General features: G+C 45.2%; 45 protein-coding genes and 2 pseudogenes. 20 read left to right on the top strand and 27 right to left on the bottom strand.

Features of this window, described 5'->3' with window-relative positions; all coding sequences use genetic code 11:
- The first annotated feature begins 944 nt into the window (after positions 1-944).
- Positions 945-1,853, top strand: a complete 909-nt coding sequence (locus EXU57_RS23445; RefSeq protein WP_133270703.1) for an NAD(P)/FAD-dependent oxidoreductase — start codon at positions 945-947, stop codon at positions 1,851-1,853.
- A gap of 417 nt (positions 1,854-2,270) precedes the next feature.
- On the opposite strand, the gene EXU57_RS23440 is transcribed toward EXU57_RS23445, so the two are convergent.
- Both EXU57_RS23440 and dinB read right to left on the bottom strand, forming a co-directional pair.
- Positions 2,271-3,602, bottom strand: coding sequence for a polysaccharide lyase family 1 protein (locus tag EXU57_RS23440; protein ID WP_133270702.1), 1,332 nt, complete (start codon positions 3,600-3,602; stop codon positions 2,271-2,273).
- A gap of 333 nt (positions 3,603-3,935) precedes the next feature.
- Positions 3,936-5,033, bottom strand: a complete 1,098-nt coding sequence (gene dinB, locus EXU57_RS23435) for a DNA polymerase IV (protein ID WP_133270701.1) — start codon at positions 5,031-5,033, stop codon at positions 3,936-3,938.
- Between the two features lie 215 nt (positions 5,034-5,248).
- On the opposite strand from dinB, the gene EXU57_RS23430 reads away from it, so the two are divergent.
- From EXU57_RS23430 to EXU57_RS23420, 3 genes are all read left to right on the top strand, one after another.
- The gene (locus EXU57_RS23430; RefSeq protein WP_133270700.1) at positions 5,249-6,763 is read left to right on the top strand and encodes a DUF4394 domain-containing protein; all 1,515 of its coding nucleotides are present in this window, start codon (positions 5,249-5,251) and stop codon (positions 6,761-6,763) included.
- Positions 6,764-7,074: 311 nt separating this feature from the next.
- Positions 7,075-9,831 carry a PAS domain S-box protein gene (locus EXU57_RS23425; RefSeq protein ID WP_165958269.1) on the top strand — a complete coding sequence of 919 codons (2,757 nt, stop codon included), beginning with the start codon at positions 7,075-7,077 and terminating at the stop codon, positions 9,829-9,831.
- 456 nt (positions 9,832-10,287) lie between these two features.
- Positions 10,288-10,533 (top strand): hypothetical protein, encoded by a 246-nt coding sequence (locus EXU57_RS23420; protein WP_133270698.1) that lies wholly within the window; start codon positions 10,288-10,290, stop codon positions 10,531-10,533.
- A gap of 57 nt (positions 10,534-10,590) precedes the next feature.
- Here the strand turns inward: EXU57_RS23420 and EXU57_RS23415 are convergent, their stop codons facing one another.
- Entirely contained in the window at positions 10,591-13,338 is a 2,748-nt protein-coding gene (locus EXU57_RS23415; protein WP_133270697.1) for a PAS domain-containing protein, read from the bottom strand.
- A gap of 425 nt (positions 13,339-13,763) precedes the next feature.
- Positions 13,764-14,645, bottom strand: coding sequence for a subclass B3 metallo-beta-lactamase (bla, locus tag EXU57_RS23410; RefSeq protein WP_207955591.1), 882 nt, complete (start codon positions 14,643-14,645; stop codon positions 13,764-13,766).
- Between the two features lie 214 nt (positions 14,646-14,859).
- Here bla and EXU57_RS23405 point away from each other — a divergent pair, with 214 nt between their 5' ends.
- The 3 genes from EXU57_RS23405 (at position 14,860) to EXU57_RS23395 (ending at position 17,077) form a co-directional block, all read left to right on the top strand.
- Positions 14,860-15,744 carry a beta-xylosidase gene (locus tag EXU57_RS23405; RefSeq protein ID WP_133270696.1) on the top strand — a complete coding sequence of 295 codons (885 nt, stop codon included), beginning with the start codon at positions 14,860-14,862 and terminating at the stop codon, positions 15,742-15,744.
- 401 nt (positions 15,745-16,145) lie between these two features.
- On the top strand, positions 16,146-16,523 hold the full coding sequence (locus EXU57_RS23400; RefSeq protein WP_133270695.1) for a hypothetical protein: 378 nt from the start codon (positions 16,146-16,148) through the stop codon (positions 16,521-16,523).
- Between the two features lie 362 nt (positions 16,524-16,885).
- A complete protein-coding gene (locus EXU57_RS23395) occupies positions 16,886-17,077 on the top strand; it encodes a hypothetical protein (RefSeq protein WP_133270694.1) in 192 nt (63 codons plus the stop codon).
- A gap of 136 nt (positions 17,078-17,213) precedes the next feature.
- On the opposite strand, the gene EXU57_RS23390 is transcribed toward EXU57_RS23395, so the two are convergent.
- The 6 genes from EXU57_RS23390 to EXU57_RS23365 all read right to left on the bottom strand — a co-directional run bounded on the left by EXU57_RS23390 (position 17,214) and on the right by EXU57_RS23365 (position 23,232).
- Positions 17,214-17,543 (bottom strand): hypothetical protein, encoded by a 330-nt coding sequence (locus EXU57_RS23390; RefSeq protein WP_133270693.1) that lies wholly within the window; start codon positions 17,541-17,543, stop codon positions 17,214-17,216.
- Positions 17,544-17,648: 105 nt separating this feature from the next.
- A complete protein-coding gene (locus tag EXU57_RS23385) occupies positions 17,649-18,950 on the bottom strand; it encodes a glycoside hydrolase family 28 protein (RefSeq protein ID WP_133270692.1) in 1,302 nt (433 codons plus the stop codon).
- 190 nt (positions 18,951-19,140) lie between these two features.
- Positions 19,141-19,467 carry a hypothetical protein gene (locus tag EXU57_RS23380; protein WP_133270691.1) on the bottom strand — a complete coding sequence of 109 codons (327 nt, stop codon included), beginning with the start codon at positions 19,465-19,467 and terminating at the stop codon, positions 19,141-19,143.
- 525 nt (positions 19,468-19,992) lie between these two features.
- Positions 19,993-21,495 (bottom strand): M4 family metallopeptidase, encoded by a 1,503-nt coding sequence (locus EXU57_RS23375; protein ID WP_133270690.1) that lies wholly within the window; start codon positions 21,493-21,495, stop codon positions 19,993-19,995.
- 50 nt (positions 21,496-21,545) lie between these two features.
- Positions 21,546-21,863, bottom strand: coding sequence for a protealysin inhibitor emfourin (locus EXU57_RS23370; protein ID WP_133270689.1), 318 nt, complete (start codon positions 21,861-21,863; stop codon positions 21,546-21,548).
- Between the two features lie 856 nt (positions 21,864-22,719).
- Positions 22,720-23,232: an RDD family protein gene (locus tag EXU57_RS23365; RefSeq protein ID WP_133270688.1), complete on the bottom strand. Its 513-nt coding sequence runs from the start codon at positions 23,230-23,232 to the stop codon at positions 22,720-22,722.
- A 313-nt stretch (positions 23,233-23,545) separates the two neighbouring features.
- Between EXU57_RS23365 and EXU57_RS23360 the strand changes: the two genes are divergently transcribed.
- Positions 23,546-24,664 carry a D-TA family PLP-dependent enzyme gene (locus tag EXU57_RS23360; RefSeq protein ID WP_133270687.1) on the top strand — a complete coding sequence of 373 codons (1,119 nt, stop codon included), beginning with the start codon at positions 23,546-23,548 and terminating at the stop codon, positions 24,662-24,664.
- A gap of 359 nt (positions 24,665-25,023) precedes the next feature.
- On the opposite strand, the gene EXU57_RS23355 is transcribed toward EXU57_RS23360, so the two are convergent.
- The 7 genes from EXU57_RS23355 to EXU57_RS23330 form a co-directional block, all read right to left on the bottom strand.
- The gene (locus EXU57_RS23355; protein ID WP_133270686.1) at positions 25,024-25,353 is read right to left on the bottom strand and encodes a hypothetical protein; all 330 of its coding nucleotides are present in this window, start codon (positions 25,351-25,353) and stop codon (positions 25,024-25,026) included.
- Positions 25,354-25,508: 155 nt separating this feature from the next.
- Positions 25,509-25,826: a hypothetical protein gene (locus EXU57_RS23350; protein WP_133270685.1), complete on the bottom strand. Its 318-nt coding sequence runs from the start codon at positions 25,824-25,826 to the stop codon at positions 25,509-25,511.
- Positions 25,827-25,920: 94 nt separating this feature from the next.
- Positions 25,921-26,217, bottom strand: a complete 297-nt coding sequence (locus EXU57_RS23345) for a hypothetical protein (protein ID WP_133270684.1) — start codon at positions 26,215-26,217, stop codon at positions 25,921-25,923.
- Positions 26,218-26,511: 294 nt separating this feature from the next.
- On the bottom strand, positions 26,512-27,441 hold the full coding sequence (locus tag EXU57_RS23340) for an SdiA-regulated domain-containing protein (RefSeq protein WP_133270683.1): 930 nt from the start codon (positions 27,439-27,441) through the stop codon (positions 26,512-26,514).
- A gap of 754 nt (positions 27,442-28,195) precedes the next feature.
- On the bottom strand, positions 28,196-28,363 hold the full coding sequence (locus EXU57_RS25255; RefSeq protein ID WP_165958266.1) for a hypothetical protein: 168 nt from the start codon (positions 28,361-28,363) through the stop codon (positions 28,196-28,198).
- A gap of 10 nt (positions 28,364-28,373) precedes the next feature.
- Positions 28,374-28,784, bottom strand: a complete 411-nt coding sequence (locus tag EXU57_RS23335) for a GreA/GreB family elongation factor (protein WP_133270682.1) — start codon at positions 28,782-28,784, stop codon at positions 28,374-28,376.
- Positions 28,785-28,872: 88 nt separating this feature from the next.
- Positions 28,873-29,343, bottom strand: coding sequence for a hypothetical protein (locus EXU57_RS23330; RefSeq protein WP_133270681.1), 471 nt, complete (start codon positions 29,341-29,343; stop codon positions 28,873-28,875).
- A gap of 863 nt (positions 29,344-30,206) precedes the next feature.
- On the opposite strand from EXU57_RS23330, the gene EXU57_RS23325 reads away from it, so the two are divergent.
- From EXU57_RS23325 to EXU57_RS23305, 5 genes are all read left to right on the top strand, one after another.
- Entirely contained in the window at positions 30,207-30,533 is a 327-nt protein-coding gene (locus EXU57_RS23325) for a hypothetical protein (protein ID WP_133270680.1), read from the top strand.
- A 221-nt stretch (positions 30,534-30,754) separates the two neighbouring features.
- Positions 30,755-31,450 (top strand): ABC transporter ATP-binding protein, encoded by a 696-nt coding sequence (locus EXU57_RS23320; RefSeq protein WP_133270679.1) that lies wholly within the window; start codon positions 30,755-30,757, stop codon positions 31,448-31,450.
- 225 nt (positions 31,451-31,675) lie between these two features.
- Positions 31,676-34,159, top strand: coding sequence for a TonB-dependent receptor (locus tag EXU57_RS23315; RefSeq protein WP_133270678.1), 2,484 nt, complete (start codon positions 31,676-31,678; stop codon positions 34,157-34,159).
- A gap of 9 nt (positions 34,160-34,168) precedes the next feature.
- On the top strand, positions 34,169-35,617 hold the full coding sequence (locus tag EXU57_RS23310) for an ABC transporter permease (protein WP_133270677.1): 1,449 nt from the start codon (positions 34,169-34,171) through the stop codon (positions 35,615-35,617).
- A gap of 2 nt (positions 35,618-35,619) precedes the next feature.
- Positions 35,620-36,963 carry a DUF3526 domain-containing protein gene (locus EXU57_RS23305; protein WP_133270676.1) on the top strand — a complete coding sequence of 448 codons (1,344 nt, stop codon included), beginning with the start codon at positions 35,620-35,622 and terminating at the stop codon, positions 36,961-36,963.
- A 335-nt stretch (positions 36,964-37,298) separates the two neighbouring features.
- On the opposite strand, the gene EXU57_RS23300 is transcribed toward EXU57_RS23305, so the two are convergent.
- The 5 genes from EXU57_RS23300 to EXU57_RS23280 form a co-directional block, all read right to left on the bottom strand.
- A complete protein-coding gene (locus tag EXU57_RS23300; RefSeq protein ID WP_133270675.1) occupies positions 37,299-38,483 on the bottom strand; it encodes an FG-GAP repeat domain-containing protein in 1,185 nt (394 codons plus the stop codon).
- An 844-nt stretch (positions 38,484-39,327) separates the two neighbouring features.
- Positions 39,328-41,739, bottom strand: a complete 2,412-nt coding sequence (locus EXU57_RS23295) for a PAS domain-containing protein (RefSeq protein WP_165958265.1) — start codon at positions 41,737-41,739, stop codon at positions 39,328-39,330.
- A gap of 1,915 nt (positions 41,740-43,654) precedes the next feature.
- Positions 43,655-43,879, bottom strand: a complete 225-nt coding sequence (locus EXU57_RS23290) for a response regulator transcription factor (protein ID WP_133270673.1) — start codon at positions 43,877-43,879, stop codon at positions 43,655-43,657.
- A 32-nt stretch (positions 43,880-43,911) separates the two neighbouring features.
- Positions 43,912-44,310 carry a response regulator transcription factor gene (locus EXU57_RS23285; protein WP_133270672.1) on the bottom strand — a complete coding sequence of 133 codons (399 nt, stop codon included), beginning with the start codon at positions 44,308-44,310 and terminating at the stop codon, positions 43,912-43,914.
- Entirely contained in the window at positions 44,311-46,065 is a 1,755-nt protein-coding gene (locus EXU57_RS23280; protein WP_133270671.1) for a 7TM diverse intracellular signaling domain-containing protein, read from the bottom strand.
- A 652-nt stretch (positions 46,066-46,717) separates the two neighbouring features.
- Between EXU57_RS23280 and EXU57_RS23275 the strand changes: the two genes are divergently transcribed.
- The 7 genes from EXU57_RS23275 to EXU57_RS23245 all read left to right on the top strand — a co-directional run bounded on the left by EXU57_RS23275 (position 46,718) and on the right by EXU57_RS23245 (position 52,701).
- A complete protein-coding gene (locus EXU57_RS23275) occupies positions 46,718-47,110 on the top strand; it encodes a hypothetical protein (protein ID WP_133270670.1) in 393 nt (130 codons plus the stop codon).
- A 36-nt stretch (positions 47,111-47,146) separates the two neighbouring features.
- Positions 47,147-47,536: a hypothetical protein gene (locus EXU57_RS23270; RefSeq protein ID WP_133270669.1), complete on the top strand. Its 390-nt coding sequence runs from the start codon at positions 47,147-47,149 to the stop codon at positions 47,534-47,536.
- A gap of 1,034 nt (positions 47,537-48,570) precedes the next feature.
- Complete coding sequence (locus EXU57_RS23265; protein ID WP_133270668.1) at positions 48,571-49,581, top strand: hypothetical protein; 1,011 nt, start codon at positions 48,571-48,573, stop codon at positions 49,579-49,581.
- 390 nt (positions 49,582-49,971) lie between these two features.
- Entirely contained in the window at positions 49,972-50,391 is a 420-nt protein-coding gene (locus tag EXU57_RS23260) for a DDE-type integrase/transposase/recombinase (protein WP_133270667.1), read from the top strand.
- A complete protein-coding gene (locus tag EXU57_RS25980) occupies positions 50,316-50,606 on the top strand; it encodes an integrase core domain-containing protein (protein ID WP_133270710.1) in 291 nt (96 codons plus the stop codon). The genes EXU57_RS23260 and EXU57_RS25980 overlap by 76 nt, the downstream gene beginning before the upstream one ends.
- Positions 50,607-50,641: 35 nt before the next feature.
- A complete protein-coding gene (locus EXU57_RS23250) occupies positions 50,642-51,703 on the top strand; it encodes a hypothetical protein (protein ID WP_133270666.1) in 1,062 nt (353 codons plus the stop codon).
- An 800-nt stretch (positions 51,704-52,503) separates the two neighbouring features.
- Positions 52,504-52,701, top strand: coding sequence for a hypothetical protein (locus tag EXU57_RS23245; RefSeq protein WP_133270665.1), 198 nt, complete (start codon positions 52,504-52,506; stop codon positions 52,699-52,701).
- A gap of 432 nt (positions 52,702-53,133) precedes the next feature.
- On the opposite strand, the pseudogene EXU57_RS23240 reads toward EXU57_RS23245, so the two are convergent.
- The 5 genes and pseudogenes from EXU57_RS23240 to EXU57_RS25250 form a co-directional block, all read right to left on the bottom strand.
- Positions 53,134-53,504: pseudogene (locus EXU57_RS23240) on the bottom strand (recombinase family protein).
- A gap of 159 nt (positions 53,505-53,663) precedes the next feature.
- Positions 53,664-53,936: pseudogene (locus EXU57_RS25975) on the bottom strand (GNAT family N-acetyltransferase); the annotation flags it as partial.
- 590 nt (positions 53,937-54,526) lie between these two features.
- Entirely contained in the window at positions 54,527-55,420 is an 894-nt protein-coding gene (locus EXU57_RS23230) for a phytanoyl-CoA dioxygenase family protein (protein ID WP_133270664.1), read from the bottom strand.
- Positions 55,421-55,490: 70 nt separating this feature from the next.
- A complete protein-coding gene (locus EXU57_RS23225) occupies positions 55,491-56,630 on the bottom strand; it encodes a DegT/DnrJ/EryC1/StrS family aminotransferase (protein WP_133270663.1) in 1,140 nt (379 codons plus the stop codon).
- The coding region (locus EXU57_RS25250) for a hypothetical protein (protein WP_165958262.1) at positions 56,620-57,671 on the bottom strand (1,052 nt) is incomplete at its 5' end. The genes EXU57_RS25250 and EXU57_RS23225, both read right to left, overlap by 11 nt.

Raw genomic sequence — 57,671 nt, 5'->3', positions numbered from 1 at the left:
AATAACAGTAGTTAAAACGACAGTAATTCAGATAAATTGCAATGGGAGTATTCAGATTTTGGATTTTTTTCCCAATCGGGGAGATGAGCCATTTCGACAAAGGAGGAGTCCCGGAGGTAGATATGAGTGATGAGAGATGAGTGATGAGACGTGATGGTTTGTCATTTCGACGAAGGCGGAATCCGTTTCGGGGAGATGAGTGATGAGAGGTAATGTTTTTGTCGTTTCGACGAAAGAGGGATCCCGGAGGTAGAGATGAGTTATGAGAGATGAGTGGTGAGACGTGATGTTTTTGTCATTCTGCCGAGGGAGGAATCACTGTCGGGGAGATGAGAGATGAATGATGGGACGTGATGTTTTTGTCGTTCTGACGAGGGGGAGTCCGGTTAGAAGAGATGAGTGATGAGAGATGAGTGATGAGACGTGATGTTTTTGTCATTCTGCCGAGGGAGGAATCACTGTCGGGAGATGAGAGATGAGTGATGAGACGTGATGTTTTTGTCGTTCTGACGAGGGGGAGTCCGGTTAGAAGAGATGAGTGATGAGTCGTGATGTTTTTGTCGTTCTGACGAAGGAGTAATCCGTGTCTGGGTTATGAGAGATGAGACGTGATGTTTTTGCCTTGCCGACGAGGGGGAATAGCTGTCGGGGAGATGAGTGATGAGAGATGAGTGATAGGACGTGATGTTTTTGTCATTCTGACGAAAGAGGAATTGCTATCGGGGAGATGAGTAATGAGAGATGAGTGATGGGACGTGATGTTTTTGCCTTGCCGACGAAGAAGGAGTCTCTGTCGGGAAGACGAGTGATGAGCGCTATTCTCACTTTTGCAACAATGTTGCAAATGCCAAATTATTCATTACCTTTACACCACGATCAACAACATCCATCCTTATGCTTGTTGCTGAGTTGGCTTCAACCTTAATACCTAAACGCTTAACTGAATGACAACAAAAAAGAACTTCGATGTAATCATCATCGGTGGAAGTTATTCCGGGCTCTCGGCCGCAATGGCGCTGGGCAGGGCACTAAGGAATGTACTGGTAATAGATGATGGAAAACCATGCAACAGGCAAACCCCACATTCACACAACTTTCTTACACAAGATGGAAAAACACCGGCTGAAATTTCAACCCTGGCAAAGGAACAGGTTAGCCATTATGATACCATCGCATTCGTAACAGCACTTGCAACTGGTGGCCGCAAAAGCGCAGACGGCTTTGAAGTTGATACTAACGGAGCTGGTACGTTTACCGCCGGCAAATTAATATTCGCTACCGGGGTGAAAGACATTATGCCTGAGATACCCGGCTTTTCAGCCTGCTGGGGAACGAGTGTGATCCATTGTCCTTACTGTCATGGCTACGAAGTGAAACACCAGCAAACAGGCATACTGGGCAATGGGGACTATGGCTTTGAGTTTTCAAAGATGATCCGGAACTGGACCAGCGACCTAACCCTTTTTACCAACGGAGAGTCGACGCTTACAGAAGAACAAACAGCAAAACTGCAAAAGCACAATATTCGTATCGTTGAACATGAAGTAGAGCGCTTTGAGCACGATAACGGTCACATCAACAGCATTGTATTTCGTGATGGCACATCAACTTCGATAAAGGCAATATATGCTAGACCGGCCTTTACGCAAAGCTGCGATATTCCACAACAACTGGGTTGCGAACTTACCGAACATGGACACCTGAAAACCGATATGCTTCAAAAAACAACAGTTGAAGGTGTGTTTGCCTGTGGCGACAACACTACGCCCTTTCGTACAGTTGCAACAGCAGTAGCTGCAGGTGTAATGGCAGGAGCCGCATGCAACAAAGAGATTATAGAAGATCGATTCTAATATCGGTTAAGCCAGGGTGTAACGATCAGAAACGTATGTTGATCAGGGAAGTTTTTAGAGGTTTTCAACCCGTGACCTTCCAGCTTCTGTCTTGTGGAAAACCCGGCGCGTTAACATCAGAACCACCAGCTAAAATGGGAATTTGTGCTACCACGAAAGGAATAGGCCATTACGGTTGAACCCATACTGTTTTCAGCCAGGTTGCCAGGAGGTAAACCAATCAACTTTCCCGGCAATCAACCGGGTGAATAGCATTGATGCGGTACAAGGGAGTGACACAACCGGAGCCCCATTGAGATACTTCTGCCCGTACCAAAAAAAATTATTGGCGAAGCGGGATCCATTCCTGGACCAGATTCGTGTGACGCCATGGCTTGCATTTGAAAGGACTCCCTTGTGCATCGGCCAGCTTTTTACTTAAAGCGCGTTGATATAAACTTCGATGTTTGTATAACCACTGCCACCTTTTGCAAGCGCCGTTGCATCGGCCCTGTTTGCAGGGTTTAATCCTTGTGCTTTCTCCCAGGCATCGGGAATACCGTCGCCGTCCTGGTCAACGTGTAGCTTAACCACCCTGTAATTGGGCCATCCACCCACTTCTTCCTGGGTATCGATCATTTTGCCGGTGTTTGTCCGCACCTGTGTTATCAACAAGGCATCTATTGAATCGCGTACCGGGCGGCTTGCGCCAACGCTTACCAAAACATCGTTATAAGCCTGCTGTGCGCTGCTGGTTTTAACGGGTGCTGTTTTAAACGGGGTGGCGACAACTTCAAATAATTTCAGCCCTTTTTCAACCCCTGCCTCAAACATGGCTTCGGGCTTACGGGTAAACTGCGGCCGGCCCTCAACAATATTGCCCTCCAGGAAAAACTTTACTTTAGATGTTTCGGTGAGTATTATGGGTGCACGTTTGCTGCTTGCCGGTCCGGGCTTCAGGTAGTTGAATACATAGTTGGCACTAACGTTTCCACCGGTCATTCCGCTGCACATTTGCTCCCAGTTATACATTACGTTATTGCGTACATCGATCGTGGGCCATGGTGGTTCGTTATAATTATCGCCCAGTCGTGGATTTCGCGCGGTGTTGTTGATCCACAAATTATGATGAAGCGTTATGCCGCCAATGCCACGCACCAGTGAGCCAAAGCCGTGTGCGCCCTTCTGATGTACACTTTTTTGCAGCGACTGCCCTATGAGGCACCACTGAACCGTAACATTGTATATGGCACCGGATGGCGAGAGACATTCGTCAACCGACCAGTTGGCACTGCAATGATCCACGATAACATCATGTGCATCCTTGCCAACGCTGATGGCGTCCATCTCCGCACCAGATATATCGCCCGGGCGGGAGCGAATATACCGCACGATAACGTCGTGGGTAAAAATGTTCAGCTCTCTCCGCTTTAAACAAATGCCATCGCCCGGAGCTGTTTGGCCCGCAATGGTGATATACGGTTTGGTAATTACCAATGGGCTCTTCAGGTCAATGATACCCGACACGTTAAACACAACGATCCGCGGGCCATCAGCTTCGCATGCCTCGCGAAAGGTGCCCTTCCCTGAGTCTTGAAGGCTGGTTACGATATACACTTTTCCACCTCTTCCACCGGGTGTATATGCGCCGTAACCTTCTGCCCCGGGGAAAGCAGGCAATTGCTTTTGCCGGCTAAAAACAAGTGCCGGCAGTGCCATTGATAAAACAAGAACGGGTAAAACAACACGGGTAAAAAACCACTTTTGCATGCTGCGGCGATTTGTGATTGATGTGCTAAACTAACGCATTTATAGCGGGGTGCAGGCAGTATACAGCATGGATGCAGCTTTATTCGTGGTGGTCTGCTTTTCGAAATTTTAATAGGGGCATAAACCTGATAATGCGCATACATTGCCCCGGATGATTGCTGGCAGGCTTATCAAAATTGGTCTCGCACCTCATAAAAAAGTAAGCTAGATACCATCACATAGGCATTACTGGCAGGCTGTATAATGCTGCCAGCAACACATACCTGGATCAGTTCTGCTTTAAGCTATTGAGGATTGCACCTGCTGCGATCCACAACCTCGCTCACCTGGCACTTAAGGCTGTGGAAACAACGGAAGCTGAGCATCTGTGTTGCCCGGCGGCACGGCCGATTGGGAAAAGTTAGACAGTGTGATTCCAAGCAACCTGATCTTGTTACCCTGTGGAGCCGTTGCCTCCAGCAGCCACTTTGCTTTCTCAGCTATGTCGAAATGCTCAACGGGTTGCGGATAAGAAAAGCTGCGGGTAATCTGCCGGAAATCACTGTACTTGATCTTTAATGTAAGCGTCTTTGCACGAAAACCATAACGTTCCAATCGCTTTTCAACAACAAGCGCTATTTTGTCAAGTTCAGCAAACATATCGGGGAGCTCGGTAAGGTCGTGCGGAAAGGTATCTTCAGCACCAATGGATTTTGTTTCGCGATTTGGTTCTACGGTCCGGTTGTCGATTCCCCGAACAATGGCATAGTAAAAGTGACCGCTTTTACCAAAATGCTGCACCAGTTCATGCTCCATAAGGGCCTTGATGTCAAGACCTGTATGTAGCCCCATGTTCTTCATTTTTTGCGCGGTAACCTTACCCACGCCAAAAAACTTTTCTACCGGTAATTGCTCCATAAACATCTGTATGCGCGATGGGCCGATAAAAGTGAGCCCATCGGGCTTTTGAAGGTCGGATGCGATCTTGGCAACAAACTTATTTATAGAAACACCTGCTGATGCAGTAAGCCCCAGTTCATCCCGGATTGCCTGCTTTATTTTACGGGCTATATCGAGGGCCGAGCCAATGCCTTGCTTATCGAAGGTTACATCGAGGTAAGCCTCATCGAGTGACAAGGGCTCAACGAGGTCGGTATACCGGTGAAAAATCTCCCTTATTTGTTTTGACACCTGCTTATACACATCAAAGCGCGGCCGTATGAATATGGCATGCGGGCAAAGCTGAACTGCGCGTTTTGACGGCATTGCCGAATGGATGCCGAATTTTCTGGCTTCATAACTCGCTGTGGCCACTACTCCACCGCGACCCTCAAGTAGACCGCCTACAACGATTGGCTTACCCCGGTAGTCAGGATGATCTCTTTGTTCAACCGATGCATAAAATGCATCCATGTCGATGTGTATGATCTTACGAACAGGGAGATGTTGCATAATGCCAGGTTGATAATCCGGGGCAATTTAAAAATCATTAGGCAATGAAAGCAGTTCATTCTAAGGCTGTTTTTTAATCAGTTTGCGTTAAGGTGGTGCGCCGAAGCTTATCCAGTTTCTGAATGGCTGAACATAAAACCGGCAACTCATTTCTGTAATAATAAATCCTAAGCAGGCCTTCTTTCGTAATTGGGTTAATTGTTAAAACAACCAAAATGAAGAAATATTTTAGTCGTTTATTCCTGCTAGCTGCCATGGGCAGCTCAATGCTTTTTACCAGTTGCGAGAAAACCGACACCAGCAACCCGGTGCTTAAGCCGGATATGATGTTCTATGGATTGTCGAACGCAAACCAGTTGATCAGGTACAACGCAAACGCCAGCCAGACGGCAATGAGCACAACCGCTATAACGGGTCTTGCAGGTAGCGAAAAAATCGTGGGCATCGATTTTCGCCCGGCCACCGGCCAGCTGTTTGGCGTAAGTTCCGGCAGTCGGTTATATGTGATCAACCCCGAAACAGGTGCTGCAACAGCGGTGGGTACTGCCGCTTTTACACCCGCACTTAACGGCAATTTGGTAGGCTTCGATTTTAATCCTACGGTTGACCGGATAAGGCTGGTAACATCATCCGGGCAGAACCTGAGGTTAAATCCCGAGACGGGTGGTGTTGCAGCAACTGATGCAGCCCTTAACCCGGGCGCTCCTGCTGTAATGGCTGCTGCCTATACCAACAGCATGGCCGGCGCTACCACTACCACACTCTACGATATCGATATTGTAAGTGGCAAGCTGTACAAGCAGGATCCACCAAATAACGGAACCCTGGTAGAGGTTGGTTCGCTTGGCATGACCAGTGAGGCCGGCAAAGATGGCGGGTTCGATATTTCGCCAGATAATTCGGTAGCGCTGGCAAGTTTCGGAATGGGAACAGATGCAGGCTTATACCAGGTTGATCTTTCTACCGGTAAAGCTACCGATCTTGGAAAGCTCTCTACTGCAATCATCGGGCTGGCCATCCCCTCTGCCCCGGTTGCCTACGCAATCGACAATGCCAACAACCTCCAGATCTTCAATTTTCTTTCATCTACGGCACCCGTAAGCAAACCCATCACCGGTCTTCAATCCGGAGAAAACATTTTAGGTGTAGATATGCGCCCTGCAACCGGGCAACTTTTCGCACTAGGAAGTACAAGCCGGCTTTATACCCTTAATACTTCAACAGGCGCAGCCACCGTAGTTGGAACAGCTCCTTTTGCACCACAGCTTGCAGGTACTACCTTCGGCTTCGACTTTAACCCCACAGTAGACCGGATCCGCCTGGTAAGCAATACCGGGCAAAACCTTAGGCTGAACCCGGTTGATGGTACTACCTCGGCAATCGATGGCGGGTTAAATCCAGGTATGCCTGCAGTTTCAGGTGCTGCCTACACCAACAATTTTGCAGGTGCAACAACAACGGTATTGTTTGACATTGACGCAACAACAGATAAATTATACACCCAGGCGCCACCGAATAACGGAACCCTTGTAGAAGTGGGCAACCTTGGTGCAGAAATCACCGCTGAAAATGGCTTTGATATCGGCGGAACAAGTGGTAAAGCTTATGCACTGCTTACGGTTGCCGGCAGTACCAGGCTTTATTCAGTTAACCTGACCAGCGGCGCAGCCACAATGCTCATGAATTACCCGAATGCAACCAGAGGTTTGGCCATCGGGTTGGGCTTTTAACGTGTCTACCTTACAAACATCCATATCCTTTAGAAAACATCCGTACCTCATTGTCCCGCCCGGCCCTCCTCAGCCGGGCGTTTTTTGTTTACCTGTGCTGCGCATGCGAAGTGTACGGGCACTTATTGCTACATCCTTCATCAACCCTTTCGTACACCCCCGATCACCTAAGCCTGAGCCGTTGTTGTTTATAGGTATTTGCATGCTATGATATATAATGCAACAGTGTGTTCGCATCCTTAAGGCCGGGAACTGTATTTTAACGGATGTTGGGCATGGATGCACGATACTACTTAACTTTAGCATCGTTTATGCTCACCGAGTTATCCAATCAAAAACCCTCATCCGCAGTTGACTTCACCATCATCGAAGCCACTCCCGGAATGCGACTTGTTTTTTCACCCGACAGCCCGTTGTTTACCATTGTTTCGGCCAGCCAGGACATGTGCCGGTTTTTAGGTTATGGCAAAGACCGGCTTGTTGGAAAAAGTATTTTTGAAGCATTTCCCCCAAATTCCTCCGACCCAACCTTCAATGGCCACACCGAGCTGCTTGCATCGCTTGAATTGGTCCTTAAAAATAAAATGTCTCATCGCCGCGAGCAGCGCTACGATCTTGTTCTTAATGAGGGGCTCTTCCAGGAAACTTACTGGGACACTATCAATACCCCTGTATTGAACGACGATGGAGAGGTAACGTATATTGTTCACACGACCGAAAACATCACGGCAAGGGTAATTGCAGACCGAAAGGTTGCAGAAAATGACGTTGCAGTAGCGCAGTTCAAATTTATGGCCGACAATGCACAGAATGCCTTTATCCTGGCTCGCGAAGACGGCAGCTTTGCTTACGTAAACCAAAAAGCACTGTCGGGCTGGAACTACACAGCAGAAGAGGCCAAACATCTTCGTGTTCCCGATGTAAACCCCGTGTTTAACGATGAAGTTTTTTCTGCTGCGTTCAAGCGGGCGCAGCACGAAAACATTCCGCAATTTGAAACCCTGCATCGGAGAAAAAACGGTGAGGTGTACCCGGTAGAGATCAACATGGGCGCACTTACACTTGCCGGTAAGCCACACATGTTTGCCGTTGCCCGCGACATTACCAACCGCAAAAGACTCCAGGAAGCAAGCCGTAAAAGTGAAGAAAACCTCCGCAACCTGATCATGCAATCGCCGGTTGCAATGTGCATTCTTAACGGACCTGATTTCATCGTCGAAGTCGCAAACGCAAGGGTACTGGAACTTTGGGGTAAGCACGCAGACGAGATCATGGGTAAACCGGTTTTCGATTGCCTGCCTGATGCCAGGGTGGCGGGCTTACACAAGATAATGGAGCAGGTCTATTCTACCGGTGAGCGTTTTGCTGCAAACGAACAGCCTATACCCTTACCAAGGAACGGAGGGCTTGAGACCTTTTACGTGAACTTTGTTTATGAGCCTTTCCGTGGCGTTGATCAAAAGATCGCGGGTGTGATGGTAGTGGCTTTCGACGTTACCAACCAGGTGGTGGCGCGAATGAAGGTTGAGGAAAGCAATAAAGAGTTACAATTTGTCATGAACGTAGCCCCACAGATGGTATGGGTAACCTACCCTGACGGCTATCATGCGCTATATAATTATAAATGGTACGAGTATACCGGCCTGTCGGATGTTGAGTCGCAGGATACCGGCTGGACAACTGTTGTGCATCCGGATGATATGGAGAGAACATCCGCGGTGTGGAAACACAGCCTTGAGACCGGCGAACCTTATGAGATAGAATACCGGTTGAAACGTTTCGACGGTACGTATTGCTGGTTTTTAGGACGTGCCCTGCCCCTGAAAGACGAGACCGGAACAATACTAAAGTGGTTTGGCACCTGTACCGACATCGACGACCAAAAGAAGGCATCAGAACTGATGGAGGAAATGGTGATCAAGCGTACGCATGAACTTGAGAGCCAAAAGAACCTGCTGGATAATATCCTAAGAAACTCTTCAAATGGCATTTCGGTAACGGAGATGATCAGGAACGATAAAGGTGATGTGGTAGATGCAAAAACCATCCTGGCTAATGATTCCGCAATCAGGTTTGTGGGAATGCCGAGAGAAGTCTTTTTATCAAAAACGGCTGTCGAGCTTGATCCCGATATATTGACCTCGGCTTACGGGCAAAAATGCCTGCACACGCTTGTCACCGGCGAACCCGCTGTAATTCAGTATTACCTGGGGATCAGCAATAGGTGGCTTGAGCTCACGCTTTCCAGGATGGATAGTGATCACCTCATCCACATTTTTACCGATGTTACATCCATAAAAGTGTCGCAACTGGAGCAGGAGCGTATGCTCCAGGAACTCAAACGTTCAAATGCTAATCTTGAAGACTTTGCGTATGCCGCTTCTCACGACCTTAAAGAACCCATCAGGAAAATACGCTTTTTTGCTGATCGCCTGAACAATAAACTTAGTGGCAAACTGGCGGAAGAGGATCAGCATTACCTGATGCGAATGGACCGCGCAACCGAGCGTATGCAACTACTGGTGGACGACCTGCTGGAATATTCACACGTTTCTACGGATAACAATTATGTTGAGGAAATCGACCTGGGCAAAAAATTAAGCAAGGTGTTGGAGGACCTCGAACTTGAGGTGAGTCGCAGAAACGCCTCAATTATTGTTGGCCCGCTCCCGCTTATAAAGGGCCACAGAAGGCAAATACAACAGCTTTTCCAAAATTTAATCACCAATGCACTAAAGTTTAGCAAGCCTGGGGTGCAGCCTGAAATTCTGATAAGTGCCAGTATTATCAGCGGCGAAGAGCTTATTACACTAAACGCAGCTACGACGCCGGCCAACAAAGCATATCATCAAATCAGCATTGTTGATAATGGTATCGGTTTCGAGCAGGAGTACGCTGAGCGTATCTTTAAGATGTTTCAACGCTTACACGGCAAAGCAGCTTATGAGGGAACCGGTATCGGGTTAGCGATCGTTCGCAAAGTAGTCAACAATCACAACGGGTTTATCACTGCCGAAAGCAGCCCGGGCAATGGAGCAAGGTTTACCGTGTATCTTCCTGCCAACTAATTACACGCAAAATGTTGGTTATCTAAGCTTGCAACTGTTCTACTGCTTACCAACAAAGACCGGCCTGCAGCCATCGATTTACAAAGAGCATCCTGGTGGTTTGATTTTAAAAACCTGAGCTAACTGGGAATAAGTTCTTGCAGACAAGTGCTGTATTAAAGCGGGGCTTTACGTTTGACGCCAAGGGGCAAATGAACGAAATTGAAATAAACAATACTGAAATTACAAGCTCCCGGTTCCCTGGCAATCCTGAGACGCTCAGCTAGGCTCCATTACACAAGCTGTTCTCTGTTGTTTACCTGGTTTATGAAAGTGCTCCTTTGCGTTATTCAACGCTAATCTTTCCCGGTTGCGTAAGCCACAATGGGTCATAAAAAAAGCACAATTCGAATCATTCTTAGCAGATGGGTTTTCTATTACACCAAGTTGTTTTAATTTTCCATTACAGTACCCCTCATGACCCTCCACCAATTTAACCAACTTAGCGAAGCCGAAAAGGCAAATTACATTTGGGACAATGGTGATATGGTTGCCGTAAGGTATAACGACGATAAAGCCTTTCTCCTTTACCAACTCGGCGCTTTTTACGCCGAAGTCGTTTATCGTAATGAAGGCAGCAAGATCGAGTTCATCGATGCATTTGTAAGCACAGGCCAACTGGATCCCTATCTCGAGAACATCGATATCTCGGAACTGTTATAATCCACATGACTTAGTCCAGTGCCCAGCTCCCGGGTTTTGGGCTATAAAGAACACTTCTTATTTCATCGACTCCACGGCTGGCAACAACATTTTAAATGTGGATCCCTCGCCAGGTGAAGACTCCGCCCATATGTATCCATTGTGGTTTTCAACCACCTTGCGTACAATGGAAAGTCCCACACCAGTGCCACGGTAAGCACTATGCCCATGCAGGCGGGTAAAAACATTAAAGATGCGCTCTGCGTCTTCCTGGGCAAAACCAATTCCACTGTCCTTGACCACAATAAGGTGATACTGCCGGTCTGCAGCAATTGCCGGAAACCGGGTGCTGAAGTCACCGCCATTTACTACTTCCGAAAAAATGTGGATTTCGGGACTTTCTTCTTCCTTGCTGTACTTTATTGCGTTACTAACCAGGTTTTGAAACAGTTGCTGAAATTGACGACGGTTGCCTTTGATCACCGGAAGATGATTAACCTTTATGGTGGCTCCTTTCTCCTGTACCTCCAGCTCCAGGTCCTCCAGCACGAGCTTCAATTTGCTATTCAGGTCTATGTTATCCATTTCTGCAGTGCCCTGGCTTGCCTCAGAATATGCCAATAGATCGTCGATTAAATTCGCCATTCGCCGGCTGGCCTGTTGCATTCTTTCAAACAGCCGGAAGTCTTCAGCCTCCATTTTATCGGCCAATTGGGTCTTCAACTTATCCGAAAAATAGTTGATTTTCCGAATAGGTTCTTTCATGTCGTGAGAAGCAACATAGGCAAATTCTTTAAGGCTGTCGTTTGATCTTTTTAGGGCCGCCGTGCGCTCTGTTACCAGCTTTTCAAGGTTTTCCGAGAGCAGCTTTTGTTCATGTATATCGGTACTGGTACCATACCAGGCAACTACCTCAGACCCGTCGTTTTTAATTGGCACCCCACGGGCTACAAACCAGCGATAGTTTCCATCCCGGCTCCTGTAACGAACATCAACTTCGTAGAATACCTGTGCCGACCTGGCCTCGTTCCATATTCTCAGGCAGTTGTCAACATCATCCGGGTGCAGGGTGGTACTCCAGCCAAAGTCCATCGACTGTTCCTTCGTATAACCGGTATAGCTGTACCAAAGCTGGTTTAAGAAATCGATACGGCCGTCGGCAGCAGCGGTCCATACAAATGCGGGAACAGCATTGGCCAACTGCTGCCACTTGTATTCACTTTCTTTAATCGAAAGTTCATATTGTTTTCGCGCCGTGATGTCCTGCATCGACCCGATCATCCGGATAGCCTTGCCCGTATCATCGTGCTGCACAAAGCCGCGGTGGTACACGGTTTTGTAAGTACCATCGGCACATAAAAACCGGTATTCGGCCGACCAGGCATTGCCACCCGATGAGCCCCCGGCCAACAAGCGGTTTAGGTCGCTCACCACGCGGTCGCGATCGTCGGTATGCAATTGCGCGTACCACCAATCCGGGGTTTGCAATACTTCATTGGGGGTGTAGCCAAATAAGGTAGTAATCGACTCGTTCCAGGTGGCTTCGTTCCTCGTCAAATCCCAGTCCCATACTGCGTCCTGTGTAGCTTTAGTCACCAGGTCAAAACGTTCTTTACTTTGTTTTAAAGCTGCCTGTCCTTTTTCTACTTCTCTTTTCGCCATCACCTGGTCCGTAACATCCGTAGCCAATACCAGAACCCCTGTTATTCTGCCGTCATGCTCGCGGTAGGGTTGGTAAGTAAAGTTAAAGTATACCGTCCTGGTTGTCCCGCCTTCTTCCTCAAACAAGGCTGGAGTTTCATATCCCTGGAATACCTCACCCGTGTAAAAAACGTTCATTAAAAGTTCAGGAAAGCCTTGCCCTTTCATTTCAGGGAGAATCTCAAGAAACGTTTTCCCTATGGCAGACTCATCAACTTTCCATAATTTAAACAAAGCATCATTTGCAACCTCAAGCACCATATCCTTCCCTTTAAAAATCAGGATGGGGTGTTGGACTTGTTGCACCACACTTTTAAATTTCTGCCGCAGTTCCACCTGTTCTGTTACATTATGACCCACACTGATCACACCTGTCGCTTTATTATCCTGGTCACTTTCGTAAAATGGCTTATAAACAAAGTCGAAGTACAACACTTCGGGTTTTCCATTGCGCTCAAGGGTAATGGGGTATTCGTAAGCATAAAAAGGTTCACCAGTTGTTCGAACCTTGTCGAGCAACGCCGTAAACCCTTGTTCTTTTAACTCCGGTATAGCCTCCACGAGCGGCTTGCCAATTACCTCGCTGGTTTTGCCCCAAACCTCCAGCAGTCCTTCATTAGCGAGTTCAATAATATAGTTAACGCCGCGAACATAACCGATGATAACGGGGGCATTCATGAAAAAGTGGTAAGCTTTTTCAAAACCTTTTGATGTTTGAACCGCGCGCACCGCCGTAATCTCGTTAGTGATATCTACCGATGAGTGGATGATGTAAGCTACCTCGCCCCTTTCATCGAACAACGGAACATTTGTAATCTTCCAAAACCGTTGGGTAGAAGTGCCATCGCCGTTGGGTATACGATAACTTTGAATGGGGATCTCGTGAGGAACCGCCTGGCGGATAACCTGGCTAAACGAGGCGCGTAAAAACTGTTCGCCGGTATACTCCGGATCGGCTACGGTGTGGCCGAAGATGGCAAAGTGACCCTTGCCGATCACATCCGCTTTATTCATTTTCCAGAGCCGCAAAAAGTCGTTACTTACCGCAACATGCGTATATACGGGAGCATCCGCAAGTACAATCACACTTATGCCTGGCGCAGCTTCATAAGCTCTGAAGTCCATCAAAATTTAAGCGTGTTGTTTAAGGGGTTAAAGAACTGGGAGAAGAACAAAAATAACCTAAATGGCAATACATCCGCTTTGGAAACTACCCTGCCGAAACACTTCCGCATTCCGGGCGAAAAAACGGCACACCAGTCACATCTTGGGCGTAGACAGCTAAGGCCTGAACATGTGTTTAAGTAAGCCATGAGAGTGGATCGAACAAGGGCAAAAGTTGGGGAAGAAGATTTGGGCGTGCCCCCCAAAGGGTTGGGGGTCAGGCTTTCCATTCCAAGTCCTCCCCCGCTTGGGCGGGGTCCGGGCTTTCCACTTCAATCCTTCACGCAGCAGCTCCCGGCACGTACTACCAAAGCAATGACGGATTGATACACTGTAAACCCATTCCACTTCAATGTTGGTATAAGCAGAGTGCTGCAAATGTTGAATTACTTACGACCCTTTACTTTTTTCAAAAACTGTCGTTCCAGGTCCTTGAGCGCGGCATCGTACCCCTTCCGATCACTGAAAGCACCAGGATTATACCTGTCGCCTTGCTTACGTTTTTTGTGCAGCCCAAACTGGCTTGCATGCGACGCAACCCAGAGGTCAAACTGGAGCTTTTTCATTGCCGCAAATGTATATTCGTAATCTTTTTCGATTGCAGGATACGCCGGGATATCAGTAAATGCTTTATCTGTAACAATCGTAGGCATATTTGCGATCAATACCCGGTAGCTTCGGCGGTCATCTTTCACGTCCAGCAGAAAGCTACACGAGCCTTTTGTATGCCCGGGATGATGCAGCATCCGGAGGTAGGCATTCCCTAAAGCAACGGTATCACCATCCCTTAATAAACGATCAGCCTTTAATGGTGCGTAGGTGCTGGTATCACCACCCAGCGCATAGTCCGATCGACCACCATCCGCAAGAACTCCCGCGTCACCTTCATCCACCATTACTTTAGCACCCGTCGACTTTTTAATCGCTGCCATTGCACCCATGTGATCATAGTGGGCCTGGGTCGTTAACAAAATCCTGGTATCGTGCCATTTAAAGCCAAGCTTTTCAATGCTGGCTTGGATCATCGGTGCAGACGAAGCGAGGCCGGTATTAATCAGGATATTGCCTTTATTGGTAACAACCAGGTAACAAGCGAGGTCGCTCGTGCCAACGTAATACAGGTTACCCGCAATCCGAAACGGCTGGTAAGGCCTCGACCATTCGGCAGGAATGTTTGTAGGTTCTGCTACAACCTGGGCAGTAATGGTAGCTGAAGAAGCAAACAACAGCATTGTAAGTCCAACGATTTTAATTGCATTCAGGCGCATATAAACGAATTAGAACGAATATATTGAAATTGTAAAAGCGCAGCCTTCGCGGTTTCCGGCATACGGACCCTGGTTTAAAAGGTTTTACCTGCAGGCTCATCGGTGGCAAGTTCCCGCATGCGCATGTTGAAAGTTTGTACTATAATATGCCGTTTACCGGGGTAATCAACCTGCTATTCATGTTATAACCAGGAAGGAAGTATAAATTGAATGTATGATCGAAGCTGTTAAATTCTGGAATGAACCAAATAATAACTCGCACTATGCTTTTGAGATCGATCCCGACTGGAAGATCTATGCAAGTATGGTGAAGTCAGCAGCACAGGCTGCCCGTGCAGAAAATCCCGGCATTCTAAGGGTACTGGGAGGTATTTCACCTATTGACCCCAACTTCATCAGGAACCTGCAACGTTATGGTGCGTTAGACGACCTGGATGCCGTTGGCGTGCATGGGTTTCCGCTCGACTGGAACTACTGGCACATTGACCAATGGCCGGCAAAGATTGCAGAATTTGAGGCTGTAACGCATTTGCCGGTTTGGGTAACTGAAGTAGGTATCTCAACCTTTGGTGCAGAGGAAGTGCAGGAGTTTGGCCTTCGTCGAACGTTTGAGCTGCTATCCGGCCGGGTAAATCGCATTCACTGGTACAGCCTTTACGATCTGCCAAAGGCCTGGGATGCAATAGCACGTAATCGCGAGGCAGAAGGCTCGTCTTATTACCGCCACTTCTATATGGGGTTGCTTCATGAGGACGGCACCCCCAAAAAGGCCGTTCAATACTTCAAGGAATTTACCCCGGAAATTGGCATTTGCCAATGGTTCCGTTTTGAGGATCACCGGCTTGACACGGCAGTGGCCTGGCTACGAAAGCTGGGAGTTAAAAGATTACGCACGGGATTAAGTTGGGCACACTGGCTTCAGCCGCGCGCCGAATGCTGGTTCGACAAAATGATGAAAGCGCTGGAAGAATTTGACCTCACAATAACATTCTGCTTTACACCCGAATCGAAGGGCATTCAGCCGCACCAGGCCAGTCCGCCACAGCATGTTGAGGAGTACACCGACTTTTGTGTTGAGATGATGCGGCGATATGCCTGAGTAACGGATCAAATACAACCGGGTCGATATTATTCAAACATGGTACCTCCGGTGACTATAATACGATAGCTTTTTTAAGGTAGGACATCAGGCCGCGAGCTTAGGATGAATTTTCCAATCTCAACAATCTTCAAAGATTAAGGTCGGGGGGTTTAAAAAAAAGTCGCGTACTATTTACCAACAAAAGCATAGTCTTTATCAGCGGGAACTGAGCCGTAAGTTTTGGAAGTGATCCATGTGTCCCCTCTGCTAAGCCAATGTGAAATCAATTCGCCTAAACCAGCTATATGGGACCGGAACCTGCAACATCTAATCAACCTGGCCAACCGGCATATCACAACATAAGCCCAATATGTAAAAGGTCTGGCTGAATGCAGCTACCTTGGAGCAAATTAATCAGTATGTCAGTAAAAAATAAAAAACAGTTTGGTGTGTGGATGGATTCTCATAACGCCATAGTGGCGGGCAAAGAAGGTGATGGCGAAGGCGAACTTGTCGTGCTTGGACATGTAAAGAACGCAGGAGCAGCAGGCAATTCCAACGAAAATGCAGCAAATAACCAGGAGATTACATTAACCAATAAGTTTTTTAAAGAGATCGTAGGCTTGATGGGAAACGTTGATGAGGTGCATGTTACCGGAACGGGCCAGGTGCAGGAGCAATTTATCAAGTTCCTTTCTGCAACACCCCAATATAAAAACGTAAAAGCTAGTGAAAGCACAGCTCAAAAGATGGCAGATGAGCAACTGCTCACTTATATCTCGAAGCAATTCAATTAAGCTATCTTTAATTATAGGAAAGCCGGATCATACACGATCCGGCTTTTTATTTGCACCCATTTGTGGTTTCCTAAAAGTCCAGTGCACGAACAGTGCCGTGTGTCGATTTGTACTTGTGGGTAATACGCAAATCCTTGTTCCCACAGCAAGTCACGGTTTATCATCTCGCAAGTTGATGGACAGTGTTAGCCGTTAATGTCACCTCCAGGGGAGTCACTACATGTGTTCAGTATTTGGAACAAAAATCAACCGGCGCCACTAGGCAATCACATCGAGCCCCCTGCAAAAGTGAATGGCGCGATTTCTGAATAAAGTTCTTACTAACCAGGTTGTAACACCTATATTTAACAAAAACTCATTCTATGAAGTACAAGGTTTATTTACACGACAAAGTGCCTGTAGTAAAACAGGAAACAGATCCGGATATTTTTCCGGGTGAGATATTCTCGAGCAACGAAGAACAGAAAATTGTTGTAGACTGGATATATGTAGAAGCGAACAGCGAAGAAGAGGCAGTCCTTAAAGCAAGGGAGCTTGCCGATCACCAACCCTGATAAGTTGTCAGGATAGGTTTATAGTGGAAGCTCTGGCACTCTTTGCTTAAAACCGCTCGCGGCTATTCGACTTTTATTAAAGTCTCGACAATATGAAAATCTTTTCGACCACCCTTATAGGTAAGTATTTTCCCGTTCAACCTGTAAGTGAAAACCATCGGCTCGACAAGCAAAGTTCCCGTTGTTGCCTGTATAAATTTTTCAGTGTATTGATCACCGTCGTGCTCGCCAGGCCTTGACCACTGGTAACCAAACCTGGCGTTGCTTTGCCCTGAAGACTAAAATTGAAAGTGCTGTCGCCAATCTGCTTTGTCAGGTTGTGTGTTGAACTATCCATTTTAGTAACCCTGTTTGGAGATGTTATCACGGAAGAGATCATCCGCCATGTGCCCTGGATTTCTTTGCTGGTTTGTGCACTTACTCCCCTCGTTAAGACTATCGAAACTGCAAACAGAAAAAGCTTCATAAGGCTGAGATTATTGAAACAAAATACGTCTTGGTTGGCACATTTACAAGGATATAATCTTCATCTCATAGGTAGACGACCAGTACACGAAAGTTAATCTTAGCCTTATTTCGAGGGTGCCTTTGGAGAGGTTGCGTTTGGCGCCGGCACCGTCATTAGCCTACCGTTTACAATTACATTATCAAACTTCAGTCCTTCAAACGGACTCAACTCAAAGTCTGTAGCAGCAAGTTTAACATCAACATTTTTTAACACGATGTTGCTGATTTCTGTAAGCGGGTGCCCAACTATTTTTCCAAACGAACCTGCAGATCCCTTTACATTAGCAATAATGATGTTTCTTACCACCGACCTTGGTGGTGGCTGGCCTTTCAGGTCAAAATACTGGGTCCAGGGATCAACCTTAAAAATAACACCGGCACTGCCCTCAAGCGTAATGTCGTTTAGAAACACATTTTCATATTGTTGTGGGGTATCAGGCCGCAGTTTTAACCGCAAAACGGTTGGCTTGCGGGTTGTACAGCGCTCGACATATACGTCACGAACAATAGTTGCCTCACTTCCAAAGGTTACGATTCCGCCACCTGCTTCAAATACACAATCTTCAATGCGCACACGCTCAACGGGTGGACTTGCGGTGTCCTGCAAAGCAAATGGACCTTTCGTGCCTTTCAGGGCGATGCAATCATCTCCTACAGAAAAGAAACATTTTTTTATGGTTACATCCTGCGAACAATCCACATCTATGCCATCCGAACTTGGCGCATTGTTTGGCTTGGGGCCATTCAATGCCGTAAACTGGCAACTGTCTACCACCACATTTTTGCAACGATACATATGCAGGTTCCAGAAACCGGAATTCTTGAAATGAATGCCTTTGATACTTACGTTTTTCGAGTTCTGTAGAAAAGTAAGCCGCGGACGCTCTACGTTGAGGTTGGTTGTTTTACTATCAAGGTCACGTTGGCTATAAAACAACTTCCAAAATGGCTCTCCACTTCCGTCGAATGTTCCAGGGCCGGTAATGCGAAGACTATCTACCCTATCGCCATTTAAAAGTGCAGCTGGCCAGGGTTCGAAATGTCCCTCGATACGGGTGTTTGCCTTTGGATAGTCTTTGATATTGGTTGAACCCTTGAGGACAGCTCCTTGCAACATTTCGATGTTTACACCGCGCTTGAGAAACAGTGAACCCGTCAGGAAAACACCTTTCGGTATCACCAGCGTTCCCCCGCCATTGTTTGCACAAGCATCAATTGCTGCCTGGATTTTTGGAGTGTTTAGTGTGATGGCATCCCCTGTAGCCCCATATTTGGTAATGTCGTATCGCTTTGCCGGCTGCGCCAAAAGGCGGGTTGCAAAAATGCAGCTCAGGAGCAACCATGTAACCACCAGTTTTTTTCGCATTTAAATGGATTTAAAGCAAAATAAACCCAATTGTGTAGAGCGCAGCCAACTCATTGATCAAACAAATTCGTGGCCGCCACACGCCCTGCAGCATTGTTGATTAACCTGACACACATACAAATGCCCGTAGATCCAGTCGACTATACAAACTGACCTACGGGCATTAATAAAACCAAAAAGCACAACGTACCTAATAGTCTTTGCTGGTATCAAATGCGCCAACAGGAAAAACCCCGATTGACCCGGGAGTATCATTGGATGTTTCCGGTATGGTGTCATTCCTGATGATGTCGTCTTCAAGCTCGGTGATTTCATCCGGCTGTGTAAAATGGTTGTCCGGTTGTGTTAGCTCACTTTCAGTTGTAAGACCTGTTGTTGAATCAAGGTCATTTTCGTAAACCTCACCAGGTGTCGCCAGTTCATCATCATTTACCTGACCTACCGGCCTTGCCGCAAGTTCATCATCTCCTGCTAACCGGATCGGTGTTTTATTGAGGTCATTTTCTTCGTTATTCATGACTTAGATTTTTGATTTAATAATGATATGCCATTCATTACTAAAAAAATCATTCCTCTAAGTGCGTCGTTTTTATCGACGGCTATTCGATCCACACTGGTTTTATGGGCGACCCTTCCAACCCGGACGAAAAAAGGTAGATGACTAGGCTGGCAATACTAATCCGGCATAAACTAGTAACAAACATGAGCAGCCATTGCCGGGAGAAAGCACCGGATTTCAACTGTTCAGTGTTCGTTAAGGGGAAATCCTATCACGCAAAATCGACAATAAAGATGCGGACTTAAAGACTGCTTGCAGTCCGCGCCACAGGGTCCCGGCACCAAAGCAACAATGGTTCAGACCACTCACTTGTTGGTGAATGACCTGAACCATCGTTTTAAACCGTCTTGGCGATTACTTCAGCTATCCGGTTTGCCCGCGGGAACCACTTGTTAAAAGCTCAGTTCGAATAGCAGATGCTTTCAGGGGTAAGCCCCATAGCACCACCTGGTCTACCGGCTTGTAAGCCAATTGCGGATCTATTTAGTTGTGACTTAACTCCAGCGTATTCGAAAGCACCTCTTCTGAACCCTCGAAACGTTCTTCCTGTTGCACAATAGCTGAAGTTGAAGCTGGGGGTTCGGGTGCTTCGCCCAGACCATGCCAGCCGCTCCAATTGTTTGTTCCGGGAGCCAATTGCCAGTTCGTATAAAAAAGCCCGTTTTTCAATCCCACCGTAAATACTTCCAAACGGCCGTCTTTATGCTGGGTAACCGAAAACTGCCTCGACTTGCCTCCCAGCGAAGCCCAGCCACTCCAGTTGTGGGTTGCGGGGGCAAGTTGCCACTTATGGTACAACACTTTGTCTGTTCCAAGAACAAACATCTGCAAGCGTCCATCAATATTGCTGACCACGGTATAAGGCACCATTGGAAGCTCAGGAACAACAACGTTTATACCAACTGATTTCCAGGCCTTGATGATGATCGCCTGAACACTCTCGTCATAGAGCTTGCCGGCAACGTCAGCAGTAATGTCTGCAAAGTCCTGGAACTGGGCTGTGGCTGTAAGCCTGGGGTCAATAAGCGCCTGGTACCAGATATTACCTGCCCGCTCCCATGCTTTGCCGCCCAGCCCTATCGCAGCCAGGTAAAACGCCTTGTTGGGGATACCAGAGTTGATGTGTACACCACCATTATCGCTTGTTGTACGATCATACTTGCTCATGTGGTCGGGCTGGGGATCTTTACCAAGTAACCAGTCGTCGTACGCGGTACCTGGCGCTTTCATCGATCTCAGGCCAACACCGTTTCTTCCGGATGCAAGCAGGCCTGCACCAATGATCCAGTCGGCCTGGTCGGCGGTTTGGTTTAGTGCGCGCTGCTTAACGAGCGAACCAAATACGTCGGAAATAGATTCATTCAGTGCGCCGGGCTGATCATGGTACTCAAGCCCAGCAGTAAATTCTGTTACTCCGTGGGCAAGCTCATGGCCCATGATATCAATGGCTACCGTAAAGCGATTAAAGGTATACCCATCGCCATCACCAAATACCATCTGCTTACCATCCCAAAAAGCGTTGTTGTAACTATAATCGTAGTGAACCGTTGCGATCATATCCATGCCTTTGTTGTCGATAGAGTTCCGCTTGAACTGGTCCCAGAACAAGTCGAAAGTTGCGCCAAAGCCATTGTAAGCCTCGTCGGTTGCGACGTCGCTATTAGAGGCTTGTCCCTCGCCCCGAACCAGCTTACCGGGAAGAAGAGTAAGGTTCTCGGCATTGTGCATCAGACGATTTTTGCATGGACCAGCCGCAGATTGCAGTGTTGCGTTATCGGTCGTCTGTTTAGCTTCACCTTGGATAACTTCCTGCGTTTGCTCTTGTTGTGCAGCACGCTCGGCACGTAATGCTGTGTCAATTTCCAGCGTTCGCAAAGCCTTTGCACGCTGTTCTTCATTTCCGTTTTTTACGATGTTTTCTAAGATATGTGGGGGAATAACGTGGCATATACATTTGCCACCTTTGCAAGCATGTTGATGTTTCATTGCTTTCTCATTAAATATTAAAAGATTAGAATGGTTGCCAAGAGTGAGGGTCAGTGAGGTGCTGAACGAGCCAGGTTACGGAGCCTGGCGATCAGCTGATGTAGCTTCTCGTCACCAACAGGGTCTGTCGCGGTTATCGTATGCGCACGCGGCCCATCTTCAACAGTGACGGTATAAGTTATAAAATCGGCGGCACCTTTGCTTAGCGTGCTGCTGTGTGTTGGTAGTTCAAAAAACCGCGCTTCTTGTACAAGGTTTTCCAGCTGATCGGCGGCTTCAGCATTTTCGTTGGTGGTATCTATTGTAAATGGTTTGCTCATCCCGGGCAGGTAAGCAAATCCCCCATTGGTTTGAAAATGTATCTTCATTACGCCGGAACCTCCGATCCCGATTTTACTGGTTGTACAAGGTGCAAGACTTCGCGTTACGAAGGAAGCCTTCCTACGGAACTACCTTTTGAAAACCCAGTGGTGCCGTCTATGCCAGTTGCACCTAACCTGATTTGTTCTTCACGGCCTTATAGGTTTTTGAAGCGTTCGTTCGACGGCCTAACGGTCGGGAAGCAATGCTTATAAGACTTACTTCAGTCCGGTACACTACAAACCTAGCTACACGATATCCAAGATGCTGATTGCCGCTCGTGCGCCAAACGTTTTTGATTAATGGGGCATTAAGGTTTGTTATGAATACTAAATTAGATGGTATTGTCGCTAGCGTCAATCACATATTTATGTGAAGCGTTAAGGTGCTACGTTTTGTGATGCCATGATTAGCCGGTACATGCACCTGGAAAGTCTAAATCCGGGGGAGGATGAGCAGTTGTTGGTATGGGTTGAGGTGTTAGCTATAAGCCCGGGGATTGTATCCCTAGTAAACAGAACAGATACCATCGCTGACACCCCCAATCGACTTACTTCAGGAGCGAATAGCTTTAGCGATGGTGTCGTTGCTATAAGTATTTACAAGAGAATATTACGTTGGAAGGCTATGAGAAGTTTCAGCGTTTAGGCAATACATTTAGATGGACGTTATTAATGATTACACCAAACAAGCTCACAATACCCTCTGGCCCTTAGCCCGGTGTTCAACCGGGCTAAGGGTTTATGTTGGCGATATCCTGTAAACAACAAATGCAAGCCAACAGCTGACTTGCATTTGTAGCAATATATTACTTCACGGGTGGGCGAGCTTGCTTGTTATTGGCAGTAATCCAGGCCAAAGCCGCTAATTACTACGGAGCATTTCGTTGTGCCTGCGCGTTGCCTTCTCATCTATCACGTAGGTGTCCGTCCACTTGTCGTGCCAGGGATAACATGGGTTTCCTAATGCGCTGAAAGCATTGAATGGTACCGCGCGCGAAAATCCACGGGCGAATGCCTTGCCAAACGAAATCGTTGAACCGTTTGCATTTACGGCCTTTGTTCCGGTAATGAATTTTCCAATTGACTTTCCCTGGAAGATTGCTTCAATAAGGCTCATCACAAGACCATAAACCAATAAGCCGATAATACGATCAGCAAAGCTGCCAAATACATTTTCACTTTCATCAATCGATTCAAGTACTTCCGGTGAGGCAAGCGCTATAATAACTCCCCAAAAAAACATGATCATGTACAAAAACACTAGGTCAACCACGTAATTGGCAAACCGTTTCCATGAACTTGCCTGAACAAGTTCATAAGCAGGGGTCATTGATTTTAATTCGGCGACTTCTACTTCCGCCAGTATGGTTGACATAATGAATACTTAAGCCCCGTTAACGATGTTGTGAGAAAATTATTGTTTTACTAGGGCACAAACTCAAAATAACGAGAGTAATAATGGGAAGCGGCAATATACGGCAGTGAAACCCTAATTGGTGATTTTTTTGAAGAGCTGTAGTGGGCTTATCGGCTAAAATGTTTAACCAGGAACTTCATGGTCAACATCCCGCTACCCCGGTGACCTCATATTTCAAGTGCCCACAACAATTACCTTTGGCTCACGTGTATGCTGTTCGCACATACTACTTAATCGAATTCACCCATTTATTGCCTATAATTTTTCACAGATGAATCCAGACAACAATTCCTGGTACCTGATCGACAACATCGAAGACATTGACACCCCTGCCCTGGTGATTTATCCGGAACGTGTAAACGAGAACATCCAGGTAGCTCTGGAAATGGTGGGCGACCCCGCCCGACTTCGTCCACATGCAAAAACACATAAGTCGGCGGAAGTTACAGGGCTTATGATGAAAGCAGGTATTTCCAGGTTTAAATGTGCCACGATACCAGAAGCTGAAATGCTCGCCAGCTGCAATGCGACTGATGTGCTCCTTGCATACCAGCCTGTCGGTCCCAAGCTGAAACGGTTTATTGAGCTGATTACCACATTTCCCGGTACCACTTTCTCTTGCCTCGTAGACAGCATACCCAATGCAACGAAGATGGCCCCGAGCGCAGAGAAAGAAGGGGTAACAATAACTGCCCTGATTGACCTTAATGTGGGTATGAACCGAACAGGGGCTCAACTGGCGCAGGCTATGGAACTGCTTGAAGTAAGCCGGTCTTTAGCCGGACTGAACATCATCGGCATCCATGCATATGATGGGCATATTGTAGATGCTGACTTACAAGTACGCCAACAAAGATCCGGTGAAGCATTTCAAAAAGTGGAAGCGTTGCAACAGCATTTCAGAACTACCATGGGGAACGATCCGGTTATTGTTATGGGTGGTTCTCCAACTTACCCGGCGCATGCAACAAGGCAGAATATACAAACGAGTCCGGGCACCTTTGTTTATTGGGATAATGGGTACGCCAACCTTTATCCGGATATGAAGTTTAAACCTGCTGCACTGGTAGTGAGCAGGATCATCTCGCTTATCGATGACACCACTGTTTGCGTTGACCTGGGTCATAAATCAATAGCCTCAGAAAACCCAATTGACCGGCGGGTTTGGTTCATCAATGAACCGAACGCAAAGTTCATCAGTCATAGCGAAGAACACCTTGTCCTGGCACTACCAGCTGGCCACAACCGTAATGTCGGCGATGTTTTGTACGGGGTACCTTTTCACATCTGTCCAACCTGTGCATTATACGACCGGGCCAATATCATTGAAGATCACGAAGCAGCGTCAATATGGAGGATGGCGGCAAGGGACCGTGTGATCACGATTTGATGGGATGGATCCCATTTACTTCAGTGACTTTTATGAGATGTCATTGCTGCTGAATCGGCGGCCCTGGGAGTAGTCTTTAAGTGCAGGTAAAGCATGGTACATCCAGTTAGATCAACTGAATCGCTAGGCTAAAGACACATGATGTGGATTGAGTGTTAGAGTTGCTGAGCGGAGGTTTTGAAAAAATACAGCTGCAGGTGTTGTCACCTGCAGCTGTATGCGCTTAAAAAGAATAAGTTAAAGAAAGTAACACCTGCTTAAGCCAGGCGCTGGTGAGACCAATGCCGCAGTTAACAATGCCGTAGCGGCCAGGTTCGACAAAGAATTGCCACGGCTAACAACAACGGCACCGGCAAGGATTATTCTGCCTTTCCCCGTTGTTTGTTAAGGTATTCCTGTTCCTCATCGCTGTCGCTCTGACCATCGGATCGTGCTTCATAATATTCAGCCCTGTTGCTTCCGGCTGGACTATGATCGCTAATGTATCCGGGCTTATCGTGAAAGGCGGTATCCAGGGTTTCAATCACGGAGCCGTCATTATTGGTAATCTCGCCCCTGTTGAGCACTTCCTCTTCTTCCGCGGTCAAGGCCTTTTCGAGATTGGCCATGTCTTCGCTCTGAAGATTAAATTTCTTTACCCCGGTCTCCGGATTAACATCTGAGCTTTGATCTGGTTGCTGAGTTTGCATGAACTGTGTTTTATCTGTTAGACACCAACAGTGTGCCATTGCATTGAGGTCCTGTTGGTTTACGACAAGGATCGATTAACAATACCCTTACATGGTCACCTCTTTGATCGGCTCCCCTCCTTTGGCAGGGTTTTCCATTCTGGCCTTCAGGGTGCTTAGGGGAATGGATACTTCCCCCTATCTTTCAAAACGATTGTTGGTTTAGCACCGTTTACTTTGACGTCGTTTCCCTGCATAACATACTGCTCCGCTTTCCAGTCAGCAACAAATATTTCGGTTCCAGGTGGCAGGACATACATTTTTTCCTGGCCAGGATCAAGATTACTGACCCTTGTTTGCATTTTACCGTCAGGGGTATAGATAATCAATGCAAGGTGATATACATCTTTGTAATCATTCGTAAACCTCACCCCATTAATCTTTTGGGCAAAGGCGGCTTGCTGTACAAGTAGGGCGAAAAATAGCAGAAGCATTTTCGTCAGTTTTCAACATTCCTTCTGTTAAAAAGTTTGTTGTTGTTGAGTGCGCCGTGGCTAGTCCCAAGCATCAACCTTCTGTTTGCGATCTTTATTCGCCTAAGGAGGATTGATAGTTTAGCAAGGCAGCGAGATCCTGTATAACGTGAAAATTTCCGTCGTGAGGGCCTTTTGTAGACACCGGCTGTCCATCGACAATTCTAAAGTGCAATGCATCCGGGAGGTTTGCAATCACCATTTCATCGGTACTCAACATGGGTACAGCAGTCAACACGTCCTGGCTTTCAGTAACCTCGAATTGAACTTCCTTCTGCATAATTGCGTTCCCTGGTCCTTTGATGGGTACAGGTACCGTGTGAATACCTAACTTTTTCTGCTTTTCGGCCATGATGATCGGGTTGAATGTAAAATGGTTGTTGTTCCAAAAAATATGCCCTAAGTTCAGCAGCGGAAAAACATAGTTTACTGATTAGGTGCTTTCAACGGAAAGCCGCACACCTTTAAGTTACACATTCGGCCATATAACCCTGCGTTACAAACTTGCGAAAATACAACTAACGACTCCCGGCCTGGTGACCGGCTTGAGAACAGTAACACGGCATTCAAAACGGCTCACTTAAGTCTCCGGCTTCACCTTCAGAGATACCGCACAACTATAACATACTTTCAATTAGAGACCGCTTTACTGCAGTCTAACTTTTAAAATGTTGCCACTATGCTTTGTGCCTTCATTAGATATAAAAAGTTCTGCCGCAGGATTAAACGCAATACCCTCCGGTTGTGAAAAGGCCTTATCGTTTAGCGTAGTAACTGACTTGATTTTGTTGGACCTGTCGAGCACCAATAGCCGGGGTCTTCGCCCATCAACAATATATAAGTCCCCTGTTTGAGGGTGAACACTGATTCCGGAAGGATAAAAAGAGGATTTCGACTTTTTTTTGCTACCCGTTGCAAACAACTCACTATTAAGGTCGATCGTGAAAGCTGGCCTGGCATCAAACTCCTTGCTGCTAAGATTAAATGCGTAGATACCTTTATAGTCGTTGCTGCGACGATCCTCGTCTTTTACGGCCAACAGCAGGTTGTTGGTTTTAGGGTCATAACAAAGTCCTTCAACGTTTTCTTTCGCAGTGAGAGCTGTAGCATAAATTTTTGTACTCGGTTTGTCACCGCGATAACCACTCACTTCCGTAATCCTGCCATTGCTCGTTACAACATAAGCTGCATCACCGGCAACTGCAATACCTTCATAATCGTCAACGACACCAAATCTAATTTCCTTTTCAACCATTTCCGTAGAAGTGTTATAAATGAAGATTGTACCCAGTTCATCCTGTATACAAGCAAACCGGTTTTCATCAACATAGGCCAAGCCGGAAATCTCCTTAAGTATTTCAGGCATTTGCCAGGCACGCTCGATGGCAATAGTGCTACTAACTGCCCTTGCAAAGCGGTTGGAATGTCCAGTCCTACCATCCCGTACCACGTTACCTTCAGCAGATCCCGAGATCGCGCCAAAACGATCCTTTAAAGAGCTTGCGTTCAGATACAGATAAAAAAAAACGGTTAAAGCAACACAAAGCATCACCAGTAGGCCCGATCGTAAATTCATGACTATAGTTTAGTTTCCGTCAGGTGTCAACCAATTTCATACCGTTAATGTTTGCAGAACCCGTCGTTGCAGAAAACTGGCACGTGCTTACGTAATATGCATACTTAGCGTTGAACATTTCACGACGAAGTAATTGCTGTATATGTTCGTTAATCAAAGCTGCCCACCTCAAATTGTTTAAGCTGAACAAGCCTGCATACCTTCGTTATAACCGTACAGTATAAGATGCGACAAGGGTTTATTGCGTGGGAGGGCTAACTCAATAACGAGTTGACTTATTCTTTTTCAACCAGGACAGCCTTGCCGGTTAATTATTCGTAAACAGCATTGTCCCGTGCCCTCGGCGTTGCCGCCTTTATTGCGAGATTTCAATGAGCTGAACCATTTCTTTTCGCCCGGTAAAATTGACATAAAGTGAGGTGAAATTCATTTTATCAATCCCGAGAAAACGGTTGTTTATGGACTCTTTTGCTTCAAGTTAAAGCGTATTTGCAGCACAAAAGTTAGCAAGCAATATTTCGTTGTTGACCTTTGCCTTGCTGGCGCTTCTCCAATAAGTCGTAACAAACAAGCCCACAAACAAAAATCCTAGCACCCGGATTATAAGGGTGGTAAATGGTGCATCACCCATAGCAACTACTCTAATGGGTTTAGGAACTTGATAACCGTCTAAACTATACGGCCTCATAGAATACGATCTGAAATAAGACCCTTTTAAGACCAGCAGCTTTGACGATGTGGAACAGAGCGCTACTTAGTGCCTGCTGTTTCTAGTGCGTTGATGGAACTTTAACGTCCGTTGGTTTTCGAGGTACTCATCAAAAATCTTTCTGTCTTTCCGCCTGTCGAATAGTTGTTTAACAAGCAAGCCGATGACAGACATGACCAGGAGCACAAGAATAGCAATCAATAACCAGTTCATAAAGTAAATATTAAGGTTTGACGGATTCCTGGTTCTCCACTTTCATAATGGTGAAAGTTTTACTTCCGGCGGGCACATCCCATTTCACTTTTTCGCCTTGCCTGAAGCCCAACAATGCAGTTCCGATAGGCGCGAATACAGAAACTTTCTTTTCCTTGATGTCGGCTTTTTCAGGAACAACCAAAACCAATTCGATCAATTTGCTTTTAGTCCCTTCTTTTATAATGACCCTCGAATTAAGCCTCACCACATCGTTCGGTAAATCTTCTTTTTTTACTAGGGTAGCCTTCTTTAGCTCTTCATTCAGTAAGGCCGCATTGCTTTTATCGAATGCCTTAACAAACTTTAATCCTTTCACGTAAGCACTTAATGTCTCGTAATCATCGTGCGCTATGGTAATAGCACCTTTTGTTTGTTTCATTGTTTGTATTATTAATTGTGATTAATCATCAGAAATGAAGAATTTTCCCGAACACTAATTGCAAAATGGAAACCCTCACTAGCTCAATTTATGCCCGATCCTGAATTTGAACAGGCAGCGCGCTGGACACCAGCCGTTGCCAATGTTTTGCTTTAACTTCAAGTTGTTCAAGGTTAACGCATCCTTCTGTTTGGCTATCAAATAAGAGGAGAGAAAGTTTACCTGAATTACCCTTATATATTAATTGTAGAAATACCTTTCTAAGAAATAGATTTACCTTTTTGAATTTTAATTCTCCTGCATCTATAGGACCATATACCTTTCGAATAATACACTGCTCACATTTTGCCAGGTCAACAATTAAACACGATGAAGAGCCCGGCGTCCTGGCTGCATACACCAATTTGCTTTTAACCGGGTCCAGTGCAATAAGGTGTGCGCCCAATAACTCGTATTTCTCGATGTTTAAACTCCTACTCCTGGCAAAATTCTTAATGTTCCAGAGCCGCTTTGCCTTAGTTTTTAGATATCCGTAGTAGGGAGAAATTACTGTATTCATAGGAGAAAAATTTTGTGTTCACAATTGAGGATACAATGCCGTTTACTTAAGCAAATTCTTATGGACCCGGCCACAGGAATTCTATAGGACATCGTTGCGTCGCACTCTTGTACCACTGGAAGTAGCTGGGCAAACAAATTACATAATCGGCTTAACTAAACGACATTGATTGAGCATATGTAAATCATCTGCGCCGGAAAGTTTTTTTTTTGCAATGGCGGTTGCCCTAAGCATACTTGCTTTTTTCTACAGGATTTATAGCAGATAGGTCAGCATGCTGCCATTGCAACAATAGCGTTACAGTTGAAGAAAGAAAACTATCCCGCTGCAATAATTCCGAAAGATGACAATACGTAAAAGATGGACTTCCCCGGACCCGGAAGAAGAGTTTAGGCCGGGGTTAAAGTTTTAAAGGCTTTGAAGCTTGAGTAGTAATACATCCCTGAATTGAAGGGTAAAAATTCAGTAAATGAACAGGTATAACTATCGCGGGTATCAAGTACAACGTGGTACTTGCGCATTGGTGAAGAAATATGTTTTTCGTTACCCGACATGAAACAAACTTAATAAAGATTAAATGAACAACCTTGTTAAAAACGGTTAATATTCTAAAATTTCAAAAGCTTCAATAAAGCTTGCTCCGGCACGATAATACAATTTCGCATATTCTCCATCTGCGGTTTCAACAATCCCTATATGATAAATCAGGTGTTTGTTATAGCAAATTCGATAAAGTAGGGTCTCGCTACTGCAACAGCACGTATGTCACCTTTGTCTATCTACTCACCCCGAGGCTGGTCGAGGCGCAAAGAAATATTTTCAACGATGTTGCAAAAATTTCAACAAACCCATACCTTCGCACCGTGAAGTCAAAAAACAACATACTGCGTAGCCAGCTTATAGCCGGGTTCCTGTTGGTAATGTTTTGTTTCGTTCATGTGGTGAAAACAGCACACCGGCATGAGCCGCTAAAATCCATTGCAAAAACTTCTCAAAACAACAAAATCTTTGGTGCTCCCGCTTGTGCCATCTGTGACTACGAACTGGTTAAAGCCTTCGATCAAAGCGTTCACTATGGGTTGGCCCCTGCCCTACCACAGCTCTCACCTGGATATAGTGACTACAATGCTCCCCTTGTTACCTCTATTGGTGCTACTTCTTCGGGACGTGGCCCACCTTCAATTAGCTGATCTCCATCTTTACCAGACTTGCTCATAAGCACTCAGTGTTGTGTAATTAAGCCCTTGCTGGCTTATTTTGCCCAGTAATGGTATACCGCGGCGTCCGTCCACCTGACTCAGCCGGGCGGGCAAGGATTTACAATTAACAAACTGCGGCCTGGTCCAAAAAAGATCGCTTAACTAAACGAGATAGCATAAGCATTGTCTATTATTCAGCTAAATACATTCCCATGCTCCAGGCAATTGGGCTTACCAAATCTTACGGTGAGCATACGGCGTTAGATGCACTAAATCTTACCATTAACAAAGGTGAAATATTCTGCCTGCTCGGTCAAAACGGAGCCGGCAAAACAACCACCATCAACCTGTTTCTAGGCTTCACTTCAGCGACTTCAGGAAGCGCCAAAATCAATGGCATAGAAGTTCGTCCTAACGATATTGCTACAAAGAAATTCATTGCCTACATACCAGAAGTTGTCATGCTTTATGGCAATCTAACCGGTGTAGAAAATCTTGATTTCTTTAGCCGTCTTGCAGGGTTTACCTACCCACCCGATCAGCTCTCCGATTTGTTGACGCGCGCAGGTTTGCAGCACGAAGCACATCCAACAAAAGTTGGCACATACTCGAAAGGAATGCGGCAAAAGGTTGGCATTGCGATAGCCCTGGCAAAAAATGCCGATGCCATTTTGATGGACGAACCAACTTCAGGACTTGATCCGAAAGCCACAGCTGAGTTTACCACCATTTGCAAAAACATGGCAGCAGAAGGCAAAGCGATTTTCATGGCAACCCACGACATCTTTAACGCGGTAAATGTCGCCAGTCACATCGGCATCATGAAAAGCGGAAAACTAGTACATACACTCAACACCGTCGATATCACTGCCACCGGGCTGCAAAACCTTTACCTGGAAACGATCTAGGCGATTTCTTTCAACTATCGACAGCGTCAATCCACGTATCCGGTGACGGATAACCGCGTTGTATACAGCCGTACATGCCCGGCCTGCTTTGCCATGCTACCGGATGTCTTATTGATCATCGAAGCGCTAACATGCAAACGCCTGACCTTTCGAGTTAGAAGAATAACCCGGTAATACGGTGATGAACCCCTTAGTAGAAACCTCAGCATACACGATTAAACAAACATGAAACCCATAACCTTTTTCATCATCATGCTCGTGATTAGCGGTACAGCCTATAGCCAGCTTACGTTTAATGGAATTGTTCGCAGCGAAGACCAGGAAAGCGTGTCCGGAGCCACAGTAATACTTTCAGGTCAATCTCAAACAACCATCTCAACCGACATCAATGGTGAGTTTAAGTTCTTGAACCTCCAACCAGGAAGGTACACGCTAAAAGTTTCACACATCGGCTATGAAACACTTACTGAAGTGATCAACCTTACAGGCGGCAACACAAAACCATTCATTGCAGTGCTTATACCAGAAAGCAAACAGTTACAAACCGTTGAAGTGATCGGAAGAACTTCAAAGAGATACCATAGCGAATACTCCTTTGGTGCAACAAAAACATCCGCCTTAAACAAGGATATTCCGCAAGCCATTGCTACGGTCACAAAAGAGTTGATCGCAGACCGCCAGGCTTTTCAAATGGCAGATGCTGTGAAATCTGCAAGTGGTGTTATTCCATCGAGTTTCTATAACCAGTATGCCATTCGCGGAATAAGTCAAAACGAAGAGGGGCAGATCATTAATGGCATGCGTACACGCCAATACTATTTTTTACAACCACTTACCACCAACATCGAACGCATAGAGGTGATTAAAGGACCAGCAAGCGCCACCTTCGCGTCTGTTGATCCCGGCGGCAGTATAAACCTCGTCACTAAAAAACCTTTAAACGTAAACAGGAGAGAAATCAGGCTGGCTGCCGGCAGCTTCAGTACCATACGTGGATCACTCGACTTCACGGGTCCGCTTAACCAGGAAAAAACGTTGCTGTACCGGTTGAACGGTGCCTACCAGGAAGCAAGGAGTTACCGCGACATGGTAGGTAATAAGTCGTTCCTGCTATCCCCTTCATTTACGTACTTGCCGGATCAAAAAACCGCTATAAATGTTGAGCTTATCCTCAGCAACATGCGGGGCAACCTCGACCGGGGTCAGCCAATCTTTGGTGCTATCGCGGGGGTAACCAACCTTGCCAGCACGCCCATCAGCCTGAACCTTGGTGCACCCAACGACTTCTTTCAATCCAGGGATTTTGTGATTACGGGCAACCTCTCGCATAAATTCAGCAAGCACATTACCCTCACCACCTCGTACATGAAGCAAACCTGGACTGAGGACCTGCAGGAGCACCGCACAACCAACGCCTTTGCAGTGGACTTCAACAATGCCCCGGTAACTTCCCTCGCTGCGATGCAGTTTGTACAACGCAAGCAATTCTGGAACATCGACAACCTGAACACTTATTTAAACTTTGATTTTGAAACCGGCAAAGCCGTTCACAAATTATTGATTGGTTATGACCTGCACAGTTGGAACAAATTCAAGGGAGGTGGTCAAAATGCCGCGCGGGGCTATTTGTTGAAAGACGGCTCTGTTGCAGCCTCATTTGTGTTGGCGAACGCAGCAAATTACCAGGCAACAACAATCTCCGGAAAGCTTCTACCTAAACCGAATGTAAACCACTTCGATCTCAACAATCCAACATATACCATACGCAACGCCGACGACTATACCCTGAATGTAAGAACTGCCTTACCGGCTGCACTAACCACCACTAATGCCATATACATCCAGGAGCAATTACAATGGAACAGGTTCACCTTATTGCTTAGCCTCAGAAACGAATTCTTTCGCGACATAACCAATTACAAATCCGGCAACCCGTTACAAGCCGAAAATAGTTTTGTACTACCAAGGGTGGGCCTGACATATGCAATTACAGTAAACGTAAATGTCTACGGCACTTACCTGCAAGGATTTCAGCCGCAGGTGAACACAGTTACTTTGATGCCCAACACCGCCTCGTTAAAACCCGGCAGCCAGTTTGATCCCCTGACAAGCGACCTTAAAGAAGTGGGATTAAAAGGTGGACTATTCAACAACACAATAAAGTTAAACGCGGCTGTTTATGAAATCAACCAGCAGAACATTTTGCTCAATGCTAATGTTCCTGCTTTTCCCGACTCGCTTACCACCCGCGGTGCAGAGCGAAGCAGGGGTTTCGAAATGGACATCGCCGGATTTTTGCTACCCAATTGGCAAATAAATGCGTCGTACAGTTATATAGACGCTGTGATCCTGAAAGACAATGACCCTTCATTGGTTGAAACAAGAAAACAGAATACTCCCTTCAATAGTGCAAACCTTTGGACCCGTTACAATATTCATTCAGGCTCGATGCTAGGCAATACAGGTATAGGGCTCGGTGTGCAATACAGCGGTGATAAGGTGCCCTGGTTTACGACCGCCTTCCGTGTGCCTGCATATACAATCTTTGATGCTGCCGTTTACTATGAGCCGGGGAAAAGCAACATGCAGTTATCGGTAAACGTAAACAACCTGACCAACAAAACGTATTGGATCGGGGCACAGAATTACCTCCGCCTGTTTCCGGGTGCCCCGCGCAACATCATGTTCACTGCAACTTATAAATTCTAATCAAGCCTCATGCAAAGAAGGAATGTATTGTTGATTGCCAAACAATTTTGCACAACCACTTTTAAGTCAGGTGCCCTGTTTGCCACCCTTATTGTTTTTGGCTTGCTGCTGGCATACGCGGCAATTACCGGTTACAGCAACTATGTTGTGCAGAATGATATTCGCGAATCTTACCAGCATAAAGCACGTGAAAGTTGGGAGTCAAATCCCGACAAACATCCGCACAGAATGGCACACTTTGGCACATTTGCTTTCCGTACAAAACATCCACTTAGCATCTTCGATTTTGGCCTCGAAAGCTTCACAGGAAGTGCAATCTTCCTGGAAGCACATAAACAAAATACGGTCAACTTTTCTGAGGCCGGGTTCTCAACAGGGCTATTGCGTTTTGGAGAAATTAGCATGGCAATGTTGTTACAGGTCATCCTGCCGCTGATCATTTTTTTTCTTGGATTTGGCGCTGTAGCTGCCGACCGGGAGAATGGCACATTGAAAATGGTATTGACACAAGGGGCAAGTTGGATGGAAATCATTGTAGGAAAAACCCTTGGACTGATGAGCGTGTCAATATTGTTTTATACACCGGTAATCATCGTATCATGTGTGCTGCTTGCACTCACTAATCATGATGAAGTGGGCGCTGAGGTGCTATTGCGATTGGCAGTAATCACCCTCGCCTATTTCCTGTTGTATTGGGTTATTAGCACGATAGCTGTTACTGTTTCCACAAGCAGTAACAGCGCGCGTCAAGGGTTGTTTAAACTACTCGGACTCTGGCTGGTATTTGCAATCCTGCTGCCCAGGATAACACAGGCGATTGGCGGCACTGTTTATCCGGGGGCATCAAAGGTGGAATTTGAAACGGCAATCGAAAGCGATCTAATTGAAGCTGGCGACAGTCATAACCCGGACGATCCTCACTACAAAGCCATTAAAGATTCCGTGCTCCGTGCACACCAGGTTGACTCCATCCAGCAATTGCCATTTAATTATAGCGGCTTCATAATGCAGGAAGGCGAACGCCTCAGCGCAGCTATCTACAATGGCCACCTGCAATCACTGTTGCAGACTTACGAAAAACAAAATGCCCTCGCAAACAGCACTGCGTGGATAAATCCGCTTGCCGCAATCAAGGTCATCTCTTCCGTTTTTTCAGGTACCGACTTTTATTCATACACCAACTTTCAAAGTGCGGCAGAGCGGTATCGATATCGGCTTGCGCAGGAGATGAATGCACTTCAGATTAAACTCATTCCTAACACAAAGCCCAGGGATAACGAGCAGCCATTTAGCATCAGCCGCGATCATTGGCAGGCATTTCCGGATTTCGAAAACTCCCATGTTCAAAGGGGAGTACTATTCCAAAATGCTGCCGCAGCACTGGCTGCTCTTGCGTTATGGAGTACGCTAACAATCTTAATCATTCTCCGGAGTGCCAAAAAAGCAAAAGCGATTTAACTATGCATGTTTTAGCCTTTAAGAATTTTCTTCAATCAAAAACCGTTATCGCCAGTTTGGTACTGGTTTTACTTACCGGAGCCGTAAGCATTATTATCGGCCAACAGTTCCTGGCAAAAAAAGAAAAAGCAATTGAAGCTATCCACGAGTTTCAACACGATCATATTGGGCGCAACATTAAATACTTCAGCACCGACATGGGGCTACTCATGTACTACTTACGCTTCGCATTAATCAATAAGCCCGATAAATTGGCCGCAATTTCTGTTGGCCAGCGCGATGTTAACCCCGCTATGCAGGCAGTAAATATCCGCGGCCTCGAAGCTCAAAAGTACGATACCGATTTAAACAACCCGGCAACCCTGGCATCCGGAAATCTCGATCTTGGATTTGTGATCATCTACCTCTTTCCACTACTCATTATTTCGTTTACCTTCAACCTGCTGTCGGAGGAAAAGGAAGCTGGCACATGGTCGCTGGTAGCAGTACAATCCGGCTCATCGCTGAAGTTCCTGTTACATAAACTTGCGGTTCGCGCCGTCGTAGTATATGCCTTGCTGGCAATATTGTTAGCTGCGGCTGCAATCGTGCTGGCTATACCCGTGAATGCGCAGTTCGCAGGCATTTGTATCATCAGTGTATTGTATATCGCTTTTTGGTTTGTACTCGGCCTCCTCGTTTCCTCGCTCAACAAATCCTCTGCCTTTAATGCCTTATTGTTCGTGGCATTATGGGTAACCTTAACCATCTTGCTACCTGCAAGCGTAAACAACTACGTGGCTAACAAATATCCGGTGCCTGAAGCGCTAAGCACGATTGTAAAACAGCGCGATGGCTACCACATGAAATGGGATACGGACAAGCAGCAAACGATGACTAAATTTTATGCGCACTATCCACAATTCGCCACCTATCGCTTACCCGAAAAATCGTTCAGTTGGCTGTGGTATTATGCCATGCAGCAATTGGGCGACGATGAAGCCGCTTCAGATGCGGCACGTATGAAAGCAAAGCTGAACCAGCGGGACAAAGCCAGTAACCTGGCGGCGGTTTTTATACCCACTATGCACACCCAATTACAACTAAACGCCATCGCCGGAACGGGCATGGCGAACCACTTGCAATTCCTCGATAGCACCTCATCTTTTCATGAAAAATTGCGGCTGAAGTTTTACCCTGCAATATTCGAAGCTTCACCCGCACCTGCCGGGGATTTAAAAAAGATCAGGCCGGAGTACTTCTCTACTGCAACACAAGTACAATGGCCAAAAGCACTGCTGCCGTTGCTACTGCCCACCGGGCTTCTGTTTGGAATTGGGATATTCAAGCTAAGGAAAGTAGTTTAGTAGTGGCCCAATGATCTGGCGGTGCATATTGTAGATTGATAAGCTGATCGATTGCCAAGCAAGACTTATTCAAAAGTATTAAAGCAACAGTGAAAACCTGCAACAGGTCTGCGATAGAGCTTATTGCTGCAATGATGTTTTGATTTTTTTGTAGCCGGCATTTGAGCTTCCTGCGACGGTGGTTGCGACGCTCCGTTCAACAATGGCTTCTCATGGCAGCACATTTAAGAGTGCATGCCGGCACTTCGCTGACGGAAGAATAACTGGTATTAACCTCCTTACTATAGTGACCGATACGTGTTTGACTATTTAACTGGTCATCCATTCAACTTCCTTTAATGCCCTCTACCCAACAACACGGAAAAACTCTTGCTCTCGAGGTTGCTGGTCGCAACGTCCGGCTTACCATCACCGTTCACATCTGTAACGGCGAGATGCCAGGAACCTTTGCCGGTGGCGAAAGGTGAGCCCGGGGCTGGCTTAAATTGTCCCTTTCCATTGCCGAGCATCACGCGCACGCCATCGTTTGCGGCCGCCAACACATCAGCATTTGCATCGCCGTTCATATCCGCGATTGAAACGTGCCATGCGCTGCTGGCTAAAGAAAATGGTGAGCCCGCTACTTCCGTAAAGTCGCCACTGCTATTCCCGGCAAGTATCGACAACTCGCTCCGTTCAGAATGCGTGATCGCGAGGTCGGACTTACCGTCCCTATTGATATCACCAATTGCAACAAACCAGGGGCTTGGAGTCCTGAGCGTAACATCCTGGCGTCGAAAGTTTCCTTTACCATCCCCAATCAGTAGTGAAATCCCACCGCTTGTTGTCCTTGTGCTGGTTGAGACAACATCTAATTTCCCGTCTCTGTTTACGTCTCCGACAGTCAGCGGGTAAGGTGATGAATTTACCGGGAAAGGTGAGCCGGGAGCAGGAACCCAGTTTCTGTTACTGGTACTCAGCATAATAGCAATTGCATTATCAGAATTGTTAGCGGTGGCGATGTCGGGAATAGCGTCGCCGTTGAAATCACCCGTACCCAGCCCATGTGTGTGCGGATCGCGACCTGTTAGCATAGTAATAATCGCGTTTGGCGACACGGCAAAATTTCCCTTGCCGTCGCCCGTGACAATCAAAACTCCATAGCTATCATGGCTTGCTACCACCAGGTCAGCATTACCATCACCGTTAACATCACTTAACGCTATTTCATTTGGAGCAATGGACACATCTACAGGCTTAACAGAAGGAGTAAAGGCGCCATTTCCCTGCCCAATGAAAATTGTTAAGCGCTTTTCCTGGCTGCAGGCAAGTATAAGATCCACTTTGCCATCATTATTTACATCGCCTGCTACGATATTGCCCGGCCCACAGCCCATTGCCACAGGTGAGCTTTTTGCCGGAATTAAGAGCGCCTGCGCTGGAGGCTGGGCGTTGCACGACGATCCGTTAAGCAAGAGCAGGCAGAGTCCACCCAGGCTTACATAACTGCGCAATTTGTTTCGGTAATTGATCGGACACATGGCAATGGATTTTAGTGAAGTTATTTGGACCTGCCCGGGGGCAGAAGCGCATTTGGATAACGATCCTTAACAAAGGGAAAGAAAGTTTTTGTGCATTGCAAGTGACTGGGGTCAAATAAAACCGAATAAAATGCCAATAAGGATAAACGGCAATCTACTGCAACACCACCGTTATGTCAGAAAGCATTGCACAACAGAAACAATTGCTGCTGAATAACATTGCTGGAATTGTGGCGTAGACATGCATGCAACGGAGCAGTAAGGGTCAAACGTTTAAACACCCGGTCCATCAATGAAATATCGTTGACACGTGCGACGCAACGGCCGACGCCCAAAGCGTTATGGCTGGCTCCATAAAAATTTCCAGGAGCTTAACTCCACTGCGGCAATTGCTGTTTGATATCCAGGGCTAATCGTCAAATAGAAGGGCTTATCCGCTTTGCTCGCTATGATTGGCAAGACCGCACGTAATTGTGCGGCAGTATGGAAGTACCGGTTGGCTGTACTATCGTGTATATACAACTTTATGACCTTTTCATAAACTGCTACATTGGAGAACCCTGCATCCAGTGCAACAAACTCGATCGAGGAAGATTGTGCAGTTCACGCCATTGCAACCAGGCTACTACGAAGAGTCTGCAAGAGCCTGAGCCATGGTAGAAACACCGCCCTGATCACCACCCGCAAGATGTTGTAGAAGCGGGAATGCCGATAAGTGTTATAGTGCACTAAAGATTCGGGTAAAGAAAATGATAATTCCAAGATCGATCAAAGGCCTCAACCGGATATCGTTGCGGAACCCCTTGCCTGCAATACATGTTAACCTTAGTTACCCGGGCGTAAATTAATGCACGGGCAGGAATACACTAAAAACAGCACCTTTTCCCGGAGTGCTTTCGGCAACAATATAGCCATCGTGGTTTTCCACTACCTTTTTTACAATAGATAATCCGACACCCGTTCCGCTATATTCATTTTTGCCATGCAGCCGGGTAAACATGTGGAAGATTTTGTTAGCATATTCCGGTTGGAAGCCAATGCCGTTATCTTTTACTGCTATCCGGTGAAAAGGTTTTCCGTCGTTTGTACTTAAGCTAGAAATTAATTCTATTTGAGGCCGAACATCCGCCTTGCTATATTTAAGCGCATTGCTGATGAGGTTTTGAAACAATTGCTGCAATTGCCTTTTGTTGCCTTCCACTATGGGCAACTTTCCGAGCACTATGGTTGCGCCTTTCTCCTCGATATCCAGTTCAAGGTCTTCCAAAACCCTTTTTACTTTGTCGTTGAGATCGACAGCTTCACGTTGATGAGGGCGTTGGCTTACATGAGAGTACAAAAGCAGGTCGTCGATTAAATTTCCCATACGCTCGGTGGCATTTTCAATCCGGTTAAAGGACCTTAGTTCGGACTCCTCCAGGCGGGCGCTCAGTTGTTCTTTCAACCGGTGCGTAAAGAAATGTATTTTACGGATCGGTTCTTTTAAATCATGAGATGCCGCGTGCGCGAACTCTTCAAGGTTCTGATTGGATCGTTGAAGCTCCTTGTTAATGTGTTGCAAGGACTCATTAACCTGTGCAAGCTCCATTGTGCGTTGGGCCACGATTTCCTCAATCTTTCTACGTGCCATCACCTGGTCGGTGACATCGGTGGTAATGGCAATAATACCTAAGATTTTCTCCTCCGAATCCCGGTAAGGTTCATACACGAAGTTCTGGTAAGTGATATCCAGTTGGCCATTCCGAACCAGCTCAACCCGGTGTTCGGTACCACGAAACGTTTCACCAGTTGCATATACGTTGGCAAGAATTTTTTCAAGTCCCTGGTCCTTTGCATCAGGCAAACCCTCGAAAATGGGTTTATTCATTACGGCTTCCTTTGGCTTACCCCAGAGTTTTATAATGTGGTCGTTGGCTATATCAACAACATGATCAGGGCCAAGCATAAAGCACATCGCTGTTGGTGCCTGCATGATAAGGGTGCGCAAATGGCGCTCGCGTTCTTTAAGCAGTTCTTCTGCCTTTTTTAGTTCAGTAATGTCGCGGGTGGTTCCCGCTACTGCTTCCACGTCACCTTCTGCATTAAGTACAGGCACAAATATGTAGTCATATATTCGTTTGCCGAGTACGGCGTGAGGAAAAGAAACCTGCCCACGGATAGACGTCTTTGTGCTGCTGACATAATCAATTTCCTTTTCGTGCATTTGGGCATGCCACTCTTCATAGCCATTTGCACGGAGTCCTTTCCCGATAGCCATCTCCCAGGTTTTTCCCCACATTTCCAGCAAAGCCTTGTTGGCGTAGGTAAAGTGGTATGCAAGATCAAACACATAAATGAGGTCCGGCGTAGCGCTGTTTATGGTTTCATAAAGCCGTTTCTGCCGTTCAATTTCGGCTTTCGCGGTTTCAATTTCCTTTCGTGTTGTCACCTGCAGGGTAACGTCCACAGCAACATGCAGAACCCCCGTGATCTCACCACTTTCAAGCACAGGGGTGCAGGAGAAGTTGAAATACCTGATTTCAATTAAACCGTTGATGAGTAAGTTAACGGGTTGTTCAAGACCGGCATATGGAATACCGGATAACCGTACGTTGAGCACCCGTTGGTATGCTTCCTGCCCGGCTAGTTCAGGCATCGCTTCCAACATTGTTTTTCCAAGCACTTCTTCAGCTGAGCTTTTGTTCATCAGCTGCAACATCGAAGCATTTACATTTTCAATAAGCACGTCGTCGCCTGTCGACAACAGCATAGCAACTGGTGCCTGCTCCATCATGTTGCGAAGAACGCTTTTACTTTCCTGTAGTTTTTGGCCGGTTATTCTGCCTTCTTCGCGCAGCTGCACCTTTTCAGTAATGTCCCTTACCGTATGAACGATGTATTGAACGTTGCCTTCCTGATCAAACACAGGTTTGTTGATAGGGCTCCACACGCGGATCTCAAATTCGCCCGATACGGGGTTAAAGATATCATAGCGCTGATCGTCCATTCGATGCTCCAATTTATGCTCCCTGACATAAGAAAGCGAAGCCGAAAGGCTTTTGACCCCGGTTGCAGCGGGATTATCAGGGTCATCAGAAAGGGTTTCGAAAACACCCTGGCCGATTGCCTCATGCCTGTTGAGATAAGTTATTTCCAGGTATTCATTGGTAGCGCCGGCGATGGTAAAACGGGGTGCGTCGGGAAGCAGGAACAGGTGGCATCCGGGGATGTTGTTTAGGATTGTTAGCGCATCAAGTGAGGCTGGTTTTTCGAGCATTTGCATCCGGTCGTATGGGTAAAAAACTAAGTTAAGCGTTTTACAAAAAGCAGACCGTTGTGTCAATCACCACATTTCGGGATTTATCAGCAATTCAATAGGCTGTTGAGCAGAAAAGGACCGGATTGCAGCGTGGATTGAACAAAAATTTCAGCATAATCATTTGAACAATTGGGTTAAGGCTGGCCGGTAAAAGGCAAGTGGCCTGGAGCTTTAATCAAGGGAGGTGGTGTAAGTGGTTGGACAACTTAAAGGATGCTTAGATGCTACCCTCTATCAACACCAATCATATGACGGGGAGGAATCGCCAGCTTATCAGGAGTTGCAACCAACCTGTTGCCTCCTGTAACGCTTAAAGGGTGTGAACGTAGGTTGATGTGCAGCTAAGGCGGGTCTTATAAAGGAACGTTTGGGGACGGGATGGCCAATAAGTTAATCAGGTCTTCGATTTGTCGGATTGTACTTCTAAAAACTAAGGAGAACGGGAAATGGCATTATGTCCTTAGCCAACGATTGCATTAGCTCACATCACCCTGATGCAAGTTGCGTTAACAAATGCGATTTCATTTAGAGATCCAGTGACCCGCTCTATCGACTCAGTTTATGGTAGTGGTCAGGCGGAATAGCGCAAGTTGCTTATAGGACATTCAATTATAACAAAGGAACCCAGTGGACGGGTCATGCAAGTAATGTGCACGAGCGACATGGAAATATAATTCGCTAAGCCGTATTTGTAACTCATCGTCTCCCCTTCTTATAAACATCGCTATGTGGTGCTTAAACCCTGATTGCAAGTTGCCCCATTTAGTGTTTGAACTTGACATGCTTGAGCTTATGTGGAACTGCCTAAACAAATTAAAAAATTGAAAGGAGTAAATGCCCCGAAGTTGATGGTGACGTTGGTTTCTATTCAGCATTGTCAATGCATTAAGGATTTTCCTATTAGATATGTTTAACCCTTATAAAACATAAAGCCCGCGACTGATTCCGTCGCGGGCTTTATAAGAAGTTTATGTTTTGCGGAGACTAAGGGATTGGAACCTTAACGTGAAAGCCACGTCAGTATTGAACTTTGTGGGATTCAAGGTTCCAACTCACCGAATCACTCACCTTTTTTGTATCGATTAACCTGCAACGCAATACCAAAATAGAAAAAAAAAACTACAATTTGTAAACATTCTTAAGTACCCTGCAAAAGCTAAAACCCTCTGGTAGAAGGCTGTACTCGTTAACAAGACAAACGACCGCTTATTATAGCGAATGTCATAGCTAAAAACAGCTTCAAAACACCCCTGCAATACCTACTGCCAGACTAGTAGCATTCACCGGCTCTTGCAATAAGGGGGGGCGAAAAATTACAGAATCAAAAACCAAGTACGCTCAGCCATAATCCCGCATTACAGTTTGACAAGGGCCCAAACCTTTGGAAAGCGCAATGGCTTTCAATCAACAAAATTGACTCAGGGACAACGACCATCCGGTAGCGAATTGCAGTTCATATCTACGCCCCACGCTTCAGGTACTTCAATGTTATATTATCTATATTCCGAAAAGTGTTCACACGTTTGTCTACAAGATTTTAGCTAACTGTGAAAGTTGAAGCATTCTGTTACGACAAGTTCTGATCTTTAAAAACCCTTGTTCCACCGAATAAACAATACCTAGGAACCTGCCCCACAGCTGTCTGTGCGCAATCAATCCAATCACCACGTGACAATTGTCCAGTGAAGCATACGGACTATCGGATCCGTTGATATAGTCTAAACTTTCTGGAATCTCTGCGTTCCATATTCCCCTGAAAGCCTGGCTCAACCATAGACATCATCGTAGACCTGGTTTTACTCAAATATGTCAGACATTTGATATGATACGACAAACAGCAAGAACACTACTTGTGACAGATTCAACCTGAAAGTTAGCTGTTCAGATGTTCACCCGTGATATTGTTCTCAAAAGCAAATTTTATAATCAAAGCCGGGTTACTAGCTCCCGTCTTTCTGCCAATGTTTTTACGGTGGGTATCGACCGTAAACTTGCTTAAAAATAGCCTCTCACTAATCTGTTCACTCGTAAGTCCCATTGCGATCAGCGCAATAATCTCGCATTCACGGTCCGAAAGTGCATATTTCTCTCTTAACATGAGATATGGGCTATCAAAACGCCTTTTTCTGATTAAATTTGTAAAAATGGGAAATCTTTTTCGCCACCCTTAATCTTTTGAATAGCCTCAATCAGCTGCATGCGGTCACAAGATTTGAGTAAGTAACCTTCCACACCGAGTAATTCAAATTTTTTCATTAATTCAATGCTGTTATGCTGAGTTACAACTAAAATCTTGATTGAAGGATAGCGACTTCTTATGATTTCAGCCGCCTTCAAGCGATCGACGAGCGGCATATCGACGTCAATAAGGATCATATCAATTTTATGTGAATTGAGAATTTCAAGCAGCTGCTTGCCATTTTGTGCTTTTGCTACAACAGTGCCCAAATTATTATCGGTTACGAGCATAGAGAGTCCGTCGCTCATAAGGAGATGATCATCCGCGACTACAATTTTGTAGTTAGTCATTCAATGAAGTGGGATTTCGATTAAAAAGGTTGTTCCTTTTATACTACTATCAACAGTAAGCTTCCCGCGCAAATAAGCGATCCTCGATTTGACGTTCTGAATACCTATACCCTCTCTAATCAAGGTAGGTTGCAATCCCTTTCCATTATCCTCAACAATTAACTCCAAACGCTCATCAAACAGCAAACATTGGATCGTGGCTTTGCTGGCAGCGGCATGCTTAACGACGTTCTGGCACAGCTCCTTTACTACACGGTAGACCTCAATTTGTGTCCTTTTATCAATGTTGTCAATCAGGCCACGGTGTATAAAGTCAAATTGTGTATTGTCATTGTTAAGGTTATGTAGATCGACTAGATTACTGATGCTTGCTATCAGGCCACTAACTTCCAGGTCTTTCGGCATGAGGTCATGGCTAATATTACGAATTTCCTGTGAGGTTTGGCTGACACTCTCCAGCAATAAACTCCTGAACTGTTTTTCTTGAGGATTTTGCGCAACATCTTTTGAAAAATAATTTTGTGCTAATAAGCTGATACCAGTTAATGCGCTTCCTACACCGTCGTGCAGATCCTTTGCCAGACGGCAGCGTTCATTTTCTTGAGATTTAATCATTGCGTCCGCTAAGTGTTGCTGTTGAGTAGCCTTAAGAAATTCCTTTTCGCGTCTTAAATTGTTGTAGCGAATTGTAAGTAGAAAACTAAGAAAGATAACTTCAAAGGCAAGACCAACTACGACACCATTAGGCTTCAGCAAGTTGACGTTGAGAACACCAAGGTGGTTTAGATAGAAGTTTAATGCTCCGATTAGCATAAATAAAACAGCGATGAGGTAATAAACCGCTATCCGTTCTCCATTTCTTATTCTTTCGATCAACGCGGCGATAAGGAAAATCATCGATATCGGAAATATTATATCAGTAACATGGTAAAGCTCTTTTAATGGATAAAGAACATACTTAGGATCAAACGCAGATAGAACAAAGATGGTCAGCGACAAGGAAAAACAAGTGTAAATCACAATCCTGATTGGAAAATAAAGGCGGCTATTGTTTCTGTTTTGTCCGACAAATAGCTGCATCACCAACATCCCAGTACCAATCATTAGTAACGAAAAGGGAGGCACCCATAGATTTTCGAGATACCGGATCCATGTGTTCGGAAACAAGTCTAAATCGAAGCGCTCATCCTGAATCATAAACATTATTGCTGATAGTACATAGGCCGCGTACCACAGATGTATCCTGTCTTTGAGTGACACAAACAAAAAAACGTTGAACAAAACGATAAACAGAAAAATACCAAAATAAACACCATACACTAAATATCGTTTGTTCTCGGTCCGCAAGAGTTTGTCAGAGTATTCAATATACATGGGAAGATACAAACCACGGTTTCGATTATCAACTTTCAAAAACAAACCTTTGGTTTCATTGAGATTCAACTTCACAGGGAAAGCTGGGGTTCGAAATGGGAAAGGTCGATTTTCAAAAGGAAGGTAACGACTGGTTGCGAACAAAAGAATGGGGTTAGAGAGAGTATCTGTTTCGTAAAGCAAGACGCTGTCAACGCTCGAGTTGATCCTCAAAATAGCTATGGTAGCCGTATTGGAAACATTTTCTAGAGCGAAGTGCAGCCAAAAAATGTGCTTTGACACGCCTTTGTTGAAGGTAATGCCTCCTGACCACAATTTAAACTTATTTTGAAAGGTATTGAACCGCTTGCTGCGGCGTAAGTGTTCCCGTCGTGTCCTCATACCAGCTAAGACTCTTGCTTACGGGTAATCTGGTGTGGCCATCATATTCAACGACTTGCTGCGGGCGCACGCTTATCGTACAAGAAAAACAAAGTAATAATATAAGAGTTTTTTTGCCCACGACTAAAGAATTGTCTGTCGAATTACAATTATTTCCAATTGCCATCCAAATACCTATAGATAGGTATTTTCTAGCTAATCTATGCCTTCTACCTTTATCAGAGAATTACTTTTAAAACTTTGATCAAGCGTTATCGTTGAATGGAAAGTAAAGAAGTATTCAAGATGGTGTTATGGTGTAGCGTTTCACAGCCTTCGAAACAATATAGCCATCAACCAATTGTTTCCTTTTTGTAATTGTAAACAACCAATAATCTATTAATCTAAATTAATTACCATGAAATCACTATCAATCCTACGACCTTTTTTTCTTTATTTCATTCAGAAATTTAGCCCAAACGGCTAATTTTAAGATTTTAAGATACCAATTAGTAAAACCTTCTCAGTATCTGTTCCGTCGCGTGATACGACCAAAAGTGGAGATGTAGTATATTTTGTAAATCCAGAAAGTATCGAGTGGCGCGCAACTAGGATTGAACGTAAAAGTAAGGAGCAAGAAGTTATCAATCTCCTGAACAGTCAGAATGCAAAGATGGACGAAGATAGCCTGACAAGTAGTGCTGAACAGCGAAGCGCAGCATATAAAAAGGTTTCTGGCCTAAAAGTCGAGATTGATTTATTAAAACTCAAAGAGGATAGTCTATATCGAATATACGTAAATGACTTCATCGAATACAAACGAATTAACTTACTGAATTTTGGAAAGCAGAGATCAAGGGCGTTTTTTGACATGGTTTATGCTAATGGTGGAAACAGGTTTAGAGCATTGACAAATGCAGGAGTAAGTTTTGGGAATAACTCAGGGTCACTATTTTCAGAAATTGTTAGCGGAAACTTGTCCTTTGTCAGGGTGAGCCTTGGCACTATGATCTCAAATAGCAATCAAGCTGACGAAACGAAAGAAAAGCACGAAGAAGCATATTAACGTTTAGTAAACTATGGAGGAAATACCGTAATAAGCTTGGAATACCCGCTCGCTTACGTTCATTCTCGGGATGATCAATACAATTTAATCTCTAGGCTAGTTGCAAAAGGAGCAGCTGACATTCCTGTTTTTGGAACAAAAACCGATAAGTGGGCTGGCAGCGGGATCTTTGGGATTGATTTTTACGGTGATGCTGCGCTCGATAACAACCTTTTAAGATTCTTTGCAAATTTCAATATAAATAGTGTTTCTGGAACTGAGGTTTTTAAAAATAACTTAGGTATAAGTAACAAAAGTTTCATATTGGGCCAAGCATCAGTTGGGCTGGTATTCAAGGAAATATTCAAGGTATCTTTCATTGTTTCAACGATTAGCTCAGAGAGTAGCTTGAGAAACAGAAATGTGATAGCAGGTGGACAAATTTGACGATAGCGGCTCCCGTTTCCTACAGTGAACTTGAAGTTATCAATTAAGAAGACATACAATTAAGGCATCGATTACTGAAATAATGTACCTTTGTCCTGCACGGTACAGCCGACCTGCGAAGCGGTCAAACAACGTTCTGCGACCCTGAAGACACCGGACCGAAATGCTCCGAGATGGCCTATTCTGAAGCCATTCATCTGGAATGTATTAATGAGCAGACCATTAATCCCATGAAGCAATTTTTGGAACTGCTATCCTGTACACTTTTGTAAAAATGAGAGCAGTTACGCGCGAAGTCGCGAGCGAAAAGATGATGTAACAACCGCGTTAATTGGAAGCCCAGAGCTCTTTTTTGAACACCGTATCAGACAGAAGCGACAACTCCACGAAAGCTATTATAAAATCACAAAGATTGCTTCACTCCAATAGATCGCACCACTTCCATTGCAATCACTACAGTTATTTCGAAAATTCTTGGCTGCAGAACCGAAATGCGACTTTAATGCCTAGCTTAGGCGACAGTTATCCGCCGAAATATCTCAACGTTTTTAGGAGTTTGACAAACGAAAAAGGCTTAATAAAAAAAAGGTGTAATTAGTTGTTAGTTTGTGTTTGTAAGTATAAATTCATCTAGTAATTATCCGGAGTTACCAAGATTTCGATCGAACGGATGAACTGAAATCAGCACGAGCCAAATCTGCGGTTTCTTTAGAGGCAGGTTATGTTTTGTCACTCAATATGAACGGCTGAACTTTCGCCAAAGTAGCTCGAATCTATTTCTAAAAGAATTTTCTGACAAGGGGCAGATGAGCAGACTAACTCACGGAAAGCACCAAAGCTACTGATCGAAGAACGCCAATTATGAGGGAAATACTTGGTAGCAAAACTCGTATCACAATGGGCGACTATCACAACAATGTGCTCATTCGGCCCATGCCTTTAAATTCTTCGACAGAGAATACGCGTTTGGGTCATAATAGATCTATGTTAGAAAGCTGATACTAGCCAGCAAACATCAAATAACTAAAATTCAGATGAAAACGAAAACTACTTGTTTCACTTGGTTGATTTTATTTCTAATAGGCCTGACAAACTTACATGGACAGGTACTTTTAAAAACAACTGATAGTACTTTGAGCACGACAATCGACCCCAGATTCACGCCATATTATAAAAATTTTGAAATGGCTGGACTCTATAAAGAATTACAACACTTTTCAAAGTTTGCACCATTTGGTGAAATCTTTTCAGGCAGAAAATACTTGTTTACTGCCGATGTAAATCCTATATATATATTTTCAAATAGTGTTGTTACGAGATGGAACGTAGGTGTAGGAATAAGAGTATTGGCACGTATGTTCACAGACAGCTCATATCCAATTCGTACACCCAGTTATATCCCTACTATAAAGATATTTTACCGAGTTGACGCCGACATGGACGAATACAAGTTTGTAGACTTTTCAGCAAGCCACCATTCCAACGGTCAAGACGGACCTTCCAGAGTTAATGGTGATTGGAATGAGCGGAATGGGAATTTTAGTACAAACTGGTTGACCTTAGGATATAATTGGGGCCATAATGTCGGGAATAGGCGAAAACACACATCTGTGTACCTTCAACGACATTTTGAGATTGGCAAGGCACTAACCCAAGACTCAGAACTGAAAGGATATTATGGCCAAACGCGCGGTGGTATCGATTTTCAAGCCCGAAGTATCACAAATGTGTCGCTTGTAGATAAAGGTACAGACCAAGAATATTATGCTTATCGAAAAGAGCAATTCCGACTGCACGGCTACGTGAACTACATCTTCAACGGATTAAATAGGTATCTTGGTAAAACACTAAATAGGAGGATAAATACCGAAATTAACTTCCATTGGTTCCCGCTCTCATTTCGAGAAGGCGGTTTTTTTGCTGGTCTAGGTTATTACGGTGAAGATCCCTATAATATTTATTTCCATGATAAATATTTTTTGGTGAAATTCGGGTTCTCAGCCGGCATGCCTCTTTTCCTTCATAATTCACCTGTAACACCTTAAAGATTGCATTTTTCAGAAATCACTCGCGTTTGTATTACACTACTGGACGCGTTTTGTTGTAATATCAATTTGGCTAATTTTTTTACTTTTTGAACTTCGAATTCAAGTAGCTTCCATTCGAAAAAAGCTCTGAAGCCTTGCGATAAAAGCAGCATAATAAGTACATTAAAAACAGAGCGGCCTAAAGACATCGGCAAGGCGTGTCGTGTATTAAAGTTAAGCCGCAGCAGCCTAAGTTATCAGTCTGTAAAAAACGATGAAGATATAATAACGAGTTTGGAAAAACTGGCGCAACAACTTCCTGTAGAAGGTTTTTGGAAGTGTTATTACCGTATCAGGCATACAGGCACTGTCATCAACCATAAGCGGTTGCACAGGGTGTATAAACAAATGAAACTACCACTAAGACGTAAAGTGAAGAGACGCTTGCTGGCCAGAGTAAAAGAGCCACTGGCAGTGCCTGAGCGCTTTACCCAAAGCTGGAGTATAGATTTTATGAGCGATGCACTTAGCAATGGAACAAAATTCCGGTCGTTTAATGTGATAGATGATTATAATCGTGAAGTATTGTTCATTGAGACGGATTATTCTTTAAAAAATAGCCGGGTCATATGGGTGCTGAAACATCTAATTAACCTGTATGGCAAACCTAAAAAGATACCTATGGATAACGGGCCTGAATTTATAGCCAAACTTTCTAGGTTATGGAGCCAGGCAAACGAAATTGAGTTCAAATATATTCAGCCGGGCAAGCCTACGCAGATGCTTATATTGAACGGTTCAATAAAACATACCGCCAAAGCATTTTAGATGCTTATTTGTTTGACAATATTGACGAAGTAAGAGAAGTAACCCAGATATGGATTGATGATTATAACACAAACCGGCCACATGATGCACTAGGCGGATTATCCCTAATATGTACCGCAATAAAAATGAAAAAGCTATTGGGCTACGTTCAGCTTCGGCTACGTCTCCGCTTCACTTCGCCCAATATCTTTAACTTTGAATTATTCTACTTTTAACCTGTACTAAAAAGGGGAAGCCTACAATATGAACTATGCAAGAGTATGAGAATTATATACTACGCGACCAAGGCCTATTCAACATTGAGTTTTTGAAAGTTGCCTATGGTTCCATGGCACGGCGGTTCGTTTACCGTAATGGAAATCGGTTCTTCGCGCACGTATGCGTTGCTCAACCGATTGAACAGTGGGGATACTTCTTTTCGGAGCCTTGGCTGGGCTATCACGATCCTTATTTTAACACTCTTGATTCAGATTTTATTGAAGATTCTATTATAATTTATTCAGAGTGGTGTAAGTCGCAAGGTATAATAGGCGAACTTATGCGGCTAAATCCAGTAGGGCGTTTACATAAAATTTTGCAAGATACCGGCAAATTCGTGTTGGACACGGGACAGATGGTATCCATTACTGACATACCCAAATCTCCTGATGCATATCTGTCTTCTATAGAAAATTCTTGCCGGCGTCAAATAATAAAGGCTAGAAAATCTTTCGAGCATATATGGTTTAATAAACCCAAGGCGGAAGACCTTTTATCACTTGCATCTCTGTACAGTAATAGTCTTGACAGATGTGGAGCAGCACCGAAATGGTATTTACGCCATGAGGATTTTAGCCATCTGGCAGATTTACCCTGCTTCGACTTTTTGGGGGTTTCAAGCCGAACAACTGGTTCGCTAGTTGCAATGGCCGGTGTTCTCTACTCTGGAAATATGGCACATATGTTGTTTGTGGGTTGTGAAGACAACAAACTATATCGGGGAGCATCTGATCTCCTTTACTATTCAACTGTTTGTAGGGCTATACAACGCCAGCAGTCGAATGATGATTGTAAACACATATGCTTTGGAGGAGGACGAGGCACCGATTCCAGGGACGGCCTCATTCGCTTCAAGGCAAAATTTAGTCTCGGTCATATTCAACCCTGCACCTATGTTATACTGAAACATGATCCGGTTGTGCTTGAGAGGCTTGGCCATATAATTACCGAACCCATCAACCCCCCTTCTGACCCTGCATCGCAATTAAAAGCGCGACACTTCCCCTTTCTTAATTCGGTTCAGTTAGGTCATCCACGCAAATATGGCGATTAAATAGAGTTATGACGCTTCTGCGATTTCTCCGACCCATGGTGCGGCATTATTGATCCGCCAAGCTTCTCCATTTAGGTTAACATCAGAAGTAATGAAGTGGAGGGCTTAAGAACGTGGCGATACTATCGCAACCGAGTATTGAAGTAGAGAGCAACTAACCGCGACAGAACAAGGCGCTGCACCCGACCGTCTACGCTCCGGTCGTTGCGCTCGTGCCTGGCTTCACTCCCTTCACTGCGGCGGCGGGTGAGCTTTGCGTTAGCCGGCAACGCACAGTGGCTGGTTGAACTTGTTTTCACATCGCTGAGCCGCCCCTCACCCGGTTCATCGTCGCTGTGCACCCAGCAGAGTTGTTCTCACTGAGCACAAAGTTGATATCGATCAACCAATCGCCTGCTCAGCCAAAGCGCGATCGCTGCGACCGGTATGGCAAGGCGATCGGTAAATTACCCGAATGGGTGAGTTACGACCTTAGGCTGTGGCGTGTAGAGTTAGCGCATCACGTTGCGATTTGGGTGGGTGACATAACAGTGCTATCACGATGCAGTTTCCGATTAACAACGCTCTTGCAACGGACTGCTGGGTTCTGCTCGTGTTGCCGCAAAGTTAGTTTGCCGCCGGCTGAACAGCAACGTTAGACCGCGGAGATATATGCTAGGGCAAAGAATTGCTCCCGATCTTAATTAGGTTGCAGTAGATGAAAGGGAATGGAGCAAAACAAACGTCTTGTGAAACAGCAGTTCTTCAGTCGCGGCAGGTTGGCGCACAGTCAAAAACTCGAAATCTAGGAGTAAAGTCAAATGCCACCTATCACAAACAAAGTCACACAATCGGGCGAAGCCGCTTTTGTTGGTGAAAGTGCGCTGTTCAACGGTGTCCTCGGACTCACAACTTCTGAAGGTCAATCGGGAGTTGCAGGAGTCTCCGATAGCGGGGTTGGTAAGGGTGTCTTTGCTTTAAGAGATGAAAACTTGCAGTCTTCAAAATTCTTTTCATAATGATGATGCAGTGGGTTTCTATGATATACCAGATTGCCCATGCAAGATGAGCCTCATTTTTAATTTTATTTCGATTGAATGGGCGCATGAATAAATTACCATTTCTCTTTGATGAAACATTCAGCCATTTTGTATAACTATTGCAGCAGATAATCCGGCAATTCGCAGTCAAAACAAGATAAAATCATCAGAGTCTATAACACTTCAGGTAACACTAAATCCTATTACCAGTTCAGCTGTCATTCAATATACATTAGCTAACAAGGAAAGATAAGAATTACGATTTATAATTACTTACAGCAGCCGGTAAAAGTGCTGGTTAATGAAATGAAGAGTACAGGAGCTTATTCTGTAACATAGGATGGCAGAACTTCTAATGGAGCCACTGCAATATATGGTTTATACAAAGTCGTAGCGATTAAAGATGGAAAATTATATTTTACCAATATACAGGTGATTCGTTGCAGATTCTAATCCCGCCTTTGTGCGTTCTTGGATAAGGTTTCGTTCAAACTCTGCTAACGCTCCAAATACATGAAAGACAAGTTTACCTGAAGACGTGGACGTGTCGATAGATACGTGTAAACTTTTCAACGCGACACCTTCACTCTGAGATGTTCAACGCAAGTTATCAAATCCCTTAATGAACGGCCAAGCCTGTCCAATCGCCAAACAACAAGTGTGTCAGCCTTTTGCAGATTATCTTTAATTTTATCTAAACCAGGTCGTTGAGCAGCAATACCGCTCGTTTTATCTGTAAATATCCTTTGACAGCCTGCTGATTTTAGTGCATCTCTTTTCAAATTTTCATTTTGATCCAAAGTTGAACTCTTGCATATCCGATAAGCATGATTTAAAATTTGAGTAAGTAAATAAAACGTTTATGAACTAAGGATACTTTACTTTGATTAATTTACTGCGTCTCTTTACTATTTTCTGTATTTGACTTTTATTTCAACAGCTCAATACTTACAAGTAAATAAAAGGTTCCCTTTGTTTACTTCAATTTCCCTATTTTGTAGATTTATGTCATAATAAACGTGTGCACACAACTCTCCATTAAAGTCTGCAACTCTGGGGAGCAATCCCCATCGTTTGAATTTGTGCTTCTCAAGCAATTTCATGCTTGGTTTATTCCACTCAAGTATTACTGCAACGAAATTATAGAAGTCATATTTCTGCGCAACTAACAAGGCAAATTCAATTAGTTTACTTCCAATTCCTTTTCTCCGAAGTCCTCTATTTACCTAGTAACTTATCTCCGCGGTTTTCTGTAGCGCTTGTCTACCCTTTCTGTATGCGGAAAATGACATCCACGTCACTACTTGCCCGCCCCGATCATAGACAAAAATGGGATTAACATACATGTTGTGTTCACGAAACCAATTTAGTCGATGTTCTTTTGTGAATGGAATAGTGTCAGCAGTAAGTTTTTCTTCAATTGCTTGATTGTAAATCAAGTCCATAGCATTTAAATCTTCTTAATTTGCTAACGTTATCATAGCTTGCCTGGTGATTTCTCTGGCTGTTTTTTCCATTATCAAACTCTCTGAGAGTGCCTGATATCTGGAAGGACCAAATGTGCTTCCTTTTATATTTTAGGTGTTAGATTTAATCCTTTTTGTCTACTTCAAAACAGACTGTTTTGGGGGAGCTTACACAACTTTAAAGTTGGAAGAGACGATAAGACTTACATGATTTTATATAAGCATAATTAACTGTAATATCAATCTCATTTAATGACGCGGGAAATGGAAATGCCTGTCTCAACACATCTACCACCTGCCGATTTTTGAGTATTCTCTCTGATTGACAATGATATCTTCTACTCCTTATAATAATCAGTACCAAAATTGACTATATCCTTGTAGTATTGTTTTTCAGCAACTGTCGAAAAGTTTTCGCCATACATTACGTCAATATAGTCTGAGGACATCCACTTATATGATCCTAAGTCTGCGTTGAGGTGCTTATCTAAAGGCATTAGAAGTGTGGTCTGCCTGGGGGACAGCGCCGTCTTAATTGCTTGCAGGTTTACGATTGCATCATCTTGAGGGCGCGCCCAGCGTTGCGCGTATTTCACGATCAGGCTCTGCCTTGAGATCAAACCTAGGTGTGGTCCTACACCGTGCCAAAGAGACCAAGGAAATAACACAGCGTCTCCAGCATTAACCATAAGTTGTTGGCCTTGGACTTTGTCGACTTCTTCAGCGGATATTGGAAAGCGATTGACATGGCTACCAGGGACAACGATGAAGTTGGCACGATTCAATTCCAGGCAATCAGTAAGGAAAAACTGGCACTTTAAAGCCAGCCAATTGGAATTTTCCTGAGGTAGAATTTCGCGCAACGACGGTCCGCCGTCTGTATGCATGCGAAGGAGTGGCTGCGGGTGCGGAAATCGGATGAGAATTTCTGCTCCTACTACGTGAATATATGGCCCCATCGCAGCCAGCACTACGCCGAAAATACGCGCGTTATCAACTAACGGCATAAACTCTGGGAATGCGGTTAGTGCGTTTATAATGCTTATGTCACGAGCATTCCCTGCATTACCGCGATATGGCAGTTTTCTCAGCGCACTATCCTCGGACAACTCGCCTATTGCGGCCCGACAGCTTTGAACCTCCTCAGAAGAAAGTGCCTTGCGGACGACTAGGTAACCGTTACTTCGCAATGAAGATAGTTCTTGCTGGTTAAGAAGCTCAGTATTGGACATGAAATTTGATTTTTGACAACACTCTCATCAAGTAACCTTGGAGACTGATAGTGCTATAGAATTAATATAATCAACGTTGTGCATTAGGAGTAAGACTTTTTAATAGTCCTATAATCTGTTTGGCGTGTGCATCGGTGTAACTTGAAGTTGGACGAAAAGCAAACGTTGTTCCTGCCAGATCCTCAAGTTGTTCACTGACTTCGGCGCAAAGCGAAATGAGTTGCGAAAAACGGAATGCTGGATGACGCGCAACTGGTGGGTCATAAAATGGCACAGCTTCGATCCCAGCTTGGTTGAACGAAGCGAGTAGTATCGGACGTAATAATCGATCCACTACGCACAGTAAATCAGCATATGAGGATTGCTGAGCGTAATCGACCCTCTGCCAACGTACTATTGATTGACTTTCTTTGGCAATCCGCATAGCTACTATTCGCCGCTTTTGCAACACTTCCGGCAAGTGCTTGAGGAACTCACGCCCTATTGCAGCGTTGATCTCGGACATGCGACCATTCAGTCCAGTCTCTACACAGTAATAGCCGTCAATGGAACCGTAAACTCGCAATCTTCGGAGCGCGTCAGCAATGTCCGAATTATTAGTAAGTAACATGCCGCCTTCTCCTATAGGCAAGGGTTTTTTGGAAGCAAAACTTACAACAGACACTATGTTGGCTTTGGAGCTGAGCAGTGATGATCCATCATGAGATCCCAGAGCGCCAGCAGCATCGATGATTAATGGGATTCCGTAAAAATCGGCAAGATCCTGAAACTGCACTAAGCCGGCGACGCTTCCGGCGGTGGCGAGGAATAATATTGCATCAACATGATGATTGGCGACCATCTTTTTCGCCCACTCAAAGTCTAAATTAAAAGTCTCCGGGTCTATCTTGCCGAAAACAATTTGACTTTCATTCCACAATACGGACAAGGCTGTGGCGCAAAACGTAAAACTTGGCACCAACACGCGCTTCCTGGGAGCGAGAAGTTTCACGGCAAGTGTCAGACCTACCGTACAAGAACTCACAGCAATTCCATAGTTCGTGTTTACAAAACTGGCGACTTCCTGCTCGAAAGCTGCTACTTCTGAGCCGTTGGATAATATACCGGCTTGAATTATCCTCTCTACGGCGCTTATCGCTGCAGGTGCAGCATCCCGATAAAACTCACGAGATTCCCATACAACAGGATTAAAATACGGGCTATCGGGCATACTGCAAACCTCCACTATCTGCCATACGTGATAAGTGCTGACGACACACCTCTATACCAACTGACCGATCAAATTGGCTATGCGGATTTACCAAGAAAAACATTTTTCTCAAATCTGCATAGCTTTCATTCAAAGTCATCATGTCGGTAATTAAGCAAGTGTCTTGGCTTAAAGTATTCAGAGGACGCCAATCATCTGTCTTCAAGCTGACAAGAGTAGTGGGGACTTTACCCTGCATTTCCTCTGGAAGAAGACTCACTATGATGTCAGAAGCATCTAAAGCCAAATCTTTTGCAATTGCCGCTTCTACGCTACTTCGCCCTTGTGCGGTTCCGATATGCGTCCAAGCAGACCTGAGGGTAGTAGCATCTTGCACGGCGTCAACCACAAAAAATGTGCTGAAAAGCTGCCCTATTCTAATTTTCCGTATTATATTGTCGTGGCTCGCAAAATTATGTGAATCGATTGCTTGTTCCAAAAGATCAAGGAATTCATCATCACCAATCTTGAGCAACTCCCTTCGTGAGAAACACGGGCGTTCTAGTTCCGTAGGAGATAGCTGTTCAAGAAGGCGCAGAGCCTTGTCAAGCATTGCATCTGCAATGCACTTGCGCTCGGCGTAAAATCCCGTTGCTGCAATGTCTCGACGCGTTCTATGCACATAAGATAGATCAGAAAGAATAGATGTGTCAACGGATCCTGCCACCTTGCAATTAACACCATATCGGTAGACTCGCGGACTGACGGCGCTGTCGGTCGTCGGAAAAGCTGGCGTCCCTGCATCAGCAATGAGAATCGCCCCAGCATTGATTAAACCTTCCGGCATTATCCATGTACGTCCTGCAGTATGTAAGTCTCGAACACAAATATCGATGAGATCAGCAGAATATACACCATGAACTAAATCATATACGAAGGTCAAAGCCGGAATAATTTCAGTACAGAAATGAGCATTCACCGAGATTTTTTGATCTTCCAAAAAGGTGCTGATTGGTTGACCAATCAACAGGCGCGGAACTTGAGCTACGCACTCAGCTAAAG

It is taken from the genome of Segetibacter sp. 3557_3 (assembly GCF_004354985.1).
Lineage (GTDB): Bacteria > Bacteroidota > Bacteroidia > Chitinophagales > Chitinophagaceae > Segetibacter.
Note: the sequence above shows the minus strand (reverse complement) of the source record. Positions and strands in the feature narration are given on the sequence as shown.

What these genes read in the sequence shown, in the direction of transcription:
- EXU57_RS23445 (WP_133270703.1), top strand. Translation starts at nt 945, where the DNA reads ATGACAACAAAAAAGAACTTCGATGTAATCATCATCGGTGGAAGTTAT.
- EXU57_RS23440 (WP_133270702.1), bottom strand. Translation starts at nt 3,602, where the DNA reads ATGCAAAAGTGGTTTTTTACCCGTGTTGTTTTACCCGTTCTTGTTTTA.
- dinB (WP_133270701.1), bottom strand. Translation starts at nt 5,033, where the DNA reads ATGCAACATCTCCCTGTTCGTAAGATCATACACATCGACATGGATGCA.
- EXU57_RS23430 (WP_133270700.1), top strand. Translation starts at nt 5,249, where the DNA reads ATGAAGAAATATTTTAGTCGTTTATTCCTGCTAGCTGCCATGGGCAGC.
- EXU57_RS23425 (WP_165958269.1), top strand. Translation starts at nt 7,075, where the DNA reads ATGCTCACCGAGTTATCCAATCAAAAACCCTCATCCGCAGTTGACTTC.
- EXU57_RS23420 (WP_133270698.1), top strand. Translation starts at nt 10,288, where the DNA reads ATGACCCTCCACCAATTTAACCAACTTAGCGAAGCCGAAAAGGCAAAT.
- EXU57_RS23415 (WP_133270697.1), bottom strand. Translation starts at nt 13,338, where the DNA reads ATGGACTTCAGAGCTTATGAAGCTGCGCCAGGCATAAGTGTGATTGTA.
- bla (WP_207955591.1), bottom strand. Translation starts at nt 14,645, where the DNA reads ATGCGCCTGAATGCAATTAAAATCGTTGGACTTACAATGCTGTTGTTT.
- EXU57_RS23405 (WP_133270696.1), top strand. Translation starts at nt 14,860, where the DNA reads ATGATCGAAGCTGTTAAATTCTGGAATGAACCAAATAATAACTCGCAC.
- EXU57_RS23400 (WP_133270695.1), top strand. Translation starts at nt 16,146, where the DNA reads ATGTCAGTAAAAAATAAAAAACAGTTTGGTGTGTGGATGGATTCTCAT.
- EXU57_RS23395 (WP_133270694.1), top strand. Translation starts at nt 16,886, where the DNA reads ATGAAGTACAAGGTTTATTTACACGACAAAGTGCCTGTAGTAAAACAG.
- EXU57_RS23390 (WP_133270693.1), bottom strand. Translation starts at nt 17,543, where the DNA reads ATGAAGCTTTTTCTGTTTGCAGTTTCGATAGTCTTAACGAGGGGAGTA.
- EXU57_RS23385 (WP_133270692.1), bottom strand. Translation starts at nt 18,950, where the DNA reads ATGCGAAAAAAACTGGTGGTTACATGGTTGCTCCTGAGCTGCATTTTT.
- EXU57_RS23380 (WP_133270691.1), bottom strand. Translation starts at nt 19,467, where the DNA reads ATGAATAACGAAGAAAATGACCTCAATAAAACACCGATCCGGTTAGCA.
- EXU57_RS23375 (WP_133270690.1), bottom strand. Translation starts at nt 21,495, where the DNA reads ATGAAACATCAACATGCTTGCAAAGGTGGCAAATGTATATGCCACGTT.
- EXU57_RS23370 (WP_133270689.1), bottom strand. Translation starts at nt 21,863, where the DNA reads ATGAAGATACATTTTCAAACCAATGGGGGATTTGCTTACCTGCCCGGG.
- EXU57_RS23365 (WP_133270688.1), bottom strand. Translation starts at nt 23,232, where the DNA reads ATGTCAACCATACTGGCGGAAGTAGAAGTCGCCGAATTAAAATCAATG.
- EXU57_RS23360 (WP_133270687.1), top strand. Translation starts at nt 23,546, where the DNA reads ATGAATCCAGACAACAATTCCTGGTACCTGATCGACAACATCGAAGAC.
- EXU57_RS23355 (WP_133270686.1), bottom strand. Translation starts at nt 25,353, where the DNA reads ATGCAAACTCAGCAACCAGATCAAAGCTCAGATGTTAATCCGGAGACC.
- EXU57_RS23350 (WP_133270685.1), bottom strand. Translation starts at nt 25,826, where the DNA reads ATGCTTCTGCTATTTTTCGCCCTACTTGTACAGCAAGCCGCCTTTGCC.
- EXU57_RS23345 (WP_133270684.1), bottom strand. Translation starts at nt 26,217, where the DNA reads ATGGCCGAAAAGCAGAAAAAGTTAGGTATTCACACGGTACCTGTACCC.
- EXU57_RS23340 (WP_133270683.1), bottom strand. Translation starts at nt 27,441, where the DNA reads ATGAATTTACGATCGGGCCTACTGGTGATGCTTTGTGTTGCTTTAACC.
- EXU57_RS25255 (WP_165958266.1), bottom strand. Translation starts at nt 28,363, where the DNA reads ATGAACTGGTTATTGATTGCTATTCTTGTGCTCCTGGTCATGTCTGTC.
- EXU57_RS23335 (WP_133270682.1), bottom strand. Translation starts at nt 28,784, where the DNA reads ATGAAACAAACAAAAGGTGCTATTACCATAGCGCACGATGATTACGAG.
- EXU57_RS23330 (WP_133270681.1), bottom strand. Translation starts at nt 29,343, where the DNA reads ATGAATACAGTAATTTCTCCCTACTACGGATATCTAAAAACTAAGGCA.
- EXU57_RS23320 (WP_133270679.1), top strand. Translation starts at nt 30,755, where the DNA reads ATGCTCCAGGCAATTGGGCTTACCAAATCTTACGGTGAGCATACGGCG.
- EXU57_RS23315 (WP_133270678.1), top strand. Translation starts at nt 31,676, where the DNA reads ATGAAACCCATAACCTTTTTCATCATCATGCTCGTGATTAGCGGTACA.
- EXU57_RS23310 (WP_133270677.1), top strand. Translation starts at nt 34,169, where the DNA reads ATGCAAAGAAGGAATGTATTGTTGATTGCCAAACAATTTTGCACAACC.
- EXU57_RS23305 (WP_133270676.1), top strand. Translation starts at nt 35,620, where the DNA reads ATGCATGTTTTAGCCTTTAAGAATTTTCTTCAATCAAAAACCGTTATC.
- EXU57_RS23300 (WP_133270675.1), bottom strand. Translation starts at nt 38,483, where the DNA reads ATGTGTCCGATCAATTACCGAAACAAATTGCGCAGTTATGTAAGCCTG.
- EXU57_RS23295 (WP_165958265.1), bottom strand. Translation starts at nt 41,739, where the DNA reads ATGCTCGAAAAACCAGCCTCACTTGATGCGCTAACAATCCTAAACAAC.
- EXU57_RS23290 (WP_133270673.1), bottom strand. Translation starts at nt 43,879, where the DNA reads ATGTTAAGAGAGAAATATGCACTTTCGGACCGTGAATGCGAGATTATT.
- EXU57_RS23285 (WP_133270672.1), bottom strand. Translation starts at nt 44,310, where the DNA reads ATGACTAACTACAAAATTGTAGTCGCGGATGATCATCTCCTTATGAGC.
- EXU57_RS23280 (WP_133270671.1), bottom strand. Translation starts at nt 46,065, where the DNA reads ATGAGGACACGACGGGAACACTTACGCCGCAGCAAGCGGTTCAATACC.
- EXU57_RS23275 (WP_133270670.1), top strand. Translation starts at nt 46,718, where the DNA reads ATGGACGAAGATAGCCTGACAAGTAGTGCTGAACAGCGAAGCGCAGCA.
- EXU57_RS23265 (WP_133270668.1), top strand. Translation starts at nt 48,571, where the DNA reads ATGAAAACGAAAACTACTTGTTTCACTTGGTTGATTTTATTTCTAATA.
- EXU57_RS23260 (WP_133270667.1), top strand. Translation starts at nt 49,972, where the DNA reads ATGAAACTACCACTAAGACGTAAAGTGAAGAGACGCTTGCTGGCCAGA.
- EXU57_RS23250 (WP_133270666.1), top strand. Translation starts at nt 50,642, where the DNA reads ATGCAAGAGTATGAGAATTATATACTACGCGACCAAGGCCTATTCAAC.
- EXU57_RS23245 (WP_133270665.1), top strand. Translation starts at nt 52,504, where the DNA reads ATGCCACCTATCACAAACAAAGTCACACAATCGGGCGAAGCCGCTTTT.
- EXU57_RS23230 (WP_133270664.1), bottom strand. Translation starts at nt 55,420, where the DNA reads ATGTCCAATACTGAGCTTCTTAACCAGCAAGAACTATCTTCATTGCGA.
- EXU57_RS23225 (WP_133270663.1), bottom strand. Translation starts at nt 56,630, where the DNA reads ATGCCCGATAGCCCGTATTTTAATCCTGTTGTATGGGAATCTCGTGAG.